The sequence below is a fragment of the Deltaproteobacteria bacterium genome (assembly GCA_015233135.1).
Lineage (GTDB): Bacteria > UBA10199 > UBA10199 > JADFYH01 > JADFYH01 > JADFYH01.
Map to the genome: position 1 here is coordinate 1 of JADFYH010000023.1, position 48,625 is coordinate 48,625.

General features: G+C 47.5%; 44 protein-coding genes and 1 tRNA gene. 13 read left to right on the plus strand and 32 right to left on the minus strand.

Annotated features, from left to right (window positions below; all coding sequences use genetic code 11):
* Positions 1-172 precede the first annotated feature (172 nt).
* Entirely contained in the window at positions 173-352 is a 180-nt protein-coding gene (locus HQM15_08235; GenBank protein MBF0492754.1) for a hypothetical protein, read from the plus strand.
* Positions 353-379: 27 nt separating this feature from the next.
* Positions 380-1,909 carry a DEAD/DEAH box helicase family protein gene (locus tag HQM15_08240; protein MBF0492755.1) on the plus strand — a complete coding sequence of 510 codons (1,530 nt, stop codon included), beginning with the start codon at positions 380-382 and terminating at the stop codon, positions 1,907-1,909.
* Between the two features lie 368 nt (positions 1,910-2,277).
* Here HQM15_08240 and HQM15_08245 read toward each other — a convergent pair whose 3' ends face one another.
* The 3 genes from HQM15_08245 to HQM15_08255 are packed head-to-tail and all read right to left on the minus strand — an operon-like array spanning position 2,278 to position 4,248.
* Positions 2,278-3,855, minus strand: a complete 1,578-nt coding sequence (locus HQM15_08245; GenBank protein MBF0492756.1) for an NAD(P)/FAD-dependent oxidoreductase — start codon at positions 3,853-3,855, stop codon at positions 2,278-2,280.
* A complete protein-coding gene (locus HQM15_08250) occupies positions 3,852-4,049 on the minus strand; it encodes an N-acetyltransferase (protein ID MBF0492757.1) in 198 nt (65 codons plus the stop codon). Before HQM15_08250 ends, HQM15_08245 begins: the two co-directional genes overlap by 4 nt.
* A complete protein-coding gene (locus HQM15_08255; GenBank protein MBF0492758.1) occupies positions 4,015-4,248 on the minus strand; it encodes an N-acetyltransferase in 234 nt (77 codons plus the stop codon). The genes HQM15_08250 and HQM15_08255 overlap by 35 nt, the downstream gene beginning before the upstream one ends.
* A 262-nt stretch (positions 4,249-4,510) precedes the next feature.
* Between HQM15_08255 and HQM15_08260 the strand changes: the two genes are divergently transcribed.
* Together HQM15_08260 and HQM15_08265 are read left to right on the plus strand one after the other, a co-directional pair.
* On the plus strand, positions 4,511-5,272 hold the full coding sequence (locus HQM15_08260; GenBank protein MBF0492759.1) for a hypothetical protein: 762 nt from the start codon (positions 4,511-4,513) through the stop codon (positions 5,270-5,272).
* Positions 5,269-6,558 (plus strand): hypothetical protein, encoded by a 1,290-nt coding sequence (locus tag HQM15_08265; GenBank protein MBF0492760.1) that lies wholly within the window; start codon positions 5,269-5,271, stop codon positions 6,556-6,558. The genes HQM15_08260 and HQM15_08265 overlap by 4 nt, the downstream gene beginning before the upstream one ends.
* Here HQM15_08265 and nadA read toward each other — a convergent pair.
* Positions 6,555-7,472, minus strand: coding sequence for a quinolinate synthase NadA (gene nadA, locus HQM15_08270; protein ID MBF0492761.1), 918 nt, complete (start codon positions 7,470-7,472; stop codon positions 6,555-6,557). The genes HQM15_08265 and nadA overlap by 4 nt on opposite strands.
* Before the next feature lie 51 nt (positions 7,473-7,523).
* On the opposite strand from nadA, the gene HQM15_08275 reads away from it, so the two are divergent.
* The 9 genes from HQM15_08275 to HQM15_08315 all read left to right on the plus strand — a co-directional run bounded on the left by HQM15_08275 (position 7,524) and on the right by HQM15_08315 (position 22,331).
* On the plus strand, positions 7,524-8,447 hold the full coding sequence (locus HQM15_08275; protein ID MBF0492762.1) for an NAD-dependent epimerase/dehydratase family protein: 924 nt from the start codon (positions 7,524-7,526) through the stop codon (positions 8,445-8,447).
* 71 nt (positions 8,448-8,518) lie between these two features.
* A complete protein-coding gene (locus HQM15_08280) occupies positions 8,519-10,549 on the plus strand; it encodes a hypothetical protein (protein ID MBF0492763.1) in 2,031 nt (676 codons plus the stop codon).
* A 168-nt stretch (positions 10,550-10,717) separates the two neighbouring features.
* A tRNA-Gly gene (locus HQM15_08285) sits at positions 10,718-10,789 on the plus strand.
* Positions 10,790-10,882: 93 nt separating this feature from the next.
* Positions 10,883-13,486, plus strand: coding sequence for a DNA mismatch repair protein MutS (mutS, locus tag HQM15_08290; protein ID MBF0492764.1), 2,604 nt, complete (start codon positions 10,883-10,885; stop codon positions 13,484-13,486).
* Positions 13,455-16,187, plus strand: a complete 2,733-nt coding sequence (gene glnD / locus HQM15_08295) for a [protein-PII] uridylyltransferase (protein ID MBF0492765.1) — start codon at positions 13,455-13,457, stop codon at positions 16,185-16,187. Before mutS ends, glnD begins: the two co-directional genes overlap by 32 nt.
* A 4-nt stretch (positions 16,188-16,191) precedes the next feature.
* Positions 16,192-16,410, plus strand: a complete 219-nt coding sequence (locus HQM15_08300; protein ID MBF0492766.1) for a hypothetical protein — start codon at positions 16,192-16,194, stop codon at positions 16,408-16,410.
* Between the two features lie 104 nt (positions 16,411-16,514).
* Positions 16,515-16,859 carry a hypothetical protein gene (locus HQM15_08305; protein MBF0492767.1) on the plus strand — a complete coding sequence of 115 codons (345 nt, stop codon included), beginning with the start codon at positions 16,515-16,517 and terminating at the stop codon, positions 16,857-16,859.
* 367 nt (positions 16,860-17,226) lie between these two features.
* On the plus strand, positions 17,227-19,908 hold the full coding sequence (locus HQM15_08310) for a hypothetical protein (protein ID MBF0492768.1): 2,682 nt from the start codon (positions 17,227-17,229) through the stop codon (positions 19,906-19,908).
* A 419-nt stretch (positions 19,909-20,327) separates the two neighbouring features.
* Positions 20,328-22,331, plus strand: a complete 2,004-nt coding sequence (locus HQM15_08315) for a hypothetical protein (protein MBF0492769.1) — start codon at positions 20,328-20,330, stop codon at positions 22,329-22,331.
* A 1,451-nt stretch (positions 22,332-23,782) separates the two neighbouring features.
* Here HQM15_08315 and HQM15_08320 read toward each other — a convergent pair.
* The 28 genes from HQM15_08320 to HQM15_08455 form a co-directional block, all read right to left on the minus strand.
* Complete coding sequence (locus HQM15_08320; protein MBF0492770.1) at positions 23,783-24,766, minus strand: electron transfer flavoprotein subunit alpha/FixB family protein; 984 nt, start codon at positions 24,764-24,766, stop codon at positions 23,783-23,785.
* 137 nt (positions 24,767-24,903) lie between these two features.
* Positions 24,904-25,674 carry an electron transfer flavoprotein subunit beta/FixA family protein gene (locus HQM15_08325; protein MBF0492771.1) on the minus strand — a complete coding sequence of 257 codons (771 nt, stop codon included), beginning with the start codon at positions 25,672-25,674 and terminating at the stop codon, positions 24,904-24,906.
* A gap of 36 nt (positions 25,675-25,710) precedes the next feature.
* Positions 25,711-26,508, minus strand: a complete 798-nt coding sequence (locus HQM15_08330) for an enoyl-CoA hydratase/isomerase family protein (protein MBF0492772.1) — start codon at positions 26,506-26,508, stop codon at positions 25,711-25,713.
* Positions 26,509-26,510: 2 nt separating this feature from the next.
* Positions 26,511-27,110 carry a TetR/AcrR family transcriptional regulator gene (locus HQM15_08335; GenBank protein ID MBF0492773.1) on the minus strand — a complete coding sequence of 200 codons (600 nt, stop codon included), beginning with the start codon at positions 27,108-27,110 and terminating at the stop codon, positions 26,511-26,513.
* A gap of 80 nt (positions 27,111-27,190) precedes the next feature.
* On the minus strand, positions 27,191-28,567 hold the full coding sequence (locus HQM15_08340; protein MBF0492774.1) for an MFS transporter: 1,377 nt from the start codon (positions 28,565-28,567) through the stop codon (positions 27,191-27,193).
* A 7-nt stretch (positions 28,568-28,574) separates the two neighbouring features.
* Positions 28,575-28,883, minus strand: coding sequence for a hypothetical protein (locus HQM15_08345; protein ID MBF0492775.1), 309 nt, complete (start codon positions 28,881-28,883; stop codon positions 28,575-28,577).
* Positions 28,884-28,904: 21 nt separating this feature from the next.
* Positions 28,905-29,276, minus strand: coding sequence for a hypothetical protein (locus tag HQM15_08350; GenBank protein MBF0492776.1), 372 nt, complete (start codon positions 29,274-29,276; stop codon positions 28,905-28,907).
* 52 nt (positions 29,277-29,328) lie between these two features.
* On the minus strand, positions 29,329-30,204 hold the full coding sequence (locus tag HQM15_08355; GenBank protein ID MBF0492777.1) for a cation transporter: 876 nt from the start codon (positions 30,202-30,204) through the stop codon (positions 29,329-29,331).
* Positions 30,201-30,866, minus strand: a complete 666-nt coding sequence (locus HQM15_08360; protein ID MBF0492778.1) for a hypothetical protein — start codon at positions 30,864-30,866, stop codon at positions 30,201-30,203. The genes HQM15_08355 and HQM15_08360 overlap by 4 nt, the downstream gene beginning before the upstream one ends.
* Complete coding sequence (locus HQM15_08365; protein MBF0492779.1) at positions 30,866-31,135, minus strand: DUF1049 domain-containing protein; 270 nt, start codon at positions 31,133-31,135, stop codon at positions 30,866-30,868. Before HQM15_08365 ends, HQM15_08360 begins: the two co-directional genes overlap by 1 nt.
* Before the next feature lie 26 nt (positions 31,136-31,161).
* Positions 31,162-31,527, minus strand: a complete 366-nt coding sequence (locus HQM15_08370) for a hypothetical protein (protein MBF0492780.1) — start codon at positions 31,525-31,527, stop codon at positions 31,162-31,164.
* A gap of 9 nt (positions 31,528-31,536) precedes the next feature.
* Positions 31,537-31,860, minus strand: coding sequence for a hypothetical protein (locus tag HQM15_08375; GenBank protein ID MBF0492781.1), 324 nt, complete (start codon positions 31,858-31,860; stop codon positions 31,537-31,539).
* A gap of 13 nt (positions 31,861-31,873) precedes the next feature.
* Positions 31,874-32,713: a trypsin-like peptidase domain-containing protein gene (locus HQM15_08380; protein MBF0492782.1), complete on the minus strand. Its 840-nt coding sequence runs from the start codon at positions 32,711-32,713 to the stop codon at positions 31,874-31,876.
* Between the two features lie 94 nt (positions 32,714-32,807).
* Entirely contained in the window at positions 32,808-33,563 is a 756-nt protein-coding gene (locus HQM15_08385) for a trypsin-like peptidase domain-containing protein (protein MBF0492783.1), read from the minus strand.
* Between the two features lie 16 nt (positions 33,564-33,579).
* Positions 33,580-35,067, minus strand: a complete 1,488-nt coding sequence (locus HQM15_08390) for a PDZ domain-containing protein (GenBank protein MBF0492784.1) — start codon at positions 35,065-35,067, stop codon at positions 33,580-33,582.
* Positions 35,068-35,156: 89 nt separating this feature from the next.
* Positions 35,157-36,431, minus strand: a complete 1,275-nt coding sequence (locus HQM15_08395; GenBank protein MBF0492785.1) for a PDZ domain-containing protein — start codon at positions 36,429-36,431, stop codon at positions 35,157-35,159.
* Positions 36,428-37,375: a cation transporter gene (locus HQM15_08400; GenBank protein ID MBF0492786.1), complete on the minus strand. Its 948-nt coding sequence runs from the start codon at positions 37,373-37,375 to the stop codon at positions 36,428-36,430. Before HQM15_08400 ends, HQM15_08395 begins: the two co-directional genes overlap by 4 nt.
* Before the next feature lie 147 nt (positions 37,376-37,522).
* A complete protein-coding gene (locus HQM15_08405; protein MBF0492787.1) occupies positions 37,523-38,008 on the minus strand; it encodes a hypothetical protein in 486 nt (161 codons plus the stop codon).
* A 10-nt stretch (positions 38,009-38,018) separates the two neighbouring features.
* Positions 38,019-38,789 (minus strand): LemA family protein, encoded by a 771-nt coding sequence (locus HQM15_08410; GenBank protein ID MBF0492788.1) that lies wholly within the window; start codon positions 38,787-38,789, stop codon positions 38,019-38,021.
* On the minus strand, positions 38,789-39,595 hold the full coding sequence (locus HQM15_08415) for a tetratricopeptide repeat protein (GenBank protein MBF0492789.1): 807 nt from the start codon (positions 39,593-39,595) through the stop codon (positions 38,789-38,791). The genes HQM15_08410 and HQM15_08415 overlap by 1 nt, the downstream gene beginning before the upstream one ends.
* A gap of 24 nt (positions 39,596-39,619) precedes the next feature.
* Positions 39,620-39,814: a hypothetical protein gene (locus HQM15_08420; GenBank protein MBF0492790.1), complete on the minus strand. Its 195-nt coding sequence runs from the start codon at positions 39,812-39,814 to the stop codon at positions 39,620-39,622.
* A gap of 3 nt (positions 39,815-39,817) precedes the next feature.
* Positions 39,818-39,997 carry a hypothetical protein gene (locus HQM15_08425; protein ID MBF0492791.1) on the minus strand — a complete coding sequence of 60 codons (180 nt, stop codon included), beginning with the start codon at positions 39,995-39,997 and terminating at the stop codon, positions 39,818-39,820.
* A 45-nt stretch (positions 39,998-40,042) separates the two neighbouring features.
* Positions 40,043-40,603 (minus strand): hypothetical protein, encoded by a 561-nt coding sequence (locus HQM15_08430; protein MBF0492792.1) that lies wholly within the window; start codon positions 40,601-40,603, stop codon positions 40,043-40,045.
* A gap of 284 nt (positions 40,604-40,887) precedes the next feature.
* Positions 40,888-42,723: a VWA domain-containing protein gene (locus HQM15_08435; GenBank protein ID MBF0492793.1), complete on the minus strand. Its 1,836-nt coding sequence runs from the start codon at positions 42,721-42,723 to the stop codon at positions 40,888-40,890.
* Between the two features lie 43 nt (positions 42,724-42,766).
* Entirely contained in the window at positions 42,767-42,940 is a 174-nt protein-coding gene (locus HQM15_08440; protein ID MBF0492794.1) for a hypothetical protein, read from the minus strand.
* Between the two features lie 43 nt (positions 42,941-42,983).
* Positions 42,984-44,090, minus strand: coding sequence for an EscU/YscU/HrcU family type III secretion system export apparatus switch protein (locus HQM15_08445; protein MBF0492795.1), 1,107 nt, complete (start codon positions 44,088-44,090; stop codon positions 42,984-42,986).
* Between the two features lie 26 nt (positions 44,091-44,116).
* Positions 44,117-45,109, minus strand: a complete 993-nt coding sequence (gene hemB / locus HQM15_08450; GenBank protein ID MBF0492796.1) for a porphobilinogen synthase — start codon at positions 45,107-45,109, stop codon at positions 44,117-44,119.
* Positions 45,110-45,208: 99 nt separating this feature from the next.
* The gene (locus tag HQM15_08455) at positions 45,209-48,553 is read right to left on the minus strand and encodes a hypothetical protein (GenBank protein MBF0492797.1); all 3,345 of its coding nucleotides are present in this window, start codon (positions 48,551-48,553) and stop codon (positions 45,209-45,211) included.
* Between the last annotated feature and the right edge of the window lie 72 nt (positions 48,554-48,625).

A 48,625-nucleotide genomic window follows, 5' to 3' on the forward strand; every position in this document is an offset into this window, starting at 1 on the left:
AAGATCCGTCGCTATTTTTTAGAGGAAAAAGTGGGTCCCTATCCTTGCGAACCACCGGGTCCCTATCATGCGTACAGGTGGGGCCCTATCATGCGAACTCCAGGCTCCCTGTCATGCGCGCTGACAAGTAGGTCTTGATTCTTACGACAGGCTTTTTCCCAATCAAGATACGATGCCCAAAGGAGGATTTGGAAATCTTATTGCGCTACCACTTCAGCGGGAACCCCGGAGTCGTGGCAATAGTGTGTTCATCGACGAAAATGGAAATCTGTATGAAGATCAATGGGCCATTCTTTCCAAGATAAAAAAGATCACGGAAAATCAGATTCATAATATTCTTATCTCTGTTTAGTTTCGTGCTGAAGTAGGTGAAATCCAGTTGATCGATGAAGAAGATGAAACTCCCATCAAGCCTTGGAAAAAATCAGAACGAAAATCCAAAAAAATCAATGGGCCATTCCCTGAAAAGGCCAAGATCACATTAGACAATATGATCTATGTCGAAAAAAGTGGCCTCCCCTCGGCCATGCTCAATCGAATCCTGCGCATTGCAGCTTTTCAAAATCCGGAGTTTTATAAAACTCAAGCCATGCGACTTTCCACTTACGGAAAACCAAGAATCATTTCCTGTGGCGAAGACTTTTTAAACTATGTTGCTATTCCAAGAGGCTGTTTAAGGGAGCTTGTCGATTTATTCGAAGAACACAGTATCAAATCTGAAATTATGGATGAACGCTTTTCAGGAAAATTGATTCATGTACGTTTCAAGGGGGAACTTCGTGAACTACAAAAGGAAGCTACTCGAGAACTCTCCAAACACGATATCGGAATACTTTCAGCCACAACTGCCTTTGGGAAAACGGTGGTTGCCGCAGCTATGATTGCCAAGCGGAAGACCAACACTTTGATTCTCGTGCATCGTAAGCAGTTGATGGATCAATGGAAGGAGCGTCTTTCCATGTTTTTGGAACTTGCTCCAAAATCCATGGGTGAAATTGGTGGAGGAAAATCAAAGGCAACAGGAATCATTGATATTGCGATGATGCAAAGTTTGCATCGTGAAGGTGAAGTGAAGCCCATTGTCTCAGAATATGGTCATGTCATTATCGACGAATGCCATCACATCTCAGCCTTCAGTTTTGAGCAGGTACTCAAACAAGTGAAAGCGAAGTATGTGCTCGGCCTTACCGCTACACCCGTTCGCAAAGACGGCCACCATCCGATTATTACCATGCAATGTGGGCCCATTCGTTTTAAGGTAAGTCCCAAGCAGCATCAGCAAATGACCCAATTTGAACATTTGGTCATTCCACGACACACAAAATTTAGCCTGCCAGAAATGGGTCAGCACAGTATTCAAGAAATTTATTCAGCACTGGTCCAAAATGAGCAACGCAACGACCTTATCTTTGATGACATTTTACAAGCACTCGAATCAAAACGATCTCCTCTTGTTCTTACCGAGCGAACGGAGCATTTGGAGACTTTTGAAAATCGCCTCAGAAAATTTGTAAAACATATTTTTGTTTTACGAGGCGGAATGGGTAAAAAGCAAAGAGTAGCTTTAATGGATGAAATGGCTGCCCTGCCAAATTCTGAAGAGAGAATTATTCTTTCTACAGGTCGTTACATCGGTGAAGGTTTTGACGACAGCCGTCTGGATACTTTGTTTCTTGTGAGCCCCATCTCCTGGAAAGGCACCTTGCAACAATATGTCGGGCGACTTCATCGTTCGCATGAAGGAAAAAGTATTGTCCAAGTTTATGATTATGTGGATCAGGAAGTGCCCATGCTTCGAAGAATGTTTCTCCGTCGACTCCGAGGCTATAAAGCCATTGGATACTCGTTGCATGAACTGCCAAAGGACAAGCCAGAAGAAAAAGAAATCCAATATGAAATGGAGCAATAAAGATCATCATATCACAGCTCATTTTTTCCTACGTAACATCTTTTGGGACCTTCTTTTCATCCATTCCACCAAATCGGATTCCAAGATCATGATGTTTTTCTCGAGCCGGAAGACAGGCCAGTTGGGGACCCCATTATCACGATGTTGGAAAAATTATTGAAAAAGAAAAAAACAAACTTTCTAAACCACTCATCGGGCATCTGGATAGGGTTCTTTCGATTTCTAGACATCTGCGATTGGAGCGTGAAACGAGCTTTTATGGTGATGAAGATTTGGAGCTTCCCCCCGAAGAGCTTTATACCCAAGTGGACGCAGACCGGGCAAAAGAGGATGTGAAATGGTTGAAACAATTTGTGCCTTAAAATTTTCTAGCGATATAATTCCTTAATCAAATTCTTCCTCAAAATCACAGAAGCCGTTAAAAGCCCAGCCATCAAGGCACCGGCGATTCCGTCGGTAGTAATATCTTGTCCGGTTAAAAAAAGATTTTTGATGGGAGTCTGAGGTTTCAGCCAATCTTGATCGAAGCGCTGAGGCGTGTGGGCCAGGCCGTAAATTTCTCCCTGAGCGTAATTGCAATAGTATCGTGTGGAGAGAGGAGTAGAAATTTCATAATAATCAATTTGATCTTTCACCTGAGGCACATGTTGGTAGAGTAACTCCAAAAGGGGTTTGGCTAATTTTTCTTTGAAGGCCTTGTAATCGTCTCCTCGTTCGCGTCGAGGTTTGTCTTCCCATTTTTTAAACCACTCATAAGGGCAGACGCCAATTACTTCAATTGTTGATTTTCCAGGAAAACGTTTTTCCCACGAAGGATCTTTCGCAGAAGGGAAAGAAATGTAGCAAACGGGAGGCGCCGAGTTTTCAGGGTCTTTGAGGTAAGACGCGATACTTTGATCGTGATCGGCTGAAGGATAAATCCAGTAATTGCTTTTGGGGAGCTGCAGTATTTCTTGAGGCTGTTTTAATCCGATATATAAACAGAGATGGGCTAGAGAGGGTTCTACTTCTTTAACGGCATTTTTTAATTTTTCGGAAGGCTGGGGAATGAGCTTGTTGTAGGTATTTAAAACTCCTACATCGCTAATCACCAGCGGGGCTTCAATGATTTCTCCCCCCGCCAATTTTACGCCATAGGCCTTTTGATTTCGAATCAGAATTTCTTTTACCTCGGCTCTGACGAAAATTTCTCCGCCATGTTTTTTGAGCATACTATAAATTGTGGCGGCAATTCGTCCGGATCCTCCCACGGGATAAGATCCTCCTTCGAAATAATGCTTGGCCACCAGGGCATGAATGGCAAAAGAACTTTGTGCGGGTGCTAAGCCGTAGTCGCCGTATTGGGCGCTGAGTACAGCGCGTAGTTCCTGATTTTGTGTGAGACGATTTAAAACCTGCAGGGTACTTTGTCGGGAAAGTTTTAGAAAATTTTTCTTTAGCCAGGACGAAGCAAGGGGAGCAATCAAAGAGGGGAGGGCTTTTGCCATGAAGAAATTTTTGGAAGAACGTGTCAGCTCAAACACTTTTTCAACATAGCCTTCAATGGCTATTTTTTCGTTTGGAAAATATTCGATGAGTTTATTTTTAAAATTTTGAACACCTTTCACAAAATCAAAACTTTTTTCGCCAATGAACACCTTGTCATAAACCTCGCCCATGTCCGCCCAGTCGAGCTGCCCATCCGATAAATAGTCGAAGGCCTTGCGCAGTAGATTTTTCTGCTGTTGTACTTCGCCCACATAGTGCAGGCCTACGTCCCACTCGTAACCCTTGCGTTGAAAAGTATGGGTGAACCCGCCTGCTACTTTGTGTTTTTCTAAGATTAAAACTTTTTTTCCATTTTTGGCCAAGAAACCGGCGCAGGCAAGCCCTCCAATGCCAGAGCCAATAATCAGGGCATCAGGGGCTAGACAAGGTCCTTCGGTTTTGAATAGAGGGTAGTTCATGATTTGTCTTCCTGGATAACCTTCTTTTTAATCGGTGACAACTCCCGATATTTCTCTATTGTTTCCGCTACAACAGTATTCTGCTCCTCCACCCACTGGGTAAATAATTCCAAAATTTGTGGATGCGTAAAATAATGAGCGCTGTAGGTTTCGCTGGGCTCAAAATTCGAAATGCAAATTCGGAATCGGTTCACGGCAGCCCCAGTAACGGCCATACAGTTTGTTTCCTTTTTTTAAATTGAAACTCCCTGCAATATATTCCCCCTGTTTTTTCGCCAAGACGAGTAAAAGATTTTGACGCAGTTGATGATGGCAGAGTCTGAAAAAACGAAAGAAAAATAAAAAGCCTTCCAGTAATGGGGCAGGTTGATGCTGCGGGAATCTTCGAGGCATTTTAGAAAATCGTAATCCAGAAAGGGATGATCTGCTGGGCTTAAGGCGTTCCAGTCTTCTTTTTTGAATTGGGAGATGGAGCTAAATGGCTGGATTTTCATAGGTAAAATAGTGACTAGTTTGAAAAAGAGAGGGCGTCAAAAAAAATACGCAACTTCTTCTTGGAGTTGTCGATAGTTGTTAAGGCATTGTCATTGCGATGACAAACACGAATACGTAAAAATTACCGCATTACCTGAGTGAAAAATAGTGAGAAAACATTATGCGAGAAATACAAGGATTAAGACAATCAAGTACAACGACCATTGCGGAACGAATAGAAAATGTAGTTCGAGAACATTCAGCTACGCTGGCCCAGGGCCGTTTTTTACTGAATGCTGCTCAAGAATCTTTGAAAGATTTAAAACATCAGATTTTTAACACTCTTCATCAATCTTTAGCTTCACATTTCTCTCATAGTGCTTTGCAACCTGCTTTGGCAACTGTGTTGGATACCCTACAACAAGAAGTCTTCACTCCCGAGTTTGCGATGGAACTGAGTTTGATGACTGTCTCGGGCGCAGTCGGCGGTTTGCTAGGCTCTGCGTTGACTTCTTCTTTACAAAATCGAACGCTGGCTTTTGGGTTAAGAATGGCTTTGACGCATGTAGTTTCTTCTCGTGCAAATGAAGGGATGCATGTGTTTTTGGGGCATACTGAAGAAATTAGCGGAATCTCTCTCAGAGATTTGGGCGGGGTAGCAAATCTCAGTAGTGCCGAAGGCATTAATCATGTGTTGCAACCGTTGTTGCGTCGTTTTATTTCTAATCCTCTTCTATCTTTTGCGGTGGGCCGAGTGGCGGGTGCTCTCACCATGATGGCCTCATCTGCTGTAGAAACAAAAATAGGAAACATGTTGGGTTATAGTCACGAAGATTGGCATAGTCAATTCGCTACAGGTCGTGCTTTTACACGATCCCTTACACGTTCTTTGGCTTTGGATGTGGAATTCATGGTGGCAACGCAGTCTCGGGGCGAACAGTGAGTTGGGCGGGGGAGAATGGAGTTAGGCATTGGAATCGGATTACGCAAGAAGTGAAGGCCTTTGGAAAAAGTATAGCGACTACTTTGCAAGATAGACGGGGTCTGCCTTTAATGGCTGGGTTGGGAGGTTTGATTACTATTTTGCATCCGGGGGTTGCGGAAGCAGCGACGCATACTTTGGCGGCAAATCACGGCGTATGGGGCCTTTTGGGTTTGACGGCCTTGCTGGGGAGCGTATTTGGAAATCATAGGAGTGATTGGGGAATTTCTATTCCTGAAAGGGGATGTTTGGAAATGGAAGACTGGAAAATTACGGCCGGATCACTGCAATTTGGAGAAAATAGATTTCAAATTTATTCTCAGGGTTTTATTTTGGGTATGGATTGTTGCAACACGGTAGTTCAAAAATATTCCCCGGGATTTGTTAATCGTTGGGAAAACCTTTCTTCGCTTATGATTGATGCACAATTTCGCTACATGGCTTCTCCGGGGATTTATCGTTTTCTACAAGGGGGGCGGTATTTATATGTAAAACTTGAGGAACCTGCTTCTCGAATTTTCCTGTTTTCGCGTGCAAGTTTTGAGAATCCACATCCTCATGCGAGTGAACAAGCTCCAGTCCTTCCTCGTCCTACTGTTCCTCCAGTTGCTCCGCCTCCAGCGTCTGCACCAGCGAGGCCTTCGAGAAAAGGGATTGGATTTGTGGTGAGGCCTCCGGAAAAGGGCCTTGCGAGTGTTTTTGATTTGCTGGATCCACGAAGAATATTTTTATCCTGTGCTGCTGAACAACAAAGGGTTTGGGGTCTTTTAACCCCTCAGCAAAGAGAACTGGTTTTTAGGACAGAAGATCCTTCGAGTCTTAGGGTACAAGCTTTGACTCCCGGAGAAAGAAGAAATATCCCTGTGGAGGAGCGTACACGTATAGCCGATGTTGCTGAAAGGGTGAAGCTTTGGGAAGGCCTCACTCCAGAGCAGCAGGCTATGGTTTTAGCTTGGAGAGCTTGTTGGGCAGGACTTCCTGAAAGACATTTCATTCGGGAAATACTCTCTGCGGTGAAAATTGTGTCATTTTCACACATGATCAGGGATATGGCCGGCAGTACAGGACGTGAAAGGTGTTACCAGATCTATAGTGAAGGCCCTCCGCTGCTTCTCTTGTTGGCTGGAAATCGTCGTGTTTGTCTTGAGCCGGGAGAAGGGAGCAGACGACATTTGGGAATTGCGGGGGAAGAGGTTCAAATTTTTTATGATAGGGAGCGGCCTTTGAGAGTCACTGTCCGGCTCTAACTCCACTCCAGCATCCGCTTCAAAGGTAAGTAAGCCCGCTGTCTCAACTCTTCTTTCATCAAAATCTCCGGTGTTTCATTATTCATGCAGGCCAATAATTTTTCCAAAGTGTTGAGTCGCATGTAGGGACATTCGTTGCAGGCACAGCCGGAATCATTCGGGCCTTCCAGAAATATTTTATCCGGAGAAGCTTTCTGCATCTGGTGAATAATTCCCGATTCCGTCAGTACGATGAATTTTTTGGATGAACTCTTCTGGGTGTAATCGAGCAGGGCCTTGGTAGACCCAATATAGTTCGCCTGATCCAAAATCACCTTTTCACATTCAGGATGGGCAATCACCTCGGCATCGGGGTTTTGCAATTTTAACTGCAGCAATTTTTTTTCATTAAAAGTTTCATGTACGATGCAGACGCCTTGCCAGAGCTTCATCTCACGTCCGGTTTTTTGGATGAGATAGCGGCCCAGGTGACGGTCGGGTCCAAAGAGGATTTCGCGATCTGCGGGGATGGATTGAATCATCTTGAGCGCGTTGCTGGAGGTGCAGATCAAATCGGAGAGGGCCTTAATTTCCGGAGAGGAATTGATATACATCACCACATAGGGATTGTTCAGTTTCTTTTTGAAGTAGGCAAATGCGGCGGGTTGGCAGCTATCCGCTAAAGAGCAGCCGGCCTCCAAATCGGGGAGCAATACTTTTTTGCCGGGATTCAGAATCTTCGCCGTTTCGGCCATGAACTTTACGCCACAAAAAACAATGGTGTCGGCCTTCGTTTTTTCGCAATATTGGGCCAAGGCCAAAGAATCGCCCACACAGTCCGCCAAGTCTTGGATAGCCGCCTCCTGGTAATAATGGGCGACGATCACGGCGTTTAGTCTTTTTTTCTCTTTCAGGATTTCGTCGTTGATATTCATGATTTATTTCAGATAGTAGCTGGACTGGCTTTTGTAAAGGGGACAAAATCAATGCGCATATTCATCACCGGCGCTGCCGGATTTATTGCTTCTCATATTCAAGATGCTTTTCTGGATTTAGGTCATGAAGTGGCGGTGCTCGATAATTTGATTAGTGGCAAGCGTGAAAATATAAATCCCAAATCCAAATTTTACGAGCTGGATATCGTGAATCCCGAAGTGGAAGCCGTCTTTCAGGAGTTCAAACCCGAAGTACTCTGCCATCATGCGGCTCAGATGGAGGTGCGTCGTTCAGTAGCCGAGCCTGCCTACGATGCCAAAATCAATATCCTGGGGACCCTAAATTTACTCGAAGCCGGCCGAAAAGTTGGGCTTAAAAAGGTAATTTTTGCCTCCAGCGGGGGGGCTATTTATGGAGAGCAAGATTTTTTCCCCGCCACCGAAAAACATCCCCTGCGACCTGCCTCTCCTTATGGTTTAAGCAAGATGGTGGGGGAGGAATATCTCAGGCTTTATGAGCGGCTCTACCAGATCAAGTCTGTCTCCCTGCGTTATGGCAATGTCTATGGTCCTCGGCAGAACCCCCATGGGGAGGCTGGGGTGGTGGCTATTTTTTTAGAAAAAATGCTCAAAGGAGAAAATCCTGTCATTAATGGGGACGGCCTGCAGACACGGGATTATGTCTATGTGGCCGATGTGGTCAAAGCCAACGTCTTGGCCTTGAAGAATGAGGTAAATGGGGTTTTTAATATTGGAACTAATTGTGAAACCAGTGTGATTCAACTCTTTGAAATATTAAGTTCTTTTTCTCAGGTCAAAAGGGCAGAACATGCCCCAGCCAAGTTGGGCGAACAAAGACGAAGCCTGCTTTCTTTTGAGCAGGCCAAGAGCGAGATTTCATGGCTTCCCCAAGTTTCTATTTCCGAGGGTCTAAGGCTTACTTTTGAATGGTTCAAAAATTGTAAAAAAAGTTAGCAACTTTTCCGAGAGGATGACGATACCCGCTTGCATGACTTTTTAGACCAATCTTTCAGAGGGGGTTTTATATGGGAATTATTATCGATGATATTCGCTTTACCCGTGAAGTACCACAGCCTACCGAAAGTGAGACCCCCTCACCACCGCGTCGTCATCACGGAAGGTCGCCTGCAGCAAGCGAATCCTCCACTCAGGGGTCTTATGTGGCCGATGTCATTTTTCGTGAAGAAGGGAATCCAAGACAACATCATTTGATGTTAAGGAGGACGGCTCAATCTGATCCTGAGGATACCAATATTTTTCCAAGCACTGCAGCTTTTCGGTTTTTTCGTGATTTTAGAGCGACTCGTTTTGTTCCTATGCACTTTAATGAGCCAAATCGGCCTGAAATACAGGCTATCAATCATGCATCGCTAGATCTTAGCTCCCCTGACTTTCAACATAGAATTTTTATACAACAACTCCTTTCGGATCCCAGTCTTGGTGTGCCCTTCGACTTGGTGTTGGGGGGGGAGCGCATGCAAACAATGCTTTCTCAACACGAGGCGCTTTATAGATCTTTGCGTCTCTATGTGGGATTAAATGAAGCAAATGTGCAGGATGATATTTCTTTAGAGAGAGTGAGAACCTTGTTTTCAGGCTTAGGAAGTCTTTCCTATGCAGAGCAAGACATGTTGCAGGTGGGTTTTAGTGCACTGCTGACGGGAAATAGGCCTTACATTAACGATGTCGATACCTTCACTGCAGTCGCAGGACAACCCGGAGCCCTAAGCCGAACTTATCGCATTTTAGATGCCTTAAGCCTTTTGCACGATACTCAAAGGGCTTTTGAACCCAGCATAGAAGATGGGCATCAGGCTCCTCGTTTGGCGACTGTGCCAGATCTCGTTAAGGCCGGAGTACACCAGGTTGCAGCTCAATTGGTGAGTTATTTGTACTTGGGAACCCCTCCTTTAAATTCTTTTGGAGAGAACTTAATTAGTTTGGCCACAGAGCTTTATCGTTTATCCCCTGCAAACAATCGATACAATTTATTAGAGGTGATACAGGCAGACCTTATGGCGATGACGAGGGCAGAGGGAAGAGGCGACTTCTTTAGAAACTCTGCAAATCAGCGTCGTTTGACTGATTTGAGAAATCTTATTGGAAGACCCGAAAATGCAGAGCGTCTGCGCTTGGCGCTTTTGCCTCCGGAGCAGGCCTTTGCACAGTCGCTGGCCGCTCGTCTGGTGAGAGACAATATTCTGACTCCAAGGACTCCGCATCCAGCAAGCGAAAACATTTCTGTCCCTTCCGGTTTTAATCAAACCTGGTTGAATCAGCACCTGCCTGAACTTGTGCTAGCTTGTTTGAATATTAATGCGAGTGGCCCGGTTCATCCTCTGGCCTCTGTAGAGGTTGTCCCTTCCACAAATGCTGCTCCGGCAGCACTTAGAATAAATGTAGGGAACTTGAGAGAGAATTTGAACCGTCTCATTCAATCGCATCCCAATGAAAGATCCTTATACCAAGCAGCGGCCTTGGCCGTGGCCAGACATTTGTTTGGAAATGGTCAGCCCCGAGACACATTAACTGCTTTTTATCGTAATGGAGATCAAACTTTTCACTTAACTTATGACGACCGTGCTCAGTTGAATGGCTATTACAATAGTCTCATTGCCAATCTGGCCAGGGATGAAGGGGCGAGTAATGCAGTGCGTGACTGGACTCCCCCTATTGCTGCGGCTGGGGCCGTTCTGGGAGGTGTAATTGGAGCAACAGCCTGTATTTATATTGCATCTCACGACGTCGGTTGTGTTCCTGGTGAACCTAGTGTGGGTGGGGCTTTATCCGTGGGCTTTCTAGCCGCGGGAACTAGCCTTTTCCTGGGTCGAGTAATCTCTCCCCCTTCTACTCGAAGAAATGTGTTAATCACTGATTTGCTCTATGCAGGAACTGGTGCTGTAGTGGGGGTTGTAGCTGGAGGAGGAATTCCTTGGCTGCTTCCCACGCCAACACCTCCTGCAGGAACGCCTGTAACCCCTCCCCCTGTCATGCCTCCCCGACCCGCGACCGGTACGGTGATTCCTTCAGGCAATCCTACTCCTGGATCTCCTTAAAACCCAAAAGGATAAACAAAATTTTTTGGCTGCATCAAATCACTTGCAAAGTTTTTATAGCTTTGATTTAGAGTGTCCTTCCTTTTGTTGCGGGAGTCCTACAATACGAAAAGCAGGACCTCCGCCTGTAATCGCAGAGCTTGCGATTGAGCAGGCTCTACTCAACATGCGGGAGTAACTCAGTGGTAGAGTGCAACCTTGCCAAGGTTGACGTCGCGGGTTCGAGCCCCGTCTCCCGCTTTTTTTGTATGTGCGCTCAGCATGAGTGTACATAGAGCAAGAGCTTACTAAGATTCTTCTTCTCTTTTTTCTTCGGCTGCATAGAGTCCCTCCATGCAAGAAATTGAAGCCAAACCCAGTGTGAATCTCACCCCCATGCTACGCCAGTATTTGGAGCTGAAGCAGCAACACCAGGATGCCATTCTGTTTTTTCGCATGGGTGATTTCTACGAAATGTTTTTTGAAGATGCCCACAAGGCCTCGGCTATCTTGGAAATTGCGCTCACCAGTCGCAACAAGGGCGATGAAAATGCGGTGCCCATGTGTGGTGTTCCTTATCATGCGGCTTCTTCTTATATTGCTCGATTGGTTCAAGCAGGACTCAAGGTGGCCATTTGTGAGCAGATGGAAGATCCCTCGAGCGCCAAAGGAATTGTACGCCGAGAAGTGGTGCGTGTGATTAGCCCTGGGCTTGTCTTGGAGGCCGAGTCGCTGGATGCGCGTGGTAATAATTATTTGGCCTCTCTCAGTTTTCATCAAGATCAGATTGGTTTTTCTTTTGTGGATATTTCTACCGGTGAAATGGGCGTGGCTTATTTTCAAACTCTGGAGGCCTTGCAGTCTGAGCTTCCCCTTCGTGCACCCAAAGAAATCATTGTGGCCCTTCAAGACCTGGAACATCCTTTTCTGAAAAATCTGAAAAATATTCTTCCTCACTGTGTGCTGCAAACTTATGCGGCAGAACTCGATTCGAGTAAAATTATCAATCAATTTTCTGACGAGTTTCAAAAATGTTGGAAGGCCTTGGGCCTTGAACAGGTGTCTCCTCTGGCTCAGCGGGCAGCGTTGCGCTTGCTGGCTTATATTCAGGAGGCCCTCAAAAGCAGTGTGAATCATCTGCATGAAATCCATTGGGTGAAAGAACAAGGGCATCTGGTGCTGGATGCCACCACGGTTCGTAGTCTGGAACTCGTGCGCAATTTGCAAGAAGGTGGTACCTGGGGCACTCTCTTTCAGGTGCTGGACAACACCAAAACCTCAATGGGAGCACGGAAATTGAAGAGTTGGATTTTATATCCGCTCAATTCCATTGCGGCAATTCTTCAGCGTCAGCAAGCGATTGCGGAACTTTTAGAAAACTCCTTTTTATCGGAGCCGCTGTCGGGCCTGCTGGCTCAAGTGATCGACTTGGAACGTCAAAATAGCCGCATGGCCACTGGCATTGCTAATGCGAGGGATGTCTATGCCGTTGGAAAAAGTCTGGAGCTGCTTCCTCAAATTCAAGAAAATATTTCACATTTTCACTCTGCCTTTTTTCAAGGCCTGCTTGCCGATTGGGAAAATTTGAAGGATTTGAGTTCGAATATCCTCAATCTATTGAGAGAAGATGCCCCTCTTACCTTGCGTGAAGGGGGCTTGATTCGCGACGGGGTACATGCAGAGTTGGATGAACTGCGCGCCATTGAAAGAGATGGAAAAGGGCATCTGGCGAAAATGGAAGAAGAGGAAAAGCAGAGGTCGGGAATAAGTTCTCTCAAAATTCGTTACAACCGGGTGTTCGGCTATTACATCGAAATTTCCAACACCAAGCGCGATCAAGTGCCTGCACGTTATATCCGCAAACAAACCCTGGTGAATGCTGAGCGTTACATCACTCCCGAACTCAAATCTTATGAAGAAAAAGTATTAGGCGCCGAAGGACGTATTCGTGTGCTGGAATATGAATTGTTTAGCCAACTGAGGACTCAGCTTGCAACTCAAGCTTCTAAAGTCTCTAAAATGGCCCGTAAAATTGCCGAGATGGATGCCCTGCTTTCGCTTTCAGCTGTGGCGAAAGAAAATAATTATTGCTGTCCTGATTTTGTAAGTTCCGAAGAATTAAACATTATCGAAGGTCGTCATCCGGTATTAGAAAAGTTGTTTCCCAGCAATCGTTTTGTGCCCAACGATGTATTATTAAATGGAGATACTTGCCGTCTGATGCTCATCACCGGCCCCAACATGGCCGGCAAATCGACGATTCTTCGTCAAACCGCAGTCATTGCCATGCTGGCTCACATGGGGTCTTACGTGCCCGCAAGATCTTGCCGGCTCAGTTTACTCGACAGAATTTTTACGCGCATTGGGGCTTCGGATAATCTTTCGAAAAATCAATCCACTTTCTGGGTGGAGATGGAAGAGACCGCGCATATTTTGGCTACTGCAACTTCTAAAAGTTTAATCATTTTGGATGAGATTGGCCGGGGCACTTCTACCTACGATGGTTTGTCGGTGGCCTGGTCTGTGGCAGAATATCTGCACGATGTGGTGAAGGCCAAGGCCTTGTTTGCCACCCATTATCATGAGCTCATCCAGCTTGCGGATGAAAAAAAAGCCCTTCAAAATTTTCACATTGCGGTGAAGGAATGGAAGGGCGAAATTCTGTTTTTGTATCAGTTAGTACCCGGGGGCACTTCACAAAGCTATGGGGTCAAAGTCGCGTCGCTGGCAGGGATTCCCAAAAAAGTAATTGGTCGAGCCGAGGAAATTTTAAAGCAGCTCAGTGAAAAAAATCCTCCTCAACCCACTCCTGCCAGCGAAAGTCTCCAGATGCCTCTCTTTACGCGAGAAGAAAATCCGCTTATCAAGGAGATAGAAAATTTACAAATCGATCATTTAACTCCCTTGGAGGCTTTGCAGATACTCTATGCTTTTCAAAAGAAAATTCGCGGCCTTTAAAAAAGAGGCCATCCATCTTTTACACGAAGTCTCGGAAGACCTGTCTGTCTATCGTATTCCCTTTAAGATTGGGGAAAGTGCGGTAGAATCGGCGCGTGAATATCGCGAACACTGCCAGGAAACCTTGAGGAAGATGGAGCTGGAAGCTTATTCCAGTGATTTTTTGGTTCGCTTGGCCTCGCTTTACATGGATGATTTGATTTTAACCTTGTTTGAACGCGCGGATTGGCTTTTTCAGGAAACTCATCCCAAACATCCCCGAAAGTGCGCCCTCTTTGCCTTGGGGGGCTATGGCCGCTCCGAAATGAATTTGCATTCGGATGTGGATTTGCTTTTTGTTTATCCGGATGCTCCGGATGAATATGTCAATTATCTCACCGATGCGATTCTGTATGTGCTTTGGGATATAAAACTCGAAGTGGGTTCTGCCACCCGCAGCCTCAAAGATTGCCAGAAAATCATGCGTGGGGATGTCGTTACTTTCACCAGTTATTTGGATCAGCGTTATTTGGCTGGAAACCAGGAAACGGCTCAAAAATTAATTCTGCTGCTGGGTGAAGAACTTGCTTCCAAAAATAATACCCGGATTTTTGCAGAAGCTAAACGTAAGGAAATGCTGGAACGGCATCAAAAATATGGGGCCTCAGTTTATATCCTAGAACCTAATTTGAAGGAAGGGGAAGGGGGCTTGCGTGATTATCAAACCCTGCTTTGGATTGGGCTAGCGCTTTCGAGCTTCAGACATCTGGAAGATTTTGTCATGGCGGGGATCTTGACAGAAGGTTCTTTTAACGAACTGATCAGCGCCAGAAATTTTTTATGGAGGCTTCGCAATGCCATCCATTTCAGGGTTCAGAAAAAAAGTGACCAGCTTACTTTTCCTTTGCAGGAGCAAATTGCCAGGGAATTTGGTTTTGAAGAGAGTGGGGGAGTGCTGGCCGTCGAAAAATTCATGCAGTGCTATTATCATCATGCGGCCAACATCAAGCGCATCACCAGTTTGGCCATCTCTCTGCTTATTCAAGCTCCCGAAAAAAGATTGAAGATTATCCAGAAGAAAAGCACAGAACATTTTGATGAATATTTTGGTCGCCTCGAAGGAAGAATTGTCCCGCTCAAACAGGATGTGTTTGAAAAAAATCCGCTCAATCTGCTGAATGTTTTTTTGATTGCACAGAGAGAAAATCTGGCCCTCGATGAAGAATGTCTCCGCCTGCTGACCCTCAATGTGACTTTGGTAGATGAAGAATATCTTAAAAAAGCGGAAGTGCAGGAAAGGATACGGGAACTTTTTGGGCACATTCGAGGCTTGGGTCGTATTCTTACCCTCATGCACGATGTCCGCTTGCTCGACCGACTGATCCCCGAATTTGGCGAGGTGCTCTATCGTGTGCAGCACGATGTGTATCATATCTATACCGTGGATACCCATTCCATTGTTGCGGTTTACGAACTGACGAAATTGCTGGAAGGGGCCTATGATGAAGAGTTTCCCCTCTTTAAAGACGTGCTGCTGCAAACCCCTCGTCCTGACTTGCTGGCCTTGGGGACTTTTTTTCACGATGTGGGAAAAGGTCGCGGAAAAAATCATTCGATAGTGGGCGCGGAGATGGCGCATCGAGCGGCACAGCGCATGGGCTACGACGACAAGGAATGTGAAACGGTTGAGTTTCTGGTGAAGAGTCATTTGCTGATGCCCCATCTTTCCCAACGCCGCGATCTGGGCGACAGCAATCTCATTATTCAGTTCGCCAGGTCGATGCAGCACATGGACAACCTCAATATGCTATTTCTGCTTACCTGGGCGGACATCCGCGCAGTGGGGCCCGAGGTGTGGACTCCCTGGAAGGGGAGTTTGCTGACGCAACTCTACCAGCGAACGAAACAGGTTTTGGAATCGGGGAATTTTACCAAAGAGCGGGCTGAAAAAATGATGTTGGAGGTGCGAGACGAAGTGGTGGCTGCTTTGGGAAATCACGTAGACAGCAGCGTTAAACGTGATTTTCTGGATCAGATGCCCATTAAATACTTCTTGGCTCACAGCCCTGCTGAAATTGCCAGCCATTTGAAGCAGATTGAAGAAGTGGGCCTAGGTCATATTTTGATTCAGATCACTGAACTCAAAGATGAAAATATGAATGAGCTTTTACTGCATGCTTCTTCCACCCCAGGTTTACTCGCCAAAACCACGGGAGTGCTGGCGGTAAACAATTTGAATATTCTGGAAGCCAAACAATATATATCCAAAAACGGCTGGGCCTTAATTAGCCTGCGTTTCACGGATATTCAGGGGCAAATGCTCAGCGAACATCGGCGTTGGGATCTGCTGAAAAAAGATTTACTCGATATCTTTGAGGGTCGATTGCGGATTTCGGATCTTATTGAACAACGCAAAAGACCTTCATGGCTCACCAAAAAAGTAGCTCGCAATCTGCCCACTCGCATTGAGATCGATAACGATGTGTCCGCCTACTATACCATCATCGAAATCTACGCCAACGACCGGGTGGGGATCTTGTATCAAATACTAACGGCCCTCTCCAGTCTAGGCTTGTACGTGGATGTTTCAAAAATTTCCACCAAGGTTGATCAAGTGGCCGACGTGTTTTATGTGAAAGATATTTTTGGTCAGAAAATTATGGAATCTGAAAAATTAAAAAGAATTAAAATGGAATTGTTAAAAGTGATAGAAGGGGATTAATTTAATGAAATGGTTTGAACTCCTCATTTTTATCCTAAGCATCCTGGGTCTTTTCTTCTGGGTCCTTCGCTTGCGCCTGCGCGAGCAGTTTTTTTTAAACAAGAAAACCAAAGAAGCTATTTCGCCCGAACTCCGAAAAAGTTTGGAAGAGGAATCTGCCGAGAGTAAACGTAAAAAAGAGAAATTTGAAAATATTATGAAAAATTTTGGTATTGAGGAATAATCGGTTTTGACGCAGTACGTAATAAAAACCTGAGAAATGAAAGCTTTTACAGCTTTTTGATTGCCAAGATTTTTTGACTTGGCTATATCCTTCAAACTTTTTCTATGTCCCCAAAAATAAAAATCTGCAAAGAAAACAAGTGTTCAAATGCCCAGACGACAGAGGGTTTTTGCCGTTTTCACTACCTCAAAAATTGGTCCAAGATTCAGGCTGAAAAAAAGAAAAAATCGGCGAAGGCCCTAGAACGCTATGTAGACAGTATCTTAAAGCGAAATCCCGACGCAAAGACGGTACAAAAACGTTCAGTAGATGCCGATCCCCTCGATTTCGAAGGGACGACCACGCCCTTCTTTTCCCGGGATGATTTTGATGATGTGATGGAAGATTTGGGATATAAAGAAGATCTTGATCGATTGTTAGATAACATCAAAGTTGACAAAGATTTTTAATTATTCGTTGAGACCCTTCTCAACATCGAAACAATAAATTTGTAAAATTTCTGACATCCCCCCTGGGTAAAAGTTGTCTCTTTCTAAGAGAAAAATCATCCTTTCTTTTAACTTTTTCTGGCATCCTTTGACAAGTTTAACGGGAATGTATTTTGCACACCTAAACCCCTGTTAGGGCGAACGGAAAAAATCATTATTAAAAAACTGGATGTGAAAGAGACTGAAAAGTTCCAGAAGATGCTAGGTGAAGTTTCTTCGATCTTTATGTATTACTGAAAGATCCTTCCCCTCGACTTCTGTAGAGAATTTTATTTCTTTTCTTTTCATGTTATTTTTTCTCATTCACTTTTTGAATTAAGGGGGGGCTATGCTATTTCGAAAAAGAATAAGGACTTTGTCCTTTTGGATAGCCTTAGGGCTATTCGGAGGCGTTTCCACCACTTGGGTAAGAAATGCCCAAGCCATGGAATATTATGCAACAAACCGAAGTTTAAATATTGCCAGAGGGGGGACAGCGAGCAGCGCGATACAGATTATTCCCTATGGGTCTACGGGCCCGGTGACTTTTACTCTAACAGGGGGAAATGGAATTACAGCCGCGGTTCCAGCCATCAATATTACGAGTAACGCAGACATTAATAGTCGCGTTACTTTTTCTGCTTCTGCCACGGCAAGCACAGGAAATCAGAATCTAGTGTTAACGGGTAAAGTGGGTACTAGTACTTATAGACAAAGTTTTAGTCTGAATGTCACTGGCACAGCTGCAAGTACCTTCACCCTGGCTTTGTCCTCTGCTTCTCTCTCAGAAGTACAAGGCCAGTCTGCTTCCAGCAACATCACTCTTTCTCGAAGCAGCTTTACTAACCCAGTTGCCTTTTCTGTCACTGGACTGCCTGTAGGGGTGAGCGCTGCTTTCAGTGCCAACAATACCACCGCAAATAGCAGCACTTTAACTTTAAGCGCTTCTACTGCGGCAGCAGCAGGCAGTTTCACGATAGCAATACAAGCAGTGGGGGGAACGATTACACGTACAGCCAATTTGAACCTCAGTGTACAAACTCCTGGGAGCTTTGCAGTGACTGCTTCTCCTGTGAGTGTGACTTTAATTCAAGGTCAGGCTGCATTCAGTGTTGCGGTTAATATCACCCGCACAAATTTTACAAATGCTGTGGCCTTATCGCTGACGGGTTATCCCGGTGGAGTGACTGCAAGCTTTAGCCCTGCCTCTAGCACAGGCAATACCAGTAGCCTCAGTTTAACTCCAAGTGCCTCTGCTACAGTGGGAACTTTTGCGGCCACCCTGAATGCAGTGAGTGGGGGCATCACTCAAAGTGTTCCTCTGAGCATTACCGTGAATGCTGTGCCTGCGAACTTTACTTTGAGTGCAAGCCCAACTTCTCTTTCGCTTGGACAGGGCAACAGTGGGAGTTTTGCATTGAATGTTGCCAGAACCAACCTGCCTGATTCTGTAGCTTTTACAGTGAGTGGAGTTCCCAGCGGAGTGACTGTTTCTTGCCCCGCTACAACATCCAACAGCTCTACTTGCACCGTGAATGTGGCTTCTAGCGCGACGGTGGCTTCTTCGAGTCTAAACATTCAAGCCTCCGCTGCAGGCATTAGCCGTACAGTAGCAGTCAGTTTGTCTGTCACTGCTCCTGCAGCTACAGGTCTAAAAGCCTTTCCCAGTGCGGAAGGTTTTGGTGCAGTGTCTACCACTGGAGGCCGTGGAGGAACGGTTTGTAAGGTCAGCAACTTAAACAACAGTGGTCCAGGTTCTCTGCAAGATTGTTTTGATTTGCCTGGCCCTGCATACATTGTCTTTACTGTAGGTGGAATTATTGATGCTTCGTTAGAATGTCATTACGGAAATAAAACCGTCGCGGGTCAAACTTCTCCTACAGGGATTATTACTCGTGGCATTATTTTCGATAATGTTTATGAAACCAATCCTGGTTGCCAAAACATCATCTTACGCCATTTGCATTCGCGACCTGCAGCAGGGGAAAGAGCTGCAAGCGGTTATGTGAATGACGATTCAATTCGTTTAGATGGTGTAAAAAATATAGTGCTCGATCATATGTCTTTTGAACGTGCGAGCGATGAATCTTTCCAGCTTTCTCGTTCATCCGATATTACGGTCCAAAACAGTATCCTCGCCGAATCTTTGTCGGATCATTATTGGGATGGAATGTTGATCAATTATTCGACCACGGTTCAGGATTTGAACAGACTCTCCATCCACCACAACATGTGGAATCGTATTCGTGGCCGTTTGCCTGAAATCAGCTGCGAAGAAAATGCAGATGGTCGTTTGGGAACCACCAACTGCAGCGGAAAACGTTTGCAACTCGAGTTGTCCAATAACCTGCTGTTTGATCCTAATGTGGACCCTATCTGGTATAACCGCTGCACTGGAACCAATGCGGGTAACGATTGTGCGGCTACCGGTCCTTCTTTCTTTGTCGATCTCAATTGGGTAGGCAATTACATGAAAGCGCGTACGGGCTCCGATAACGCCATGTTGGGCTATGATTTCCAAAATGAAAGCCGCAATGGTTTATTCTATCAAGACGATTTCTTTGATGCCGGTATTGCGTGTTTGATTGGAATTGGCCATGCAAATGCCTCTGCTGCGTTTGCGTATCCCAGTGTTACTTATATTCCTGCCCAACAAGTGACAGGATATATGCAAAATAATGTGGGCCCTTTCCCTCGGGATCCTATGGATCAACGTTTGGTCAGTTATCTCAGTCAAGATATCAATAGTGTTGCTGCAACTCCTTCTGCACCTCCTAGTTCTGGCCCTCTTCTAGATGCTTTTAATACCTTGAGCAGTTCCTGCGCCTATCCTGCAGATACAGACAATGACGGCATGCCCGATATTTGGGAAATTCGTCATGGTTTGAATCCTGCGGTGGACGATCATAACGGAATTAATCTTTCTAGTGAAGGATATACTAATATCGAGATGTATCTGGAAGAATTGAATAATCAGGTGGTTGCTCGTGGATCTTCCACAGATGCCTTGTGCAATATTGCCAGTTGGTAGTCGTCGATGGCGAGCGCTTTGTGATAAAAAAGCCCCGATGAAAATCGGGGCTTTTTTTTGACACCCCCCTGGGTAAAAATTGCCTTTTTCTAAAAGAAAAATCCCCTCTCTTTTCAACTTTCCTTGGCATCTCTTAACAAGTTTAATGGGAATGTTTTTTGCCCACCTAAACCCCTGTTAGGGCGAGCGGAAAAAATCATTATCAAAAAACTGGATGTGAAAGAGAAGGAAAAGTCTCCGGAGTTGATCGGGCGGAAGCTTCTTTGGTCTTTCATTTACGTTGAAAGATTCTTCTCCTCGACTTCTGCGTGAATTTTAATGCCTGCCTTTTCACACTTTTTCTCATCTGGTTTTTTTGGATAGGGGGGGCTATGTCATTTTTAAAGAGGGGGAAAGGTCTATCCTTCTGGATAGCACTTATGGCGTCCACTGCCTGGGTGGGGGTAGCTCATGCAGACTGGTACGCGGGAAAGCGCGACTTCAATTTGAAGCGCGGGCAAAGTTTTACAACCAGTATCTCCATCGATAGGTATGGAAATACAAGTCCCGCGTATTTTCAACTCATAGGGGCAACTGGCATCACGGCAGTAACAAGCCCCAGTCCAATCACCGGCAATACAGGGAGTGTCACATTTACAGCCACGGCTACTGCGCCTTTGGGTACTCAAAATCCATCTCTAAGAGCAACCTTGGGAAGTTCTGTCAGTAGTCAGCCTTTTAGTATCAATGTGCAAGCCGCCGCATCTAACGCTGCACTGAGCCTTTCTGCTTCTTCAGCTACCTACACCTCGGTGCTGGGAGTAGCTCCATCAAGTCAATCTTTTACACTAAGAAACAGCAGTACCGTTTTAGCCAATACGCTTACTTTAAGTTTGGCAGGAAGTAATGCCAGCCAGTTTCAGCTTCAGAATAACAATTGTAGTGGGAAAACTCTTGCGGCAGGAGCCTCTTGTACCTTTGGTGTGACAAGTTCTGCCCCCGCCGCCGCGCAAAATTATCTAGCGACAGTTAATGTCCAGTCAAGCAATGTGCCCAGCAGCCCCACTTTAAATTTAACACTGCGTGGAATAGATTATTCTCTCAGTTTAGGATCTACTTCCCTTGATCTTCAGGCGGGAGCCACGCAAAATGTGAGCGTCAATCTTAATCGCAATTTGAATAGCGCAGCTGCACTCACTGGGGCAGCCAATATCACCGTGGGGGCCTTGCCTGCCGGTGTTACGGTAGATGCTTTAAGCATAGCAGATGGTTCAAGTGCCGGAACCTTGGTATTTCATGCGGCCACCAATGCCAATTCTACGGCGATTTCTATTCCTTTGAGTGTGAATGCCTCCCTCAACGGACGCTTAAAGTCAGCTCCTTTAAATTTGAATATTTTACCCTTGCCCAGCATTGCCTTGTCTTCCAATTCTCCTTCTCTCAATATTACCCAGGGCACTTCTGCCGATGCCACCCTTTCCATTACTCGAGTGAACTATACGGCTGCGGTGGATCTTTCAATCGCGGGTCTTCCTGCGGGAGTCACTGCAAGTTTTAACCCCGCTTCAATCAGCGACACTTCGAGTGTTCTGACCGTTGCGGTGGATTCTTCTGCAGCACCTGGAGATTATTCTATAACTGTGAGTGCAGTAGGAGGCACCTTGACGGACAGCGTATTGATGGGCCTCACGGTGACGGCAGCCCCAGTCCCTACACCGACTCCAGTTCCAACACCAACACCAACTCCTGCCCCTGTCCCAGTGGATACGACTCCTGGTTCTTATTTCCAATTCTATTTACAACGCGATTTCTCAAAAGCGATTGGTGACACTTGGAGCGATACCCTCACCATGGATTGGTATGGTAATCAACATTCCGTGCAGTTTGAAATTGTGGGTTTGTCAGCAAGCAGCGGGCTTACGGCAGTAGTCAATCCAAATCCTGTGACTGTTGACTCGGGAATCAATCCTACGGTGACGTATAGCATTGGTTCCTCTGCAGTCTCTGGATATTATACTTTCATACTGCGTGCGACTGCAGGAACTGTGGTGATCGATCAGCCGATGGAACTCACGGTGACAGGAAGCAGCGGCGGAACGACACCTCCTCCCGCTCCAACTCCGACCCCTACGCCAGCTCCTACTCCAACCCCTGTTCCTACTCCAACTCCCCCGCCCACGCCTTCTCCTTCAGGATTAAAGGCCTTCCCTGAAGCCGTTGGTTTTGGTGCCTTTGCCACGGGAGGTCGTGGAGGGGATGTCTATCATGTGACCAATCTCAATACTGCAGGTGCAGGTTCCTTGCAGTATGGAATTGATTCAAAATCTGACACACTTCCCCGTACCATCGTGTTTGATGTAAGTGGAATGATTAATTCGCTCATCGAATTTCAAGGCAAGAGCGATATTACGATTGCTGGGCAGACCAATCCCATCCGGTTTTAAAAGCAATCCAAAAACAACTTGCGTACAATCACTGCGTCTTTCTTTGGAATACCCAAACTGACGGAGGCCTGTGGCTTCGGTGCTTTCAAAGCGTAGGGTCGTGAGATCATAGAGCACCACATCCACTTCGTGACTTAAAAGATCCCTATCCTGCCAGAATAAATCCAGCTCAATTTCTTCTTTGTGTTCCGATAAAATACCCAAAGCACGGTAGAGTTGATGCAACTCCGTATCTCCCACAAGCATCTCAGGATAAAAGCGATTTTGCCAGTGTTCGTAAATCTTGAGTTTAGATCCAGGTTTAACAAAGCGCGAGGCCACCATGGTAAAAATCAATTTTTTAAAATCAAAGCCTAGCTTGGGATGTTTAGCAGCAATTTTCAAAAGAACTTTATCGATACCACTGGCCCTAAACATGCGTTCTAAAACTAAAAGCGGGCCAAGAATAAAAGTATCTGACACAGAAATATTTTTAGCGAGATCCATCAGGGTTAAAACATCTTTGTGTTTACCAATGGCAGAAATCACCTCGTCCATACGATCTTCGCCCGCACGGCCAAGAGACATGAGGGTGCGCTGTCTGACTTTACCGTCTTCTCGATACGATTCTACAAGATGGTAATAGCTTTGACCGGCAGCATTTGTGGTGGTTCGGATATACACGACAGACAAGTAACAAAAGTACATGCCAGTGAAAATAAAAAAATAGAGAAAGGAAAATATTGTTCACTACATTTTTGATGTTTTAAAATCACACCACATACCCAGACTGCATTTGCGGGTGTTTATTAAAATCTGGTGTCAAAGTCGGGAATTATTTCTTAATAAAATGGATTTTAACGTCCATTTATTATCGTTAATAAAGATCTATTAACACATACATAACCTGGATCTTGAATAGGAGTCCTTACGACAGGCTGTCTTCTATCGATTAGGAATAAAAGTATAAGATGTGCGGTGAACTGGAACACCCTGCTCACGGCATTGACCATTAACCACTGTGCCTTGGACAGTTATAGTATCGTGGCTAGTATGTCGTGTGGTAAATTCAACCGGAGTACCTGGGGTTTTTATTGGATCCATTTTATTCTCCTAAATTTTGGTTATTGGTTAAACTCCTTTAGTAACTAAAAAAACCAAATTTAATATCTGGCTTCTTAGCAATTAGTACAAAGCAAAGATCATGCCGAAGCAATCATTTAATATTTGTTAAGACTTACTAAGTTTTTTAGATTTTTCAGAAGCTAAAATGGAAACGGAATCACCAGAAGTGTACATAGGTTGAGGTCTGTAGACCCGACATGAAGCCCTTTTCCCCCTTTGAAAAAGGGGGATGCAGGGGGATTTTACAATAGACATACCTCCCTTAAGGGTACTGCTCTGTTATGAAAATCCCTCCTGACCTCCCTTTTTCAAAGGGAGGAATTCCATCCTTTTAGCGGAAGAATTTTTTATGAATCCGCCAGTAATTTTTTAAATTCCGTCGTCAGCAAAGGCACCACCTGAAATAAATCCCCTACGATGCCGTAATCGGCCTTTTGAAACAAAGGCGCTTCGGGGTCTTTGTTGATCGCCACGATGATTTTCGAAGTACGCATTCCTGCCAAATGTTGAATCGCTCCAGAAATTCCGCAGGCGATGTAGAGTTTTGGATTGACCACTTTACCGGTTTGACCCACTTGCATATCTTGTGGTGCAAAACCGGAATCCACCGCTGCGCGAGAGGCACCCACACTGGCTCCAATGACATCGGCCAGATCTTGAAGAATTTTAAAGTTCTCAGCGGCCTTCATGGCACGTCCACCCGACACGATGATTTCGGCCTCGGTTAAATCGACTTTATCCGTAGCGCCTTTCACCATTTCCTTCATGGGGGCACGAAGGGCTGCCAACTCCACACTTATTTTTTGCACTTCAGCCGTGGCAGCTGCTTCAGGGGCACCCACACCAAACGAGTTTGCACGCACCAAGGCGATTTGAGGCAAACTTGTAATTTTCACATCGACCAAGGCCTTACCGGAATAGATCGGGTGAGTAGCCACTAATTTGCCATCGCCGCCAATGCTCAATTGAACCGTATCGGAGGCAAGGCCGGTATTTAAACGGGCCGCCAGGCGAGGCATGAAATCCTTGGCCACGGGAGAGGCTGATCCAAGCAGGATATCCGGCTTGGCCTGGGCCACCAGATCTGCCAAAGCCTTAGTAAACGCCAAGGTGTTGTACTGACTCAAGGCGGCGTTTTCCAACAAATACACTTTTTTTGCACCATAGCTGGCAAGATCATTTGCCAAGGCATCCAAACCATTTCCGACAAGCACAGCTTCCACGGATCCACCTGTTTTTGAGGCCAGCTCTTTGGCCTTGGTTAAAAGTTCAAAGGCTGTTTTTTTAATTTTACCTTCTTGATGTTCTGCAAAGACTAAAATGCTACTCATAGTATTTCCTTCCTTAGTTCCCCCCTCTTAAGCTAAGAGGGGGCTAGGGGGCGTTATGGCAATTTGATTCAAAGTGACCATAACTCCTCCCGACCTCCTCTTAGCTTAAGAGGAGGTGAGTATGTAAAAAACATTAATTATATTACCTTCGCTTCTTCCCTCAAAAGCTTCACCAACTCCTTCACCGCGGCCTCCGCCTCACCCGGAATAATCTTTCCAGGGGCCTTCTCAGGAGGTAAACGATAGTTGGAACACAACACCTTTGCCGAGGCATCCCCTTTCAGCGCAGACACTTTCAAACTCTGAATGGGTTTGCTCTTTGCCTTCATGATATTCGGCAAAGAGGCATAGCGAGGGGTGTTAAGCCCTTTTTCGCAGGCAAAGAGAGCAGGCAATGCCACATCGTAAATTTCTTTTGCGCCTCCACTCACCCGCCGGGTGGCAATGGCCTTTCCAGCGACAAATTCAATTTTTTCCAAAATGGTCACTTGAGGCCAATCGAGAAATTCGGCAATGGACTGACTCACCTGCCCCATGTCCGCATCAATGGCCTGTTTCCCGGTGAAGATCACTTCCAATCCCTGTTCTTTGATAACTCCCGCCAAAACTTTTGCAGTGACATAACTGTCTAAGGCCTGACCTTCGTCATCAATATGAACCCCTTTATCCGCACCCATGGCCAAGGCAGTCCGGATGGAATCCACAGCCCGTGCAGGTCCCATGGAAATAGCAATCACTTCACTGCCCGCATTTTTTTCTTTCGTTTTAATCGCTTCTTCGATTGCATATTCATCGTAAGGACTCACGATAAATTTAACACCATCGGTTTCAATGCCAGAGGCATCGGCCTTGATCCGAATCTTGGTTTCGGTATCCGGGACTTGTTTGAGTAGTACTCCGATTTTCATAAGTTCCTCCATATATATTAGGGTGAGGTAAAAACTCTAAATTCCCCTAAACTTAGGTTTTCTCTTTTCCACAAAGGCTGTGACACCTTCTAAAAAATCTTTGGATAAGGCTGTTGCACGCACCGCTTCAGTTTCCCAGTTGAGTTGCGTTTCAAAAGAATTTGCCATCCCTTCAAAAACAAGTCGCTTGGCTTGAGCTAAAGCCTGAGTCGGAAGAGTAGCGATCTTTTTCGCAAAGGCTAAAGTTTGAGATTCAAACTCCGCATCCTCAAAAACTTCAGTCACGAGTCCCAAAGCGTTTGCCTCTTCGACACTCAAATTTTTTCCAGTCGCCAAGAGAGAAAATGTTTTATGCGTTCCCAAAATTTTGGGAAGGCTGAAGGTTGAACTTCCATCGGGTGACAAACCAATATTGAAATAAGCCAAATTAAAATACGCAGATTTACTAGCAACAACCAAATCTCCCAAGGCGGCCAAAGCAAAGCCAGCCCCTACTGCAGGACCATTCACCGCACAAATCACTGGTTTTTTTACCCTCTTCATTCGTAAAGCCATCTCATGCAGCTGAGTAGGCATTTGATAAATAGAAAATTTTTTTTCTTCTTCCGATTGATCTAAAATCTGCGAAAAAAATTTAACATCTCCCCCTGCACAGAAGGCCTTCCCTGCCCCACTCAAAAGGATAACGCGAACACCGGCATCCTCTTCGGCCAGGACAAAGGCCTTTTGAAGTGCCGACAGCATTTCAAAATTGAGGGCATTAAAACTCTCGGGGCGATTGAGAGTCAGGCGGAGGATGGCATTTTGTTTTTCGATTAAGAGAATTTTGGACATAATCAACTCCTCAAGCCCTCCACCAACATCAACGAAATCTGCTCTGCCACCTGCTTCAATGAATATTTTTTCTTCTTCATCAGCACCCATTCCAGGGCCATTTCATCTACCGCTCCAAAGATGGCCCGCTTGACGATAGAAGCCTGGATCCCTTTTTTAAACAAACCCTGCTTCTGCCCTTCTTCAATCGCCTCGGAAATAATCGCCAGATAATCCATGAATTTTTGAGCGGCATATTCCTTCATGAACTTGGTGGACTGTCTCAGTTCGATTTGTAAAACCTGCGCCACATCCTGATTTTCTTCGACCAGCTCCAGATGCAACTCAATAAAATACTGCAGTTTGGCGACAGGATCATTTACCCCTTCCAGCTTGTCATGAGCCGCTTTGATAAATCGATCGATGCTCTCTTCAAAAATCGAAATCAGGATATCATCCTTATTTTTGAAATAAAGGTAGATGGTTCCATCGGCTACTTCCGCTTCCCGCGCCACATCGGAGACCTTGGCATTATAGAAACCTTTACTGGCAAACACGTGAGTCGCAGCCTGAATTATTTTTTGATATTTATCGCTTTGATGCTTTTCGACTGCAATTTTCATAAATGCCAAACAGGGAATTCAAAATGAATGAGTATTCATTCGCCGCTAACATGGGGGTTTCGGAGCTGTCAAGGTGGGAGTTAAAGGTGACGCCGTTTTGCTTCTCGTTCTGGCAGATTCATCGCGGCCAGGAGACTGATGACAGAGAGAAACGTGAGATAAATCGCCGGGGCAAAAATGCTGTGATAGCGGCGAACGAGCCAGGTGGCAACGAGAGGCGCGGAACCGCCAAAGAGACACATGGAGATGTTGTAGCCAATACCGATTGCGCTGTAGCGCAGGCGTGCGGGAAACAGTTCAACCAGGGTCGCGGGAATCGGCCCGAGGAAAAGGCTCATCAATACGGTGAAGCAGAGCTGAGAAAAAAGAACCAGGACAAATGAACTCTGGGCGACTAACAAAAAGAGAGGCAAAGAGAGCAGCGTCATCCCGAAAGCACCCATTACCAAAAGAGGTTTTCTGCCCCACTCGTCCGAGAGGCGACCCGTAATAGGAATCAAGGTAATCAAAAGCAGCATGGAGAAAGTATTGAGTGCCATCGCGTAGGGCACATGAGGGTGAATAAAGCGGCTCAGCAGTGTGGGCCACCAGACAAAAAGGAGATAGAAACCACCGCCGACGAGCACGATCAGGGCCGAGGCGTGAAAGATTCGCCCTGGCACCTGGGACATCGCTTCGGCCAAGGGATGTTCTCCATACTTGCCCTCTTTTTTCATTTGTTCAAACACGGGCGTTTCCGTCAGCTCACTGCGCATCCAGAGCCCCGCCAGACCGATCAATATTCCCGCAAGAAAAGGTAGACGCCACCCCCAGTCCGCCATGGCTTCAGCTCCGAGGGCCGCGTTGAGCACAAACGCACTGAACGAACCCAACAGGATGCCACCATAGCAACTCGCAAAGGTCCAGCTACTGAAATAACCTCGTTGCTCTGGCGGCGCGGTTTCGGCAACAAAGGCAATGGAGCCAATCAACTCTCCACCCACCGAAAGCCCTTGTATCATGCGTAATAACACAAGAAGGACAGGTGCAAACACTCCAATTTGGGCATGGGTGGGTAATAAACCCATGAGACAGGTGGGCAGAGCCATCATCATCACCGAGAGCTGGAGAGCCTTCTTGCGCCCCAGGCTATCGCCAATGTGGCCAAAAATAATTCCCCCAATCGGTCGCATGAGGTAGGCCGCCGCAAAGACGCTAAACGCACTCAGGAGAGAATCCAGAGGGTCGTTGGAGGGAAAAAACTGCTCGCCGATGACCGGCGCAAAGAAACCAAAAACGGCAAAATCAAACCACTCGAGGACGTTGCCAATAATGCCGCCAATCATGTTCCTGAGCAAGGCCCCGGATAGATTGACGAACACGTGCTCCTTGCGCCGCAGTATTTGGGCTTCGCGGTTGGAGATAATTCCTATCAGTAAATCTGTAGCTTCCCTGGCAGCGGCGTCGTTGGTATCCATAAACTATTTAGCAAGGAAGCAGAGTCTTGCAACGGTGCCGCTTCTTTCGGGAATCCGAGATGCCTAGCGCCAAACCTATGGCACCACCCGCCAATCCGCCAGCTGCCTTTGTCAGGGCTGTGGGAAGCAAGGTGGATTCGAGGACAGCCCCTATGCCCGTGGTTCCCAGGATGACCGCAATGAAGCCGATCCCGATACCCGCAATGGTCTTCGCGCCCACGAGGAGAAGCTCCTCGGTATTAAAGTCCTCCTCCAAATCGATCTCGGGAGTAGTGTTTTTTGCCAAAGATTCGTCCTTCAGAATATCTTCATTCATAATTTTCCCCTTATTTAAAACTTAGTAATTTCCAAATACTGACGAAAGTCTGCGAGACTCACTGACACGACCTGTCCCTCTTGATTTTACCGAATGGGTCAATTTGACCGCAGCTCCGATTCCGGTGCCGGCAACGGTCATACCTACAACAAACGGCGCCACAATGGCATGCGCCGCAATCACCCCGCCGATCAAGGTGACACTTCCATACCCGACCACCGCGCCCGCCGCCGCCGCCAAACCAACCCCTTTCAACCTTTTTTTCTTTTCCTCATGGGCGACTGTCTCGTGTGCCCTCTTTTTATCCTGAGCCGCTAAGGCCGCCAATGCACGGTGTTTATTATTTTCCCGTTTGTTGCAGATCGTCAGATAGCGCCGATGTAAGCGGCACATTTCCTCACTGTATCCGTGATACTCGCAACCTTTGCAATATTTCAGGTTCATTTTAATTTCCTCCTGTCACAAAACCGATGGAGATATCTTTGATTCTTTTTTCGTGTTTCCGGATCAGGACAGCAACCTCTTCTTCCAGCTTATCCACCTCTTCGACGGTCAAGTTTGACTCTACCTCAAGTTCCAAGTCAACCTTAATAATCTGCCCCATCGATCGTGCTCGGATACTTCGGATCCCTGTGATGGTCTTGACAGACTTTATCAATTTCTTGATCCGTAGAGACAGCTCTTCGTCCGAGGAATAATCCATCAGACCCCGTACAGAATGAATGAGATGCCCGCCGACAATGTAAAATAAAAAGAGTGTAATACCGATCGCGATAACAGGATCTAGATGGCGGATTCCAAGACTGGTGCCAATAACCCCGATCAGCACCGCCAGTGACGTAAAGGCATCGGAGCGAACCGCCCAAGCAGCAGCCTTCACCGTGACACTGTTCATTTCATTCCCCACACAGTGAAAATATCGATACAAAGACTCATTGGCAACAATCGATGCAATGGCAATCACCGCGGTCGTGACATGAGGAACATGATGAAGCTCTTGAAGGAGCGCCCGCATATTGGAAATAAAAAATACCGTGATCACAACTAGAATAGACAGGCTCACCACAGAGGAGGCAACAAACTCGATCTTTCCGTACCCATATGGAAAACGCTCATCCTCTCCCCTCTTGGCAAAAGAGTGAGTGAACAAGATGGAGGCGGACGACACCATACAAATCGTGGAATGAATCGCCGCAGCTGTCACTCCGGCGGATCCCCCAAACCATCCGATGTAATACTTTAACAAGGCAAGCGTGAGACTGGTGAAAACACCGGCCCAGGCCGCCTTGACCACACACTCTTCACAGTGTGAATACTTCATGCTCTCTCCTCAAAATACTCGATGGCTCGAAGCCCGACCTGTCTCGCCTGAAAGATATTCATCCCGCTTCCGAGGATAGCGCCAAGGATGGGTAAGCGCTGAACAAACCATCTCGTCATGTTCTTCTCATTCACAATAAACAACTGGGTTACAAATCTTTTGGCCAGCATCTGATCAGCCACCCGGGTGGCGGTCTTGGTCATGGTTCTTTTTGCATTCCGCTTTGACAGATCAAACCCCGAGAGGGAGTCTTTTTTTCCGCACTCCAAACCAACAAGAGGGAGCACCTCAGAAAATTTAATCCTCTTGGGTGAAAGGCCATAGAGATTTCCAATCCTCAGCACCATGGTAAACAAGGCCCGAAAAATAAAAAGCTCCTCGGGAATAATAGAGGCATACGCCACCCCAGTACCAATAAACGGGATCATCGAAAGGGAAGAAGTCGTCAAACCCGCACGGCTACACTTCCAAATACAGTTTCTAATGACACTCTTTGCCCTTTCTCTCTCACTCCAGTTCTCATGAACCTCGCTTAAGAGGAGGTTATCCGAAACTATCTCATCCGCAGAAATACTGTAATAGGTGTCACAAATGACAGCTGCCAATTTTTCACCCACCGTGACCAAAAAATTGCTTTCCAAATTTTCCAGAGACTCTGCCATCAATCTTCCTCAAGGCGCCTTCGGCGCCGCTCCTTACCTTTGGCCAGCTGGAACTTGAGCTGACGGATCTTCACTCGAAGCTCTTCTTCCTTGCGGAACACAAAATAATAGCCGGCCAGAAATCCCAAACTAAAGCACATGAGCATCAGAAATATGGCTTTTAAATGAGCCTGACCATTCAAGAAAACCACCTGCACATCGACGTTGTTCTGAACGACAAAAAGAACCAGAAGAAATATTGCGATCAGATAAATTGTTTTCTTCAACATCTTTTCATCTCCATCTTTGTAGTTACTTAGGGCGTTCCAGGTTGTTTAGACATCCGCTCGGACTGCATCAGCTCTCCGCATTCCGGGCAAATGGGGAGGCCTATCTGCCCACACTCAGGGCAGATAAAAAGGCCGTTGGCCAAGGGCTGCATGATCTTTTTGCAGGCCGCACAAACCGGGTAGCCATGAGTGTGATCTCTGGGACAGAAAACACTTCCCTCGGCCATCCGTGCAGGGGCCGTAAAAGCCACCTTATCCACGTGATGTCGGATATCATCGGCATTCATCGTCCTCTTGCTGCCGGACAATACAATAACGACCGCGGCCGTAATCATGACAATCACGCTCACCAATAAAGGCCACAATCTTTCGTTCTTGCTTCTTTCTTCCATTATTTTTCTCTACTTAAAGTACGTGGCGCTCATCTCGCGACCACACACGGGACAAACTGCCTTCCCGTTGATATCGTAATCCGGAAGCCCGGTCGCCCCATGCACGGGGCAGACAAACTGTCCGGCCTGTTTCGTCACCACCGACTTTTTTTGCTCGGGAACAGGTGGCAGAGTTTGAGGCGTGGTGGTGCCGGCCGCCATGGAATACGTGACAGCGGTCTTCATATCGCCTTTCCATTTATCGTATCCGTTGATCGCGACATAGAGCGCGGTGCTCAACAGAACGACCACGAAGATGACGACCATCCACAATCCAACTTTTCCCTTTTGCATCTCAAACCTCCCCTTAAGGAACCGCCCCCCAAGCCTCTTTGGCAAAATTAATGGGTACCGCGAAACCAATCCCGGTGAAACTATCTCCTTGTACGTAGGAAGCAAAAGCAATTCCGACCACCTCGCCATCGAGGTTCACCAGGGGCCCGCCGGCATTCCCCTTGTTGATAGTGGCATCCGTCAGAATGGCATCGCGCACCGCCATGCCTTCCACCGTCACGTCTCTTTTTCCGCTGACGATTCCAGAGGTCACTGTGCCCGACAACGAAAACGGATTGCCCAGCACCATCACCCCGTCACCCGTCCTCAGACGATTAGAATCCCCCATCCGAACGAACGGGAATTGCTGTCCCGCTGCTGCACGGATCTTGCCGATCACGAGTGGAGAGTCTGGATCGCGGGCAATCACACGGGCCGTGAATTGAGTCTGACCCGCACGATAAAGCGAGACCTGAAGGTCGTTGCCGTCGCCCACCACATGCTTCGTCGTCAGAAATAAACCCTGCGGATCGATAATCACGCCTGATCCCACCGCCTGATCCGGGGTCAGCGGAAAAGCATCGCCCATCTTGATACCGCTGGCCGCCGCATCGGCATTCTTCGACGGCATCACAATAACTTTCAGAACCGCGGGTCGAACCTGCTGCACCAGTGAATGAATGCTTTCATCCAAAGCCCCACCGGCCCCCGGAAGCGGGGCCTGTACCGCAATACCTCGCCCTTCCAACGGCGGATTGTTGCTCGGCACCTGCTGCCACTCCGGGTTCATTTCCCCTTCTCCGACCACCCCATTCCGGATAGGGGTCGGTTGGGGCCAGAATTTTTTCAAGAAAAAACCGACCACAAAGGCCATGATCCCCAGCTTAAACAACAAGATCCAAACTGCCGATCGGATGACAATTTTCTTCGTGAGACGAAATTCTTTGAGTCGCCTGAATGTCCCCACCTTATTTCACCCTCATCCTCTCGGTCGAAAAATTTATGGCCACGTCCATGGGGATCGCAAACCCCTGTCCTGCGAAGCCGCCTCGAAAAGGGTCCTCCGCCAAAATAGCAGAATTAATTCCAACCACTTCCCCACGCAGATTCACCAGCGGCCCCCCGCTATTCCCCTGATTGATGGGGGCATCCGTCTGAATCAGCCCCTCGTAAACCAGCCCTCCCACTTCAAGAGTACGTCCAGTGGCACTGACAATGCCACTCGTGACCGTGTGCGAAAGGCCGAAAGGATTTCCGATAGCAACCACCCGATCCCCCGTCTTCACTTGCGCTCCCGCGTTGCTCAGGGCCACTCGTGCTACAGGGAAGGTCTCTCCCGCATGAGGCTTAATGCGGATCAACGCCAGATCCAGCTTCTTGTCGGAACCTACTACTCTTCCTCTATAGTTCTTGTTCTGCACACGCCACAGAGTTACTTCGATATTTTGAGAACCCCCCACCACATGTTCGTTAGTGAGGATATAACCGGCCTCCGAAATCAGAACCCCCGAACCGATACTCTGGACAAAACTTCCATTGCCCATCGACTTCAATGCCTTGATATTCACGGTTGCAGGCCTTGCCTCAGCCAGCGCTTCTTTCGTCAGGGTCTCAATCGCTTTGGGCCCCACAGCACCTTGTTGAGGAAGGATTTGCGTCACCCCCGCCCTCAGAGGAAGAGAAAACATCAGGATTAAAAACATTAAAATAAATAGCTGTACCATTTTGCCCTCACCCTCTTTACCTCTTCCCTAACGATGCCGATCCGAAGACCGCGACGCTTGGAACCAGCTTGCCTTCGCGGAAGGCCTGAATCACATCCTCTATGGAACCAAAAACGCCGGCATAAACGGCGATCTTGGCATCGCTCAGCGCATCGTAGGCCCGCGGGCCTATCCGGCCAGTGATCACCGCATCAATATGATTTTGCATCAGCCATTTGGCAGCCAAAATCCCCGTCGCCTCGGACTGCGTATTGGCAACCGCATTCAGGGTCCCTTTTTTCAAATCGACGAGGATGAAATAGGGACTCTTCGTAAACATCGGTGACACCTGGTCCGCTGAGGTGGAGCCCATGGCCGCCACGGCCACAATCCTCATGCCATTATCCACCGGCAACTGCTGGGCGACCTGTGAGGCAGCCGCAGAGTTGGGAAGCTGATTGCCCTGGCGATCTAATCCTGGCGAAGCAATGGTGACAAAACGATGTCGACCGCCACGCCACACATCCACCATCGCACCTTTGGCCCCTTCAGTCGCATCTTTGAACTGCCGAAGCGATGCTGTCGGCATCCCGTTGATGGCCATGATAATGTCGCCTACCTGAAATCCAGCATTGAAGGCCGGCCCGATGGAAATGCCGTCCACCGCGATTCCCCGGGTCTCTGGAGGCAGTCCCAATTCCTTGGCTTCCAGAGGATCAATAGGAACCACTGTCAGTCCCAGCCAGCTGGCTTCCACCTCAATATCCGCTGGCGGCAACTCTTGAGGAGGCAAGCCTGTCGGAGAGTTTGGCAACACCGCCGCTGTCACCCCCACCTCTTGCGTAAAACCATTTCTGATAATTTCAAGTTTGATCAGGGCCCCCGGACTCTTGCCCTGAAGCACCTCACTGAAACCGATTCGGTCGTTCACGGGAACCTTATCGACCGTGCGCACCACATCGCCTCTCACCAGGCCACTTTGCGCCGCCGGTGAACCCGGCACCACGTACGAGATGATCACTCCACGCGGGTCAGCGAGCTTCAGCTGACTCATCATCACCGCATCCAGGGACTGGACATCCAGGCCCAGCCACGCATTTCCATTCACATCCGGAGTGGCATTGGGCCTCGTGGGCGTCATGCCCACAGCGGGGACATTGGGATTAACAGCCTCAGCTGCGGGTCGGGCCTTCAAAACTAAACTCAAGGATTCCTTTTTATTGTTTCGCAGCACTCTCAACTTGATCCGATCACCGTCTTTCTTGCCTTGTAGAAAAGTCGCTAAATCCGCCGTACTGGTAATTTTGACCGTGTCTACACTGGTAATCACATCCGCTCGTTTCAAACCGCCCAGCTCGGCCGGCGAATTCGGAAATACCTTTTGGACATAAACTCCAGGCTCCGCAGAAGTGACATCGTCTAGGTCAGCACCCAACCAGACGGAACCCGCTGCCTGATTCAGCGCGATGGCAATCGGCGCCTCTTCGGGACGCCTGGGCAAGGGCTTGTCAATGAAATACAGCATCGTCCAGATCACGAGGGCGATCGTCAACCCGATGATAATAATCGTTCGCAGATCAAAGTTCTTCCAGGGGCTTCTTGAAGATGGCTGGCTCAAAGTGTTTTCCTCCTACCCGAAAATCCCGGGCCGATAGGCACGTCATTTGGAGTCGCCGGAGCCCCCACCGCTTTCAAGCTTCCCTGTTTGAAGGCATCTATCGCCCCTCGGACATCTCCATTCACTCCCGGGTAAAGGGTGATTCCAAGATTAGTGAGCCCTGTCGCTGCGCCTTGACCGATGGCCCCGCAGATAACCGCCTCCGCTCCCAGATCCATCAGATCCTGTGCCACTTGCAGCCCCGTGCCACCTTTATTTTGAACCACCTTGAAGGTATTTTTCTTGAGATCGACGACAATGAAATAAGGAGAACTCGTCAGTTCGTTGGATAGGGCGTCATTCACATTTTTGCCTGTGGACGCGACGGCAATCACCGAGGCGGTCCGCCCCTCTTCGATCACGGCCGTTTTGGGATCTGCCTGTGCAAAAGCAATAGGATTGCCCTGGGGAGCCGTCCCCTGGGGACCCTGCGTTCCCAGAGCCACCTGGGCCGCAATGTCCGGCATGCTAAATCGGAATATTTTTTCTCTTTGTTGACGCCATACATTCACACGCACCGTATCTCCGGCGGCAAAAGTACCCAAGGCGCGCTCCAACTCGGCGATGGTCTCGACCTTGCGAGTGTCGACCATGTAAAACATATCTCCATTTTCCATCCCCAAGTTGGCAGCCAGCCCCCCCGGCAATACCCGCGTAATCACCGCGCCCTTCTTGTCCGGAAGATCGAGCTTGAGAGTCATCGCCGTAGTAGCCTCCGTCAACTCCAGCCCAAGAATACTTTGAGCATCCGCTACCGTTAGAGCCACCGGAGTTCCCTGAGCATCGAGAACTTGATGACAGACTGCACAGGGCCCCCAGTAGGGATGAGTCATGGTTGCTGTAACCGGAATTGAACCTCCATTAATTGGAGCACGGCTCTTGGGGCCGATCACCTCATGACATTTTGTGCAATCCTGCCCGTAGTTGGGATGAGTCATCACATCGCTCAGTTTGATGGGAGGGATACCCCCACCACCCTTCGCAGCAGCAAGCTGGCCCTGCATCACCATCGGTGGGGGCATTCCGCCACCCGCCACAGGAATGGCCGCATTCTTAGCTGTTGCCGAAGGATGAATCGCTGCACGATACTCTGCCGCATAGACAGGGTCCCGCTTCATTTTGATTTCGTGATACGTCACCCATCCCATCGTGAGTAGAAACACGGCAACCAGAAGCCCCAGCAGCGGCCTTAATTCTTTTTTACAAAAGGGTGTCGGCTCTTTTTTAGTCATGATTCATTCCCCAAAAACGGTTTGAGGCGGACGGTGACTTCACATTCAAAATCGAGCTTGGACCGCACCGCTCGAGAGACACCCGCCTTGATTCCATCAAATTGCTCCACCTTAATATCTTTGTCTACGAACACCGCCACTTCCACCTCGGAGGTCGACCCTAGTTCCCGGGTACGCACGTTCTTTACGCCTTTGATACCAGAAACCTCTGCGACGGCCTTTCGGATTTCAGCAATCGTCTTGTCATCCATCGAATAATCCATGAGCTTCTTGACAGCTTCCAGAAACATGTCTGCTGACGACTTCAGGATAAGGATCGCAACGATGATCGCCGCAATCGAATCCAAAACAGGAAGTGAGATCTTTGCACCAACGATTCCCACCAGCACGGCGGCTGAAGAATAGGTATCTACCCTCGATTCGAGGGAAACTGCGGCGACCGAGGGCTTGTTGTAAAGCACATCGACGCAATGGGCTTGACGACACATGAGTTCATTCACAATGATGGAAATGAGTGCGCCCCAGGCGGTAACCAGATGCGGGGCAACGTAGCGACCGAGGTAAACATCCCGCGCGCCGTCGATGAAGATATAGATGCCCAGGATCAACAAGAAAAACGAAATAATCAATGCCGCGATGTACTCGACCTTGCCTCGTCCGTAGGGATAGTCCTTGCTTCGAGGCTTGTCCGCAACTTTCAAGGCAATAAACATCATAAAGCTCGCCAGCAGATCCCCCAGCGAATGAATGGCATCTGCCACCAGGGCCTTAGAACCCCCAACGATTCCCAGGTAGGCTTTCACGATGATAAGAAACGTGTTCCCCGCCACATTGACGGTAGTGACATGCCTGAGACAACGCTCGCAACTCTCTCCAGGCTCAAATTGCGCCGTCACCTCATCCTCAGAATCTTCAGAATCTATGGTTGTTTTCGAATTAGCCATGAGGATTACTTCAGTGAATCCTTGTCGTTCATTCGTTTCTCAAGCGCCACCTGCTTCTTATAAACCATCCAGATTCCTACCAAAAGACCGATCAGCAATAAGAGTTCAATCATAAAGTCTCCGTAAAAAATCGTAGTTACGAAAAATCTAGAAAACGTAATGCCCCTTCAAAAGACAAAGGCACATGATAAAAAACACCACCATCTGCGTGTGCAAAAAATAAAGTCCTTTGCCCACTACGGGATGCAATCCGTCCATCAGATATTTGAAGCGCAGAACCACTCCCCCAAAAGTCAGCCAACCCATCAGGATCAAGGCAACCCACAGATAGGTGTTGTGCCAATGCGTCACATAGCAATGCAGGCACGCCGCCACAAACAGGATGATGTTAATCCAGCAGTGGACTCTGAGAAATGTTGCAAAAAAAGCGTCGTCCTTCAGCATGAAAAACAGGCGCAGATACTTCGCCGGAATATAAGACTGCGCGGCGATGAAAAGCACCATACAAAGGTTTCCCGAACCCGTCGCCAGATTATAGTCGCTCCAGTAGGCAAACAAGATGCAGGCGAGTATTAACGCCAAAATCAAAAGCGTTTTCAGTCGGATGTCGGCACTGGAAAAATACCTATACACACATGCCTTCCTATGGAGCCCTCTTTGGGTCCGTGTTCTGGGGTGCCTCTTTATTTTCAAACATAGGCACGAAATTGGCCCCCCCCTTGTCCGGCTCGAAATAGGGGAGCGGCTTATATCTAAAAATAAAACCAAAAAAGTTCCCAGGGAAGGTCTGCAGCGCCGTCAGGTAATAATTGGTCGACTCGTTATAGCGCACGCGGGCGGCCGCCAGCTCTTTTTCACTATCCATGACAGCAGTAACCGCGTAGTGAAACTCGGAGCTGAACTTCAGGTCGGGGTACTGCTCGGCCAAGGCAAAAAACTGACCCAGGATGGGATTGGCTTTCTTGATTTCTTCCACCGCGGCCGGATCCATTTTTATCTCCGACGGCATTTTCTCTCGACCCACCATGGCGGTTTTGATTTCCGCCACGTATTTGAAGATTTCTTTCTCATGCTGGATGTAGGCGGAGGCCAGATTTGAAATATTGACGCTTAAATCGCGTCTCATCTGCATGTAAACGACAACGGAAGACCCATCTCTCCGCGCGTTCCACTCCAGCTTGTAGAGGTGATTGTAGTAATATACGGAGACCAGCAACATCAAACAAGCACTCAAGATCATCCAGCGCCGTCGCAGAACATACCCCAGACGCCAGACCACCCCGTGGATCCCTTTACGAGCCCCAGCCCACTTGCCCAAATCCTCAAAATCATCCTCAGGACCCGATTCAAGATCCTCCTGATTCGATCGACCCGGAGAAAGCTTATTAATAATGTGTTTGACCCTTGACTTCATCAATCGAGATCCTCGGTGGATTCGAGTTCAAGAACTTTCTTGAAACACTTGCCAGCTTCCGCTGCATCTCCGGCACTTTGAAGTGCAAAACCCAGGTGTTGAAAATATTTCGGTTCAGCCGGATTTAATTCGGCGGCCTTTCTAAACGACGCGATCGACTGCTCCAAATCACCCTTTTTGTCTTGTGCTACACCCATCTTGTAGAAAATTTCGCTGTTGTCCGGACTCATCTCAGAGACTTCTTTCAAGGTCGCCAGGCATTGATCATATTTTTTAGCTCGAAGATAGGCATTGCCCAGTTGATACAAAGCGTCTTTGCTCTTGGGGAGTAGGATCAATGTTTTTTCAAAACACTCAATGGCCTTGTCTGACTCGTCCAGATTGTAATAGGTCTTCCCCAAAAGATAGAAAATCTGTGGACTCCCACGCCCCGCCGCAATCCCGGCCTCAAAAGCTTCTGCAGCTTTTTGATACTCACCCCGTTTGAGATACTTCTTGCCAAGATTCTCATGGATCTGACCTTTTTCTTTCTCATCGAGAGAAAAAATATTGTTGTAGGCAGCAATAGCCCTGGCCAGAAGCTTTCCAAGCACTACCATGGTGATGTGCATGGAATAATCAAAGCCCACCTGAAACGAGGCTTTTTTTTCAGTCTTTTCTGATGTCCGCTCTGCCTCTTTCCGAAACTCGGTTTTTCCTTGAGGAGACTCAAGCTCTCCCCTGGCTTCAAGCGTTTTAGATCCAGATTCAAACTCCTTAGACCCCTCTTCTACATCCTGTTGTTTATTTTCTTTATGTTTGCTCATACTTGTGTTCCTCCCTGCCTTTCTTTAATCCGTATCATTTTTCTTATGATTGTTGTCACTGTTGTCACTCATGATGGCAATCCAAATAGCAAAAACCCCAAAGCCGACTAACAAGATCGGCACGATACCGCTCAAGAGATCCTTGAGATAGTACCACTGGTCAACTACTCCCCAGATCCCCACCCCTAATAATGTCAAACCAAAGACGATATGAACCATAATTTAACTTATCTTTTTTGAAAGTCCGGCTATGAGTGCGACGATTCCAATTCCGATGAGAACTAGCGGCCCCACACCCTTTAGCACATCGATGACATTGTAGTATTCGTCGTAAACCCCATAGATTCCGTTCGCTAGCGCAAACACCCCTACGCCCAGCTCAATCTTTCGTTTTAGACTCATGCCCCTGACATTTTCAACAATTCTCATTCAAACCCCTCCTTATTGTCACTTTAGAGCCCCATTTTTTGCCCAATCGATAATGACCTGTGCATCCTTTTCTGCGAAACGATTCATTGACCCCCCGGGCCGGACCAACAACACCAGAAGACCATTGTCGACATAGGTTTTGACCTTCTCATAGGTCATCAAGTTACGAAGCGGTCCATCGTGACAGCGAGAACAATTCACCTCGATAGTCCCAGAAATCGTATTGGTGTAAGTTACAGCCTCTACAGGGGCTTGCGCAGAAGGGCTTGCGGTGGGGGCCACAACAGTGGGTCCCGGAGGATCTGCCGCAGGCCCACCAAACGCGGCTGGTTTCACTACTTGCGGCGCCTGTATTCCAATACTTCCATTCCTATCCGTACGGGGGGAACCCACGTACAGGGCCCGATGCATGAGACGCTTGCAGGCCGGACACTTGATCTGACCACAGCTTTGGACCCCTGGGTGTGTCAGGACAGTCTCATCGTAGGGGCAGATACAATCCTGCGCTACAGGAGCCCAGGCAACTCCCCCCCCAAGGGAGAAAGCAACGACTACCAGGAAAATCAATGGTTTCAACATTCGCACACTTTTTTCTTATTAATCAGTAAAAACAAATGGTTAAGAGCGAGCAGGGGTAACCCACACTTTTTCTCAATGCAAGTTTTTTTCTATTTTTGTTTTTTTTTTTTCACTAAGTCACAAACAAAAACAATGAGGGTTATCTAACCAATTATTATTATGCGACTTTTTATATTTGTCTCAAGGAACTTTCATTGCTTATCCTTCTGACCCCGGATCGCAGTTCGGAGTAAACTGCAATCAGAATCTCCAGTGAAAATCATCAGAATGAGATTTATTATCAACTACTTAAAAGATGTATTCACGGGAGGAGCAGGCGGCGCCACTTTCTGAGACTGCGTCTGAGCCTGGGCCTTTTGCAGTTGAGCGATTGCTTTTCGTTTTCCACTGCGCCTTCCCCAGACATAACCAAAGAGCAACCCAAACAAAAAGATAGAAAATGAAGGGCAAAGGACATACATCAATATCCATTTACCTTTTTCCAACCCTCCCATTTGGCTGAACACCAAGCCCATACTCAAGGGTTGAATCGTGGTTTTATTCAACACGGGAATCGGAAGTGTGTGGGTTGGAGTTGGATTGAATCCAGGACCAGGAATGGAAGGAACCAAGGGTGGACTTGAAACGGTGTTATTGGCGGGTTGTGAAGTCGCCGTCAGATCTTGCCCCCCTGTCCCCACAGGAAGTACGCTGAAGGAATAAGGGATTTCATCGGTCCCGGAAGAGAAATGCTCCCTAATTTTAATAAACACAGGCCCCGCTTTTTGAAAGCTGACGTGATCAAACTTTGCAACGGCCCCTCCATTAGGAGAATAGGTTTCGGCGACTTGAACCCCATCCACATCGGTCAGAACTATATCCAATGAAATTTCAGGTTTTGAAGATCGCGCCTTGATCTCATACGAGGTCCCCGAAATTGGATTGAATTTGAAGATATCCAGGTTATCTCCAACACTCAGAAAATTCTTATCATACTGGCCTGCTTGTATCTCTAGGGCTGTTGCCTCGGTGTCTCCTGCATCTCTACCAGAATTTGCATCCGACATGTCTTGTATATCCACCTGGAAGCGATGGTCTTTATTTTGAGCATCATAGATGGAACCCACCAGGACGTAGTAACGTCCTTCTGCACTGGAAGGCACAGCAAAACTCAAGGCCTTTTTTTCATTACGGCCCCCGATAATATCTGCGCGACCAATTTGCTGACGTTGAGAACTATGAATCGCAATTCCTGCATAAGGGTTGCCTTTGGTAATCGTTGCCTGATTCAGTGTGCTATCGATAGAAACACCATCTTCACCCGTTTCCACCTTTGCAAGCAGACGTTGCCCTCCTTTTAAATCAATATAAAAATAATCATACTGATCTTTCTTTTGATGATGATCGAGGCGATAGAGTTTCCCGGGATTGAGGGAAACTGCAGTCTCGTAGGAGTCTCCACCCCGAATTGCATCCCCATAGGTACTGGGTTGTTTTTTGACCACCAGCGCATCCTTCGTGAGCTCCTGGAGAGAACTTGAAAGTGAAGCTGCATCGCGCGCATCTTTGTAAGTGCCACCGGTTGCAGTACTGAGACCTTCCAGCTGTGCTCGAGCGGGCGCATCGACATCAATGCCGATGGTGTGGATTTTAACTTTAAACCCCCTCGCGACCAAGGCTCTGGCTGTAGCAATCGGGTCACCTCCACAACTCTCTTCTCCGTCACTCACCAGAATAATCACGGCCTGTTCATCACTGACCGCGCCAAAATCAAGGGCCGCTTGTTCTAAAGAATAAGCAATCGGCGTTTCGCCCAAGGGCTGGGCTGCATTCACAATCGTTTGAATGAGAGGCTTATTGACGGGTCCAAAAGGCACCACCAACTCGGTGTCTTTGCAACTGGCCACCTTATCGCGTGGAGAAATACGATGGGAATAAAGTCTTAAGGCAACAATGGCATCGTCGGGGGTACCTGCCAAGGCGAGAGCAATAGCCTTTCGGGCGGCTTCAATTCGTTTTTCAGAACCCAGCATTTTGTTCATGGAACCGCTTACATCCAGAATAATTTCCGTTTTGGAGGCTGCGTAAAGTTCTGTCGAAAAAACAAAGAAGATAAAAAATACAGAAAGGATTTTTTTCATAACTACATTTCTCCTGATTTCACACTCCATTGAAAAATAAAATTTATTTTTTTACAGGACAGGGCACTGGATCGCATTTGATTTTACCATCCGGCCCTCGATAGCATTTTTCACATTTTGGAGCTTTTTTGTCTTTACTCCCCTCTGCTTGCACGAAACGCAGTGGAAGCGCCAGCAACGACAAGAACGCCAGTGTGAATACAATCTTTTTCTTCATATTTTTCTCCCTAATCAACACAATCCTCTCTATACACAACTGCCTAAATATAGCCAACTTTCTCTGCAGAGCCCCGCAACTCCCGTTTTGCCTCTTGGGCCTGTTTCATCTTGTATACAATCGCAAGCGTCTCTGCCACTGCCGTATAAAGCTCTTCGGGAACTTCTTGACCTTCTTCCAGCTCAACCAGCGACCAGGCCAAGGCGACGTTGCGAATAATGGGCACGCTATATTCTTCCGCTAACTTTTTGATTTTTTCTGCAAACAGGCGTTGCCCCTTGGCCACGACTTCCGGGGCACCCATCTCATTCTTATCGTATTTGATAGCCACTGCAACATGCGTAGGATTGGTAACCACCGCATCCGCATTCTTCACCTGTTGTCCCACATCTCCAAAAACCATCTCGCGATGCAAGGCCTTACGGTGGGATTTGATATGCGGGTCTCCTTCATCTTGCTTGTATTCCCTCTTCACTTCTTCCTTGGTCATGCGCATCTGCTTCATGAATTGCCAGCGCTGTATCATAAAATCAGCTGTGGCAATGGCAATAAAGAGAATCACGACTTTCAGTACAATTTGAAAGATAAGACTTCCACCCACGCGAGCGCTGTCCAGAGTGGAAATCCGGGCAGTCTGTAATACCTGATACAGTGAATTATCCAACACTTTATAAGCAATAAAAAAGATGAAACTAAGTTTTAAAATATTCTTGACGAGCTCAATAAGGGTCATGGTTTTAAACATGTTTTTGATCCCCTCAATCGGGTTGAGCTTTTTCCCTTGGGGGGCAAGAGGATCTAGAGAAAAGATAGGACCCACCTGCATAAAACCAATAATGAGAGAGACTGAAAATCCTGCCAGCAACGCCGGGGCAGAAACTTTGGCCAGGGTCATCAGGGCCATTTTTCCAAGGTCCAACATCTCTGGACCGCCTATTTCTTTTTGGGCCGCAACCAAGAAAACCCTTTGCATAAAGATTTTAATCTGCCCCCCCATGTAGCCCATTCCCAAACAGAGGGTGACAAAAAGGGCGGCCATCTCAAAAATAGTAGTGAGATCCTTGCTCTTGGGCACTTGCCCTTTGCGCCGGGCCTCGCGCAGTCGCTTGGGGGTTGCATCTTCACTTTTTTCTTCGCTGGATTCGGACATGGTTTATTTATCGGTCTTTCCTGTTTCTAAAGTTGCTCTTTGAACCAAGCAGCCACTTGTTTGGCAAAGTAGGTAATAATCAGATCGGCCCCCGCACGTTTCATGGAGAGCAGCGATTCTAACACCAGTTTTTTTTCGTCAATCCACCCCTTTTCTGCAGCAGCCCTAATCATTGAATATTCTCCACTTACCTGATAGACGGCAAGTGGAACATGAAATTCGTCCTTTAACTTTTTCACTATATCCAGATAAGGCAGCCCGGGCTTCACCATTAAGATATCAGCCCCTTCTTCAATGTCTAAAGCGGCTTCACGAAGGGCCTCTCGGGAATTGGCTGGATCCATCTGATAAGACGCCCTATCCCCAAACTGGGGGGCAGATTCGGCCGCATCCCGAAAGGGGCCATAAAAAGCAGAGGCATATTTGACGGCATAAGAAAGAATGGGGATATGAGCAAAGTCATTCGCATCCAGAATTTTGCGGATGGCAGCTACCCTGCCATCCATCATATCTGAAGGGGCAATCAAATCGGCCCCAGCCTGGGCATGAACCAAGGCCATTTGGGCAAGCCATTCGAGGCTCTTGTCATTATGGATGATCTGAGAATTCCCACGGGACTCCACCAAGCCACAATGCCCATGCTCCGTATATTCGCAAAGACAGATATCACTGATAAGCAAAAGCTTTGGAGCCAAGAGTTTAATCTTGCGAATGGCTTCACAGACAATATTATTCTGGGCATAGGCAGAGCTGCCCAAATTGTCTTTGGAAGCAGGCAGACCAAATAGCAAAAGCGCGGGTATTTTAAGTGAAACGATTTCTGCAATTTCTTTTTCCAAATCCCCCAGAGAAAGTTGAAAAACCCCCGGCATGGAGCCTACTTCTTTTTTGGAGCGCCCCTCCACAATAAACAAGGGATAAATCAAATCCTGCAGCGAAAGGCGGGTTTCTTGCAGCATTTTTCTTAAGGTGGCATTTTCTCGAAGGCGCCTGGGGCGCGCGATAGGAAATTGTGGCATAGGCTCTGGACCCTAACATGCCTTGTTTACGGAGGCAATTCTTGAATTAGGCCTGAATGGGATTGAAAAGATCGTGCCACTTCGATTCCATATTACCGTTTACTGTGGCGCTGGTGGTAGGAGAGAGCGCACATAAATACGGTCAAAAGAAGCATTCACTGTGGGTGTCCCACCAACGCTTACTATTCCTACCCCGTAATTTACTGCCGTAACAGGAGTGAACCAGACGGTTGAAGCTGCAATTGCCACAAGGGTCCAGGTGCTAGGATAAGTAGAGGAGGTTCCTGTCCCATAAAAGGCTTCAACGGTATTGGCAAAAACTCTCAAACGCAGATAACCGGTTCCATCTGCAGGCAGTACGGTAGTAACTGTTGAGCCTATTTGACAACAACCATTCCAAAACTGCAGGCTCAAATTCCCTGATGCCACATAGCCCGCATAGATGCCAATTGAATCTGACATCCAAGTTGTATAAATCACAAGCGCCGCGCCAGTGGTTGTCGTGCCTGAATAGGAGGCGAGACGGGCAACTACTTCCGCCGCAGTTGGATTAATAGGCTGCGCTGTAAAATCGGTACTGTACGCTCGAGTCACATGAGGTCGATTGCCTGCCGCATTGATGTCTACATTAGTAGAAGACAAGTCTATTGTCGCTACCCCCGTATTTACGCTTGCCGCACCCAAGCCATTAGTACTTGTCCAACCGCTCGAGCTGCTGAGAGAAGGCGTTACGGATTCATAAGCATTTGCCGCAATAGACGTTTTAGAAGACCAAGTAAGGGTTCCAGAACCATTGTTGCTTAGTACTCCTGCAGAGTTTGAAGATGGAAATGCGGTGGTTACATTGTTTAACTTTACGATATCGCCGTTTCCATCCACCTGAAATTTATCACCACTCCCTACGGTAAGAAGAGCGGCGGGAGAAGAATCACCAATCCCTACATAACCGGAAGAGTTGACGGTAAGCCTGGTAGCTGATGCGGTAGCATCGTACAATTGAAAGTTACCCACACCCGAATCATCGCCTGAACCAGTAGATCCTAGAACGTAACTACGGCCACTCCCTTCCGAAGTATGATCAAACCCTATATAAGCACCGCTTGTACCAGCAGATGTTTTTGCATTGATGGTTATTCCCGACCCTACAACATCGAGAGGATAAGCAGGGGCAGTGGTTCCAACTCCCACATCGGCATCCAAAATATTTACTCTATCGGTACCCAAACCATTGGCATCAAAAGCAATGCGACCCGCACCCGAGCCAAGACCCAGCCATTGGCCATCTGCAGAAGCATCGGCAAAAGCGTCGCCTGAAGCCATCGAACCTACTGCCGTAATATCTCCTGATCCACCACCGCCACCTTGAACTACCCAGCTATTAGTAGCCTCACAGAGATATAACATCTGCCCACTTGCCGCATTATTTTTCATGAAATGTTCACCTACCGTACAAGTTCCTGGTAGAGAAGTACCGTTGGGAAGGAGTAAGGTGGCGCCAGCAAAATTCCAAGCACCTGTCAGAGTGGGAGAATCATTAGTATCAATGAGTGGCGCATCTTTGCCAGCCAAACGCGCCAACTCGGCAGAGGAAATCCCTGTCCCATTGAGATTAATGGCATTATCCCAGCCTGAACCAATTTTAATTGCACTTTCAGTGGCATCTGCATCTCCTGTAATCCCCGCAATCTCTATCCCTATCACTTCATTCGATACCCCCGTGTGATCCGCATTGGTGTAATTTAAATAGATTCCTCTAAATGTATCTGATCCATCCATCGCTCCTAACGTCCCTGAAAGAGTGAGAGCGTTCGTGCTCCCTCCCGCCGCGTTTACCTTCGTCGAGCTGATGGCCTGCGTTCCAAAGCTTGGACTGATCTTTGTCCCTGCGATCGCTGCATTCGTATCAATGTTTGCATTCCCAATGTCCGTTCCTATCTTCGCCGCGCTCACTTCCCCGTTCTTGATCTTCACCGCTGTAATTGCATCGTTCGCGATTGTTAAAGTTCCATCATTCAGAATCGTTGCATCTCCCGACATACTCACCGCTGCGGCTTGATTAGATACATTTCCAACCAGCACCTTTCCATCTGCAAGAGATACCTTTGTAGAGGTTATCGCTGCTCCTGCATTGATGTCCTCATCTAAAATAGTTCCATTCAAAATAAGACTGGAGGTAATGTCTCCCACACCTAACCCCCCCGCCACTGAGCCCCAGCTCAAGGTCCCAGATCCATTGTTGCTCAGCACTCCTGCAGAGTTCGAGGAAGGAAACGACGTCGTCACGTTGTTCAGTGCGATAATATTCCCATTCCCATCCACCTGAAACTTCCCGCTCCCTACCGTAAACAAAGAAGCCGGATTCGAATCCCCTATCCCCACATTCCCCGAATTCAAGATCCTCATGTCTTCTGTCGCTCCATTGTTGCCCGTCTTAAATATTATATCCGCTCCCGCTCCCCCCGCTCCACTCGTCGATTGCAGGGTCAGCGTACTCGCCGCCCCCGTTCCTCCTGTTACCACCGGATCGGTAATCCCCGTCGTAAATGTCGGAGACGTCCCAAACACCGCCGCTCCACTCCCCGTCTCATCCGTCAGGGCACCCGCTAAACTCGCTGAACTCCCTGCCAGTTTCGAAAAATCAATCGCCGCACCTCCGCTCACATCCGCATTCACGATAGAACCTGTCAGGTTCAGTTTGCTGTAAGCTATCCCTGCATTGTTAGCGATATTTGTATTTGCAATATCCGTCCCTATCTTCGCTGAGGTCACCGCTCCGTCTGCAAGATCTCCCGCTACTATACCATTACTTAAATTTAATTTGGAATACGCGATCCCCGCCGCTGCATCAATGTTCGCATTCCCTATATCCGTCCCCAGCTTCGACGCGCTCACCTCTCCGTTCTTGATCTTCACTGCTGTGATCGCATCGTTCGCGATCGTTAAAGATCCCGCATTATTTATCGTCGCATCTCCGCTCAGGGCCTTGTCGGTCGCTACTCCCAGGGCACTCCCTATAAAAATATGCCCATCCACTAAAGCATTCGAACTCTTCCCATCCAACTGCGTCTGGATATTCGATGTCACTCCATCCAGATAACTCAACTTGGTCGAATCCAGGATTGTCGCTCCTGTCTTGATCGAGTTGTTTCCTAAATCCAACCCCACATCCCAACCATCTCCTACCTTCATCGCTGTTTCTTTCGCTTGCGCATCTCCGGTAATCCCCGCGATCTCCATCCCTATCACTTCATTACTGGCCCCCGTGTGATCCGCATTCGTGTAATTTAAATAGATCCCTCGAAACGTATCCGATCCATCCATCGCTCCCAAAGTCCCGGATAACGTCAGCGCGTCCGCACTCCCTCCCGCTGCGTTCACCTTCGTCGAGCTGATGTGCGAAATCGCAAGACAGGGACCCAGTGATCCGCAAGGATAGGGACCCACTCGGAGCGTAGCGACGGATCTTATTTTTTCTTTTTATAGGTGGGTCCCTATCGATGCAATTTGTTTTTTTCT

Coding starts and splice junctions, on each gene's coding strand:
- HQM15_08235 (MBF0492754.1), top strand. CDS start 173: ATGCCCAAAGGAGGATTTGGAAATCTTATTGCGCTACCACTTCAGCGG.
- HQM15_08245 (MBF0492756.1), bottom strand. CDS start 3,855: ATGAACTACCCTCTATTCAAAACCGAAGGACCTTGTCTAGCCCCTGAT.
- HQM15_08255 (MBF0492758.1), bottom strand. CDS start 4,248: ATGCCTCGAAGATTCCCGCAGCATCAACCTGCCCCATTACTGGAAGGC.
- HQM15_08260 (MBF0492759.1), top strand. CDS start 4,511: ATGCGAGAAATACAAGGATTAAGACAATCAAGTACAACGACCATTGCG.
- nadA (MBF0492761.1), bottom strand. CDS start 7,472: ATGAATATCAACGACGAAATCCTGAAAGAGAAAAAAAGACTAAACGCC.
- HQM15_08275 (MBF0492762.1), top strand. CDS start 7,524: ATGCGCATATTCATCACCGGCGCTGCCGGATTTATTGCTTCTCATATT.
- HQM15_08280 (MBF0492763.1), top strand. CDS start 8,519: ATGGGAATTATTATCGATGATATTCGCTTTACCCGTGAAGTACCACAG.
- mutS (MBF0492764.1), top strand. CDS start 10,883: ATGCAAGAAATTGAAGCCAAACCCAGTGTGAATCTCACCCCCATGCTA.
- glnD (MBF0492765.1), top strand. CDS start 13,455: ATGCTTTTCAAAAGAAAATTCGCGGCCTTTAAAAAAGAGGCCATCCAT.
- HQM15_08300 (MBF0492766.1), top strand. CDS start 16,192: ATGAAATGGTTTGAACTCCTCATTTTTATCCTAAGCATCCTGGGTCTT.
- HQM15_08305 (MBF0492767.1), top strand. CDS start 16,515: ATGTCCCCAAAAATAAAAATCTGCAAAGAAAACAAGTGTTCAAATGCC.
- HQM15_08310 (MBF0492768.1), top strand. CDS start 17,227: ATGCTATTTCGAAAAAGAATAAGGACTTTGTCCTTTTGGATAGCCTTA.
- HQM15_08315 (MBF0492769.1), top strand. CDS start 20,328: ATGGCGTCCACTGCCTGGGTGGGGGTAGCTCATGCAGACTGGTACGCG.
- HQM15_08320 (MBF0492770.1), bottom strand. CDS start 24,766: ATGAGTAGCATTTTAGTCTTTGCAGAACATCAAGAAGGTAAAATTAAA.
- HQM15_08325 (MBF0492771.1), bottom strand. CDS start 25,674: ATGAAAATCGGAGTACTACTCAAACAAGTCCCGGATACCGAAACCAAG.
- HQM15_08330 (MBF0492772.1), bottom strand. CDS start 26,508: ATGTCCAAAATTCTCTTAATCGAAAAACAAAATGCCATCCTCCGCCTG.
- HQM15_08335 (MBF0492773.1), bottom strand. CDS start 27,110: ATGAAAATTGCAGTCGAAAAGCATCAAAGCGATAAATATCAAAAAATA.
- HQM15_08340 (MBF0492774.1), bottom strand. CDS start 28,567: ATGGATACCAACGACGCCGCTGCCAGGGAAGCTACAGATTTACTGATA.
- HQM15_08345 (MBF0492775.1), bottom strand. CDS start 28,883: ATGAATGAAGATATTCTGAAGGACGAATCTTTGGCAAAAAACACTACT.
- HQM15_08350 (MBF0492776.1), bottom strand. CDS start 29,276: ATGTGCCGCTTACATCGGCGCTATCTGACGATCTGCAACAAACGGGAA.
- HQM15_08355 (MBF0492777.1), bottom strand. CDS start 30,204: ATGAAGTATTCACACTGTGAAGAGTGTGTGGTCAAGGCGGCCTGGGCC.
- HQM15_08360 (MBF0492778.1), bottom strand. CDS start 30,866: ATGGCAGAGTCTCTGGAAAATTTGGAAAGCAATTTTTTGGTCACGGTG.
- HQM15_08365 (MBF0492779.1), bottom strand. CDS start 31,135: ATGTTGAAGAAAACAATTTATCTGATCGCAATATTTCTTCTGGTTCTT.
- HQM15_08370 (MBF0492780.1), bottom strand. CDS start 31,527: ATGGAAGAAAGAAGCAAGAACGAAAGATTGTGGCCTTTATTGGTGAGC.
- HQM15_08375 (MBF0492781.1), bottom strand. CDS start 31,860: ATGCAAAAGGGAAAAGTTGGATTGTGGATGGTCGTCATCTTCGTGGTC.
- HQM15_08380 (MBF0492782.1), bottom strand. CDS start 32,713: ATGGCCTTTGTGGTCGGTTTTTTCTTGAAAAAATTCTGGCCCCAACCG.
- HQM15_08385 (MBF0492783.1), bottom strand. CDS start 33,563: ATGGTACAGCTATTTATTTTAATGTTTTTAATCCTGATGTTTTCTCTT.
- HQM15_08390 (MBF0492784.1), bottom strand. CDS start 35,067: ATGCTGTATTTCATTGACAAGCCCTTGCCCAGGCGTCCCGAAGAGGCG.
- HQM15_08395 (MBF0492785.1), bottom strand. CDS start 36,431: ATGACTAAAAAAGAGCCGACACCCTTTTGTAAAAAAGAATTAAGGCCG.
- HQM15_08400 (MBF0492786.1), bottom strand. CDS start 37,375: ATGGCTAATTCGAAAACAACCATAGATTCTGAAGATTCTGAGGATGAG.
- HQM15_08410 (MBF0492788.1), bottom strand. CDS start 38,789: ATGAAGTCAAGGGTCAAACACATTATTAATAAGCTTTCTCCGGGTCGA.
- HQM15_08415 (MBF0492789.1), bottom strand. CDS start 39,595: ATGAGCAAACATAAAGAAAATAAACAACAGGATGTAGAAGAGGGGTCT.
- HQM15_08420 (MBF0492790.1), bottom strand. CDS start 39,814: ATGGTTCATATCGTCTTTGGTTTGACATTATTAGGGGTGGGGATCTGG.
- HQM15_08425 (MBF0492791.1), bottom strand. CDS start 39,997: ATGAGTCTAAAACGAAAGATTGAGCTGGGCGTAGGGGTGTTTGCGCTA.
- HQM15_08430 (MBF0492792.1), bottom strand. CDS start 40,603: ATGTTGAAACCATTGATTTTCCTGGTAGTCGTTGCTTTCTCCCTTGGG.
- HQM15_08435 (MBF0492793.1), bottom strand. CDS start 42,723: ATGAAAAAAATCCTTTCTGTATTTTTTATCTTCTTTGTTTTTTCGACA.
- HQM15_08440 (MBF0492794.1), bottom strand. CDS start 42,940: ATGAAGAAAAAGATTGTATTCACACTGGCGTTCTTGTCGTTGCTGGCG.
- HQM15_08445 (MBF0492795.1), bottom strand. CDS start 44,090: ATGTCCGAATCCAGCGAAGAAAAAAGTGAAGATGCAACCCCCAAGCGA.
- hemB (MBF0492796.1), bottom strand. CDS start 45,109: ATGCCACAATTTCCTATCGCGCGCCCCAGGCGCCTTCGAGAAAATGCC.